48 protein-coding genes, 1 pseudogene and 1 riboswitch (1 of these 50 only partly in view) are annotated in these 57,671 nt (G+C 60.1%); of the genes and pseudogenes, 21 read left to right on the plus strand and 28 right to left on the minus strand.

The annotated features are described in order from the left end of the window. The first annotated feature begins 133 nt into the window (after positions 1-133). Positions 134-1,174, plus strand: a complete 1,041-nt coding sequence (locus ACIPL2_RS24140) for an NADP(H)-dependent aldo-keto reductase (protein ID WP_401360505.1) — start codon at positions 134-136, stop codon at positions 1,172-1,174. Positions 1,175-1,296: 122 nt separating this feature from the next. Here the strand turns inward: ACIPL2_RS24140 and ACIPL2_RS24145 are convergent, their stop codons facing one another. Beyond that, on the minus strand, positions 1,297-2,433 hold the full coding sequence (locus ACIPL2_RS24145) for an acyl-CoA dehydrogenase family protein (RefSeq protein WP_401360507.1): 1,137 nt from the start codon (positions 2,431-2,433) through the stop codon (positions 1,297-1,299). Between the two features lie 243 nt (positions 2,434-2,676). On the opposite strand from ACIPL2_RS24145, the gene ACIPL2_RS24150 reads away from it, so the two are divergent. The 4 genes from ACIPL2_RS24150 (at position 2,677) to ACIPL2_RS24165 (ending at position 8,077) form a co-directional block, all read left to right on the plus strand. Beyond that, the gene (locus ACIPL2_RS24150; RefSeq protein ID WP_177333677.1) at positions 2,677-3,573 is read left to right on the plus strand and encodes a GlxA family transcriptional regulator; all 897 of its coding nucleotides are present in this window, start codon (positions 2,677-2,679) and stop codon (positions 3,571-3,573) included. Between the two features lie 223 nt (positions 3,574-3,796). Then, entirely contained in the window at positions 3,797-5,734 is a 1,938-nt protein-coding gene (locus tag ACIPL2_RS24155; protein WP_401360509.1) for a flavin monoamine oxidase family protein, read from the plus strand. Positions 5,735-5,970: 236 nt separating this feature from the next. Further along, positions 5,971-6,858, plus strand: a complete 888-nt coding sequence (locus ACIPL2_RS24160) for a nitrilase family protein (protein WP_401360511.1) — start codon at positions 5,971-5,973, stop codon at positions 6,856-6,858. A 16-nt stretch (positions 6,859-6,874) separates the two neighbouring features. Then, positions 6,875-8,077, plus strand: coding sequence for a hypothetical protein (locus tag ACIPL2_RS24165; protein ID WP_401360513.1), 1,203 nt, complete (start codon positions 6,875-6,877; stop codon positions 8,075-8,077). Between the two features lie 234 nt (positions 8,078-8,311). Here ACIPL2_RS24165 and zapE read toward each other — a convergent pair whose 3' ends face one another. From zapE to ACIPL2_RS24180, 3 genes are all read right to left on the minus strand, one after another. Then, the gene (zapE, locus tag ACIPL2_RS24170) at positions 8,312-9,406 is read right to left on the minus strand and encodes a cell division protein ZapE (RefSeq protein ID WP_401360515.1); all 1,095 of its coding nucleotides are present in this window, start codon (positions 9,404-9,406) and stop codon (positions 8,312-8,314) included. 91 nt (positions 9,407-9,497) lie between these two features. After that, on the minus strand, positions 9,498-10,853 hold the full coding sequence (locus ACIPL2_RS24175; protein ID WP_401360517.1) for a tryptophan--tRNA ligase: 1,356 nt from the start codon (positions 10,851-10,853) through the stop codon (positions 9,498-9,500). A 24-nt stretch (positions 10,854-10,877) separates the two neighbouring features. Beyond that, positions 10,878-11,507 carry an alpha/beta hydrolase gene (locus ACIPL2_RS24180; RefSeq protein ID WP_401360519.1) on the minus strand — a complete coding sequence of 210 codons (630 nt, stop codon included), beginning with the start codon at positions 11,505-11,507 and terminating at the stop codon, positions 10,878-10,880. A gap of 144 nt (positions 11,508-11,651) precedes the next feature. Between ACIPL2_RS24180 and ACIPL2_RS24185 the strand changes: the two genes are divergently transcribed. Continuing rightward, the gene (locus ACIPL2_RS24185) at positions 11,652-12,086 is read left to right on the plus strand and encodes a YhcB family protein (protein ID WP_401360521.1); all 435 of its coding nucleotides are present in this window, start codon (positions 11,652-11,654) and stop codon (positions 12,084-12,086) included. Between the two features lie 218 nt (positions 12,087-12,304). On the opposite strand, the gene ACIPL2_RS24190 is transcribed toward ACIPL2_RS24185, so the two are convergent. Further along, a complete protein-coding gene (locus ACIPL2_RS24190) occupies positions 12,305-13,690 on the minus strand; it encodes an aspartate aminotransferase family protein (RefSeq protein ID WP_401360523.1) in 1,386 nt (461 codons plus the stop codon). Between the two features lie 11 nt (positions 13,691-13,701). Further along, the gene (locus ACIPL2_RS24195) at positions 13,702-15,174 is read right to left on the minus strand and encodes an NAD-dependent succinate-semialdehyde dehydrogenase (protein WP_401360525.1); all 1,473 of its coding nucleotides are present in this window, start codon (positions 15,172-15,174) and stop codon (positions 13,702-13,704) included. On the opposite strand from ACIPL2_RS24195, the gene ACIPL2_RS24200 reads away from it, so the two are divergent. Further along, positions 15,173-15,415, plus strand: coding sequence for a hypothetical protein (locus ACIPL2_RS24200; RefSeq protein ID WP_401360527.1), 243 nt, complete (start codon positions 15,173-15,175; stop codon positions 15,413-15,415). The two genes, ACIPL2_RS24195 and ACIPL2_RS24200, sit on opposite strands and share 2 nt — an antisense overlap. A 49-nt stretch (positions 15,416-15,464) precedes the next feature. Here ACIPL2_RS24200 and ACIPL2_RS24205 read toward each other — a convergent pair whose 3' ends face one another. The 6 genes from ACIPL2_RS24205 to ACIPL2_RS24230 all read right to left on the minus strand — a co-directional run bounded on the left by ACIPL2_RS24205 (position 15,465) and on the right by ACIPL2_RS24230 (position 21,819). Then, complete coding sequence (locus ACIPL2_RS24205; protein ID WP_401360529.1) at positions 15,465-15,944, minus strand: Lrp/AsnC family transcriptional regulator; 480 nt, start codon at positions 15,942-15,944, stop codon at positions 15,465-15,467. 132 nt (positions 15,945-16,076) lie between these two features. Further along, positions 16,077-17,078 (minus strand): N(2)-acetyl-L-2,4-diaminobutanoate deacetylase DoeB, encoded by a 1,002-nt coding sequence (gene doeB / locus ACIPL2_RS24210; protein WP_401360531.1) that lies wholly within the window; start codon positions 17,076-17,078, stop codon positions 16,077-16,079. A 3-nt stretch (positions 17,079-17,081) separates the two neighbouring features. After that, the gene (doeA, locus tag ACIPL2_RS24215; RefSeq protein WP_401360533.1) at positions 17,082-18,272 is read right to left on the minus strand and encodes an ectoine hydrolase DoeA; all 1,191 of its coding nucleotides are present in this window, start codon (positions 18,270-18,272) and stop codon (positions 17,082-17,084) included. Between the two features lie 43 nt (positions 18,273-18,315). Next, positions 18,316-19,308 carry an ectoine utilization protein EutC gene (gene eutC, locus ACIPL2_RS24220; protein ID WP_401360535.1) on the minus strand — a complete coding sequence of 331 codons (993 nt, stop codon included), beginning with the start codon at positions 19,306-19,308 and terminating at the stop codon, positions 18,316-18,318. Positions 19,309-19,345: 37 nt separating this feature from the next. Next, positions 19,346-20,317, minus strand: a complete 972-nt coding sequence (gene eutB / locus ACIPL2_RS24225) for a hydroxyectoine utilization dehydratase EutB (RefSeq protein ID WP_401360537.1) — start codon at positions 20,315-20,317, stop codon at positions 19,346-19,348. A 107-nt stretch (positions 20,318-20,424) separates the two neighbouring features. Then, on the minus strand, positions 20,425-21,819 hold the full coding sequence (locus ACIPL2_RS24230) for a PLP-dependent aminotransferase family protein (protein WP_401360667.1): 1,395 nt from the start codon (positions 21,817-21,819) through the stop codon (positions 20,425-20,427). A 281-nt stretch (positions 21,820-22,100) separates the two neighbouring features. Here ACIPL2_RS24230 and ehuB point away from each other — a divergent pair, with 281 nt between their 5' ends. The 4 genes from ehuB (at position 22,101) to ehuA (ending at position 25,213) form a co-directional block, all read left to right on the plus strand. Continuing rightward, complete coding sequence (gene ehuB, locus ACIPL2_RS24235) at positions 22,101-22,958, plus strand: ectoine/hydroxyectoine ABC transporter substrate-binding protein EhuB (protein WP_401360539.1); 858 nt, start codon at positions 22,101-22,103, stop codon at positions 22,956-22,958. A gap of 67 nt (positions 22,959-23,025) precedes the next feature. Next, positions 23,026-23,685, plus strand: a complete 660-nt coding sequence (gene ehuC, locus ACIPL2_RS24240; RefSeq protein ID WP_401360541.1) for an ectoine/hydroxyectoine ABC transporter permease subunit EhuC — start codon at positions 23,026-23,028, stop codon at positions 23,683-23,685. Further along, positions 23,682-24,338: an ectoine/hydroxyectoine ABC transporter permease subunit EhuD gene (gene ehuD / locus ACIPL2_RS24245; RefSeq protein WP_149420246.1), complete on the plus strand. Its 657-nt coding sequence runs from the start codon at positions 23,682-23,684 to the stop codon at positions 24,336-24,338. Before ehuC ends, ehuD begins: the two co-directional genes overlap by 4 nt. Positions 24,339-24,418: 80 nt before the next feature. Next, on the plus strand, positions 24,419-25,213 hold the full coding sequence (gene ehuA, locus ACIPL2_RS24250; RefSeq protein WP_401360669.1) for an ectoine/hydroxyectoine ABC transporter ATP-binding protein EhuA: 795 nt from the start codon (positions 24,419-24,421) through the stop codon (positions 25,211-25,213). 119 nt (positions 25,214-25,332) lie between these two features. Here ehuA and ACIPL2_RS24255 read toward each other — a convergent pair whose 3' ends face one another. Both ACIPL2_RS24255 and ACIPL2_RS24260 read right to left on the minus strand, forming a co-directional pair. Beyond that, a complete protein-coding gene (locus tag ACIPL2_RS24255; RefSeq protein ID WP_401360544.1) occupies positions 25,333-26,064 on the minus strand; it encodes an OmpA family protein in 732 nt (243 codons plus the stop codon). 101 nt (positions 26,065-26,165) lie between these two features. Continuing rightward, entirely contained in the window at positions 26,166-26,810 is a 645-nt protein-coding gene (locus ACIPL2_RS24260; protein WP_401360546.1) for an MBL fold metallo-hydrolase, read from the minus strand. Between the two features lie 337 nt (positions 26,811-27,147). Between ACIPL2_RS24260 and ACIPL2_RS24265 the strand changes: the two genes are divergently transcribed. After that, entirely contained in the window at positions 27,148-33,282 is a 6,135-nt protein-coding gene (locus ACIPL2_RS24265; protein ID WP_401360671.1) for a M10 family metallopeptidase C-terminal domain-containing protein, read from the plus strand. Positions 33,283-33,355: 73 nt separating this feature from the next. On the opposite strand, the gene ACIPL2_RS24270 is transcribed toward ACIPL2_RS24265, so the two are convergent. The 5 genes from ACIPL2_RS24270 to ACIPL2_RS24290 form a co-directional block, all read right to left on the minus strand. Further along, positions 33,356-36,094 carry a LuxR C-terminal-related transcriptional regulator gene (locus ACIPL2_RS24270; protein WP_401360548.1) on the minus strand — a complete coding sequence of 913 codons (2,739 nt, stop codon included), beginning with the start codon at positions 36,092-36,094 and terminating at the stop codon, positions 33,356-33,358. Between the two features lie 322 nt (positions 36,095-36,416). Then, entirely contained in the window at positions 36,417-37,781 is a 1,365-nt protein-coding gene (locus ACIPL2_RS24275; RefSeq protein WP_401360550.1) for a DUF1329 domain-containing protein, read from the minus strand. A gap of 28 nt (positions 37,782-37,809) precedes the next feature. Further along, the gene (locus ACIPL2_RS24280) at positions 37,810-39,699 is read right to left on the minus strand and encodes a DUF1302 domain-containing protein (protein ID WP_401360552.1); all 1,890 of its coding nucleotides are present in this window, start codon (positions 39,697-39,699) and stop codon (positions 37,810-37,812) included. 337 nt (positions 39,700-40,036) lie between these two features. After that, the gene (locus ACIPL2_RS24285) at positions 40,037-41,719 is read right to left on the minus strand and encodes a fatty acid--CoA ligase (RefSeq protein ID WP_401360554.1); all 1,683 of its coding nucleotides are present in this window, start codon (positions 41,717-41,719) and stop codon (positions 40,037-40,039) included. A 160-nt stretch (positions 41,720-41,879) separates the two neighbouring features. Then, the gene (locus ACIPL2_RS24290) at positions 41,880-42,509 is read right to left on the minus strand and encodes a LysE family translocator (protein WP_401360556.1); all 630 of its coding nucleotides are present in this window, start codon (positions 42,507-42,509) and stop codon (positions 41,880-41,882) included. Between the two features lie 228 nt (positions 42,510-42,737). On the opposite strand from ACIPL2_RS24290, the gene ACIPL2_RS24295 reads away from it, so the two are divergent. The 3 genes from ACIPL2_RS24295 (at position 42,738) to ACIPL2_RS24305 (ending at position 45,573) form a co-directional block, all read left to right on the plus strand. Then, positions 42,738-43,703: a 2-hydroxyacid dehydrogenase gene (locus ACIPL2_RS24295; protein ID WP_401360673.1), complete on the plus strand. Its 966-nt coding sequence runs from the start codon at positions 42,738-42,740 to the stop codon at positions 43,701-43,703. A 34-nt stretch (positions 43,704-43,737) separates the two neighbouring features. Beyond that, the gene (locus ACIPL2_RS24300) at positions 43,738-44,736 is read left to right on the plus strand and encodes a methyltransferase (RefSeq protein ID WP_401360558.1); all 999 of its coding nucleotides are present in this window, start codon (positions 43,738-43,740) and stop codon (positions 44,734-44,736) included. Between the two features lie 40 nt (positions 44,737-44,776). Further along, positions 44,777-44,899, plus strand: a riboswitch (yybP-ykoY riboswitch). A gap of 89 nt (positions 44,900-44,988) precedes the next feature. Beyond that, positions 44,989-45,573 (plus strand): TMEM165/GDT1 family protein, encoded by a 585-nt coding sequence (locus tag ACIPL2_RS24305; RefSeq protein WP_401360560.1) that lies wholly within the window; start codon positions 44,989-44,991, stop codon positions 45,571-45,573. Between the two features lie 152 nt (positions 45,574-45,725). Here ACIPL2_RS24305 and ACIPL2_RS24310 read toward each other — a convergent pair whose 3' ends face one another. Further along, the gene (locus ACIPL2_RS24310) at positions 45,726-46,544 is read right to left on the minus strand and encodes a M48 family metallopeptidase (protein WP_401360562.1); all 819 of its coding nucleotides are present in this window, start codon (positions 46,542-46,544) and stop codon (positions 45,726-45,728) included. Positions 46,545-47,906: 1,362 nt separating this feature from the next. On the opposite strand from ACIPL2_RS24310, the pseudogene ACIPL2_RS24315 reads away from it, so the two are divergent. Together ACIPL2_RS24315 and ACIPL2_RS24320 are read left to right on the plus strand one after the other, a co-directional pair. Then, a pseudogene (locus ACIPL2_RS24315) lies at positions 47,907-48,104 on the plus strand (HAMP domain-containing protein); the annotation flags it as partial. A 111-nt stretch (positions 48,105-48,215) separates the two neighbouring features. After that, positions 48,216-48,959 carry a methyl-accepting chemotaxis protein gene (locus tag ACIPL2_RS24320; RefSeq protein WP_401360675.1) on the plus strand — a complete coding sequence of 248 codons (744 nt, stop codon included), beginning with the start codon at positions 48,216-48,218 and terminating at the stop codon, positions 48,957-48,959. A gap of 114 nt (positions 48,960-49,073) precedes the next feature. On the opposite strand, the gene ACIPL2_RS24325 is transcribed toward ACIPL2_RS24320, so the two are convergent. The 3 genes from ACIPL2_RS24325 to ACIPL2_RS24335 are packed head-to-tail and all read right to left on the minus strand — an operon-like array spanning position 49,074 to position 50,188. Then, complete coding sequence (locus ACIPL2_RS24325) at positions 49,074-49,697, minus strand: SOS response-associated peptidase (RefSeq protein ID WP_401360564.1); 624 nt, start codon at positions 49,695-49,697, stop codon at positions 49,074-49,076. A 35-nt stretch (positions 49,698-49,732) separates the two neighbouring features. Then, positions 49,733-49,993, minus strand: coding sequence for a putative signal transducing protein (locus ACIPL2_RS24330; RefSeq protein ID WP_401360566.1), 261 nt, complete (start codon positions 49,991-49,993; stop codon positions 49,733-49,735). Between the two features lie 12 nt (positions 49,994-50,005). Continuing rightward, positions 50,006-50,188, minus strand: a complete 183-nt coding sequence (locus tag ACIPL2_RS24335) for a CPXCG motif-containing cysteine-rich protein (RefSeq protein WP_008153387.1) — start codon at positions 50,186-50,188, stop codon at positions 50,006-50,008. A gap of 142 nt (positions 50,189-50,330) precedes the next feature. On the opposite strand from ACIPL2_RS24335, the gene ACIPL2_RS24340 reads away from it, so the two are divergent. Next, complete coding sequence (locus ACIPL2_RS24340; RefSeq protein ID WP_401360568.1) at positions 50,331-51,494, plus strand: 1-acyl-sn-glycerol-3-phosphate acyltransferase; 1,164 nt, start codon at positions 50,331-50,333, stop codon at positions 51,492-51,494. 121 nt (positions 51,495-51,615) lie between these two features. On the opposite strand, the gene ACIPL2_RS24345 is transcribed toward ACIPL2_RS24340, so the two are convergent. Together ACIPL2_RS24345 and ACIPL2_RS24350 are read right to left on the minus strand one after the other, a co-directional pair. After that, on the minus strand, positions 51,616-51,900 hold the full coding sequence (locus tag ACIPL2_RS24345; RefSeq protein ID WP_059406174.1) for a hypothetical protein: 285 nt from the start codon (positions 51,898-51,900) through the stop codon (positions 51,616-51,618). A gap of 361 nt (positions 51,901-52,261) precedes the next feature. After that, positions 52,262-52,846: a YajG family lipoprotein gene (locus ACIPL2_RS24350; RefSeq protein WP_401360570.1), complete on the minus strand. Its 585-nt coding sequence runs from the start codon at positions 52,844-52,846 to the stop codon at positions 52,262-52,264. A gap of 197 nt (positions 52,847-53,043) precedes the next feature. Here ACIPL2_RS24350 and ACIPL2_RS24355 point away from each other — a divergent pair, with 197 nt between their 5' ends. Beyond that, positions 53,044-53,277: a hypothetical protein gene (locus ACIPL2_RS24355; protein ID WP_401360572.1), complete on the plus strand. Its 234-nt coding sequence runs from the start codon at positions 53,044-53,046 to the stop codon at positions 53,275-53,277. A 737-nt stretch (positions 53,278-54,014) separates the two neighbouring features. Next, entirely contained in the window at positions 54,015-55,523 is a 1,509-nt protein-coding gene (gene mqo, locus ACIPL2_RS24360; RefSeq protein WP_401360574.1) for a malate dehydrogenase (quinone), read from the plus strand. Between the two features lie 138 nt (positions 55,524-55,661). On the opposite strand, the gene ACIPL2_RS24365 is transcribed toward mqo, so the two are convergent. The 3 genes from ACIPL2_RS24365 to ACIPL2_RS24375 all read right to left on the minus strand — a co-directional run bounded on the left by ACIPL2_RS24365 (position 55,662) and on the right by ACIPL2_RS24375 (position 57,238). Next, a complete protein-coding gene (locus tag ACIPL2_RS24365) occupies positions 55,662-55,949 on the minus strand; it encodes a PA4642 family protein (protein ID WP_059406169.1) in 288 nt (95 codons plus the stop codon). Between the two features lie 63 nt (positions 55,950-56,012). Further along, entirely contained in the window at positions 56,013-56,498 is a 486-nt protein-coding gene (locus tag ACIPL2_RS24370; RefSeq protein ID WP_401360576.1) for a hypothetical protein, read from the minus strand. Positions 56,499-56,680: 182 nt separating this feature from the next. Continuing rightward, complete coding sequence (locus ACIPL2_RS24375) at positions 56,681-57,238, minus strand: hypoxanthine-guanine phosphoribosyltransferase (RefSeq protein ID WP_162437176.1); 558 nt, start codon at positions 57,236-57,238, stop codon at positions 56,681-56,683. Between the two features lie 163 nt (positions 57,239-57,401). On the opposite strand from ACIPL2_RS24375, the gene upp reads away from it, so the two are divergent. After that, positions 57,402-57,671 carry the beginning of a uracil phosphoribosyltransferase gene (gene upp / locus ACIPL2_RS24380; protein WP_059406165.1) on the plus strand. Its footprint extends 369 nt past the window's final position, so the window shows 270 of its 639 coding nt (coding positions 1-270); the start codon lies at positions 57,402-57,404; its stop codon lies beyond the right edge, outside the window.

Here is a 57,671-nt window from a genome sequence, read left to right on the forward strand (position 1 = left end):
GGCGCGTCCGTTCAACGGCAAGTTTCTTCGGCGGCGGCGCATCACTTCCACTGCAGAAAGAGGTGCGCAATTATGCAGATTGCGAAAAATAATTCAACCTGCTTTTATGATTGTTTTGCCAAAGGAGCACCCGATGGACTATCGCCAGCTAGGCCGAACCGATCTGAACGTGAGTGCAATCTGCCTCGGAACCATGACCTGGGGCGAGCAAAACAGCGAGGCTGAAGCCTTCGCCCAGATTGAACGGGCCAAAAGCGCCGGGATCAATTTCATCGATACCGCCGAGATGTACCCGGTGCCGCCAAAGGCCGACACCTACGCCACCACCGAACGCTACATCGGCAATTACTTCAAAAGTCGCGGCGATCGCGCCGACTGGATCCTCGCCAGCAAGATCGCCGGTCCCGGCAACACCATCGATTACATCCGCGACAAAAACCTGCGGCATAACCGCCAGCACATCACCGAAGCCGTGGATGCGAGCCTCAAGCGCCTGCAAACCGACTACATCGACCTGTACCAGTTGCACTGGCCTGAGCGCAGCACCAACTTTTTTGGTCAGCTGGGCTACAAGCACAAGACCGAAGCCAACCTGACCCCGCTGGAGGACACCCTCGAAGCCTTGGACGAACAGGTCAAGGCCGGCAAGATCCGCCACATCGGCCTGTCCAACGAAACGCCGTGGGGCACCATGCGCTTCCTGGCGCTGGCCGAAGCCCGTGGCTGGCCGCGCGCAGTGTCGATCCAGAACCCTTACAACCTGCTCAATCGCAGTTTCGAAGTCGGCCTGGCGGAAATCGCCATTCGCGAACAGTGCGGCCTGCTCGCCTATTCGCCGCTGGCGTTCGGTTTCCTGTCGGGCAAGTACGAAGGTGGCGCGCGCCCGCCCAAAGGTCGCCTGAGCCTCTACAGCCGCTTCAGTCGCTATTTCAACCCGCAGTCGGAAGCCGCGTGCAGCCGTTATGTGGCATTGGCTCGTGAGCACGGCCTGGATCCGGCGCAAATGGCATTGGCTTTCGTCACACAGCAGCCGTTCGTGACCAGCAACATCATCGGCGCGACCACCCTGGAACAACTGGAGAGCAACATTGCCAGCTTCGACCTGAAGCTGTCGGATGAAGTGCTGGAAGGGATTGAGGCGATCCACAAGGATCATCCGAATCCTGCACCTTGATCGCCAGCTAGAAAGCCTTCGCGAGCAAGCCCGCTCCCACATTTAACCGAGTTTTCCTGAAGGAATGCGGTCGAATGTGGGAGCGGGCTTGCTCGCGAAGGCGGCCTGACAGTCACCGCAAATTACAATGACCGCGCAATAATCTCCTTCATGATCTCATTGGTCCCGGCATAGATCCGCTGCACTCGCGCATCCGCCCACGCCCGGGCCACCGGGTATTCCCACATGAACCCGTAGCCGCCATGCAACTGCACGCATTCGTCGAGCACCTTGCATTGCAGGTCCGTGCCCCAGTACTTGGCCATCGCCGCCGTCGGCACGTCGAGCTTGCCTTCCAGGTGCAGCTCCAGGCACCGATCGACGAAGACCCGGCCAATCTGGATCTCGGTCGCCATCTCTGCCAGTTTGAAGCGAGTGTTCTGGAAGTCCGCGATGGCCTGGCCGAATGCCTTGCGCTCACGGGTGTATTCCAGTGTCCATTGCAGCGCCGCCTCAGCCGACGCCAGCCCACCGATGGCCACGGTGAGGCGCTCTTGCGGCAGTTCCTGCATCAGGTAAGCAAAGCCCATCCCGGCCTGGCCCAGCAGGTTTTCCTTGGGCACCCGCACGTCCTGAAAGAACAGCTCCGACGTGTCCTGGGCTTTCATGCCGACTTTTTCCAGACGCTTGCCCTTGGCGAAGCCTGGGGTGTCGGCCTCCACCAGAAACAGGCTGGTGCCCTTCGCGCCCGCCTTCGGGTCGGTCTTGGCCACGACGATAACCAAGTCAGCCAGAAAGCCGTTGGTGATGAAGGTCTTCGAACCATTGATCACATATTCGTCGCCATCCAGCACCGCGGTGGTTTTCACCCCTTGCAGGTCGGAGCCGGCGCCCGGCTCGGTCATGGCAATCGCGGTGACCATTTCGCCGGAGACCAGTTTTGGCAGGTATTTGTGTTTCAGCGCTTCACTGCCGTAATGCAGGATGTAAGGCGCAACAATGTCCGAATGCAGGGAAAAACCGATACCGGTCAGGCCAAGACGACCGACCTCTTCGATCACCACGGCACTGTAAAGAAAGTCCGCCCCGAGCCCGCCGTACGCTTCCGGCAGGTGCGAACACAACATCCCCGCCTCCCCTGCCTTGTTCCAGAGTTTTCGGTCGATGTAGCCCTGTTTTTCCCATTGCCCATGAAACGGCACCGCCTCTTTTTCGAGGAACGTTCGCACGCTGTCGCGAAAAAGTTCGTGCTCGGAACTGAACAAGGTTCTGGGGATCATGCGGCACCTGTCGTTATTGTTAGAAGGATTGACCTTCAGAGACTAAGCCCCGCATTCGATACAGGACACTGGACACATCAGACAAAAAATAAGACGATCCAGCCGTCTGGTGACCACTATCCCTTATAAAAATAAAGTTGAATTATGTCTAAGCAAGTCTCCACGCCCCTGCGGCGCGTCAGCATCCTGGCTATCGACCGGGTTTTCGCTTCCACCCTCATGCAAGCCAAGGATTTTTTCCATCTGGCCAGCCTGCGTTACGGCAAACAACTGGGCCACGGCCTGACTCCGGCGTTCGAAACCCGGCTGGTCAGCCCCGACGGCAAACCGGTGAACAGCTTCAGCGATGTGATCATGCCGGTGGACGGCGGCCTGGAAAACGCCGACATCATCATCCTCCCGGCCTTCTGGGACGATTTCGAAACCCTGTGCCAACGTTATCCACAAGTCCTGCCGTGGTTGCGTCAGCAACATGCGCGCGGCGCGGTGCTCTGCGGCGAGGCCACGGGGGTGTTCTGGCTCGCCGAGGCAGGCTTGCTCGATGGCAAGGAAGCGACCACTTACTGGCGTTTCTTCAATGCGTTTGCCGAGCGCTTCCCGAAGGTTCAGCTCAATCAGGACAAGCACCTGACCGACGCTGACAACCTGTATTGCGCGGGCGGCACCACGTCGGCCTGCGACCTGTATATCTACCTGATCGAACGCTTCTGTGGCGCCAACGTGTCCCAGGCCGTGGCCCGCGACATTCTGTATGAAGTGCAGCGCAGCTATTCGCCGGGCCGAATCGGTTTCGGCGGGCAGAAACTGCACCAAGACGTGATCATCCTGCAGATCCAGCACTGGCTCGAAGAACACTTCGCCGACAAATTCCGCTTCGAAGACGTGGCTCGCGAACACGGCATGAGCATCCGCAACTTCATGCGCCGCTTCCAGACCGCCACGGGCGACAAGCCGCTGCATTACCTGCAACGACTGCGCATCGAGACCGCCAAGGGTTTGCTGTCCGGCAGCCGCAAGAGCATCAAGACCATCAGCTATGAAGTCGGTTACGACGATGCGAGTTTCTTTGCGCGCTTGTTCCGCCAGCACACCGAGCTCTCGCCGAACCAGTATCGGCAGCAGTTTCAACAAGCGGCATAACGGTTGATATAGGCGCCGCCCGACAATGGTCAGGCGGCGCCTGTTTCAGAGTTAAACTGCACAGACCAATAATGTTTAAAGTTAACGACAAAGTGATTATTTCCCTTACATGAAAAACGGAACACAGAGCACCCAATAAGTCCTTTGGACGATTGTGAGCCGCTGACTGAAAAGCCCACTCTATTCTTCCCGCCAGCTGGCTGCACTTCAGGGAAGATCAACAATGACAACAGAAACCAATTCTCCGTCTCTCTCATGTAACGATAAAATTGAAAGTCCCCAGACCAAAAATAAATGGGCAGGCCGATTCCCCAATCCGCCGGACTTATGCTTTGACTACCGGGCATTGATTGAGCAAGAACACGGTATAGCAAAGGCAACTGATCCAACGCATAAGATATGCATCATTGGCGCAGGCGTTACCGGACTCACTGCAGCCCGAGAACTGTATCGCTGCGGCTTTACCGACGTGACACTGATCGAACAATCGACCCGTATCGGCGGCAGACACCTGACCGTCCATGGCCGCCATCCCATTAAAGAAAGTCATACGCCTTTCGAGATGGGCGCCATGCGCCTGCCCTTCTTCAACAGGGAAAACGAGCCACCCAAAGAGGGTCGATCGCTGATGGCTTACTACGCCAAGGCATTTGACCTGACACTATCGGACTTCCCCAATCCGGGAAGCCGGTGGGTGAGTTCGACAGGGATTTATCTTCAGGAAGGCAGCCTGGGTGATCGTGCGGATCCGCACATGTTGATCTGGACGAACGAAGACGGCTTGACGCCTCCACCCGACGAGACCCTGCAAACGGTTTACGCCAAGTGGAAAGCCTTTGCCGCCAGGATGACTCGCCAGGTTGCGCCGATATACGCCACGCCGGAATGGGAAGCTGTCTGGGTGGCCATTGTCGAACGGTACGAGCGCGTTTCGTTTCGCGACCTGGTCTGCATGCCGGTATTGCAAACCTGGGACAAAGATACACCTGGGGATTTCGGTGGAGTGGGCATGACCTCGCACGAATCAACCCTGTTCTATTCGATAGGCATCGGCGACGGTAGCTGGGGCGCTTTTTATGACGTGTGTGCGCTCTACCCGCTGCGCACCGCCATTTTCGGGTTCAGCAGCCGCCTGCAACTGGTTCACGGTCGGGTCGATGCGTGCGGCGAACCGCTTCCCGCGCCCTTCTTGCACAGCAACACTGTTCTCGACGCGAAGGGCCTGCCTTTCGACAGCCCGCGCTACATCGGCCTCGCGGCGCTGAACGAATGCCTGCTGTTCATGAACACCGACAGCACCCACACATCGTTCTACGAACATTGTCTTGAAAGAGGCGATGGTTTTTACACCGACTCATCCGTCAGCAAACTAACGAAGCTGGACGATCAAAAAATACGCGTCCACTACACGTGGAAATTCAGCCAGCCCTGTCAATCGCAGGAACTGTTCGACGACTTTGACGCGGTCATCATGACCCTGCCTTCATGGCTGATCGAAACAGGTATCCGGCTCGAAAACTTCAATCAACAGATGCTGCCGTTCGCAATCATCAGTGCGTACAAAACAGCGCATTGGGAAACCAGTTGCAAAGTCTACGCACCCTTAAATAAATCCTTCCTTTCAAGTCACACCCGAATCCCGCAAGCCATTGTCACCGACAGTTTCATTCACGACGTCTACAGCTATCGCTACAACGATAGTTACCCCTACGACTGCATCTTGTTAAGTTACACCTGGGAGGATGACGCCACCAAACTGGCGCTGTTCAACGACCAGGAACTGGTGGCGAAGTGCATAGAGGAACTCGACCGGATACTGATGAACTCCGCCAATATCCAGGAGAGAATTTCTCCCTACATTCAAACCGAACAGGCCCTGGTCCAACGCTGGATGACGGACAGAAACGCCTTGGGCTGCGCAAAGCTGTACAGACCCGGCACTTACTACGACGCAGTGAGCCTGATGAAGTACAACCGGGATTTCTCCCACGTGTCCGGCCTGTATTTTTCCGGCGAATCGTTTTCAGTCGATGCCGGCTGGACAGAGCCCTGCTTTCGTGGCGCCGTGGATGCGGTGATTCATATCTGCAGTAAAACCGCAGCGGTGTTCAACGGTGGATTCTGCATGAGCGACTACCCGCACTACCGCCTCCGCACCTGACGCCCTGCTCCATCGCCAGAACCAATGCGCTCTGCGCGTTGGTTCTATCTCTGCGCAACCGCTCTATTACGCCACCTGGCGCCCCGACAGCGAAAGTCGGCCGCTCTGCCCTGCGCGATCTTCGGACATGGACTACAGCTCACACGGAAGCCGCTGACTTACGTAAAAACGCCATTTCACCTCTTATAAACACGCAACTAAACAGCGTGAATAACAATAAAAAGAGGTCATCGAGAATGAGTGAGCCAACAAGTCCTGTGCGTGTAGCCGTCGTGCAATTCGACCCACAAGTCGGCAAAGAGAAACGTGCCGGTAATCTGCGTCATGGTCTGGAGTTGGCCTTGGAGGCGGTCAATGGCGGTGCCAATCTCATCGTGCTGCCCGAGCTTTGCAGCACAGGTTATTTCTTCAGCAATCGGCAAGATGCGTTTGACCATTCGGAGGTGATTCCCGACGGGCCGAGTGTGCAAATCTGGGTGGACTTTGCCCGCAAGCACAAGGTTTACCTGGTGGCCGGCTTGACTGAGCGCGACGGCATGCGGCTGTTCAACACCGGCGTTCTGGTCGGGCCTGACGGCTTTATCGGCAAGTATCGCAAAGCCCATTTGTGGAACCTGGAGAAGCTGTGGTTCACGCCGGGCGATCTGGGCTTCCCGGTGTTCGATACGCCGATTGGCCGTATCGGGTTGTTGATCTGCTGGGATATCTGGTTCCCGGAAGTGCCGCGCATCCTCAGCCAGCAAGGCGCGGACATCATTTGCTCCCTGAACAATTGGGTGTGGACGCCCCCACCGCTGTTCGATGACGCCGGCAAGTGCATGGCGTCGTACCTGACCATGACAGCTGCGCACGTTAACAACGTGTTTATTGCCGCCGCCAGCCGCATCGGCGAAGAGCGAGGGGCGCGTTACCTGGGTTGTTCATTGATTGCCGGCACCCATGGCTGGCCGATTGGCGCAGTGGCGTCAGCGGACAAGGAAGAAATCCTGTTTGCCGATATCGACCTGACCAGCTCCCGCAGCGCGCCGATCTGGAACAACTTGAACGATCTGCATCGCGATCGTCGCACCGATCTCTTCGATCAAATGCTCGGTTACACCCAGCACCCTTGTCTGCCGCGCTGATTAGGGGGCATGACTGATGGAAACCCTAACCGAAAGAAACCGGCTGGCCGGCAGGTCGCCGATGGATCGTGTGATCATCCTGCTAATGCTCGTCACGACACTGCTGATTGTCTGGCTTTCATTCACCTACCGTTCCGCCTGGGAAGCGCATTGGCCAAGCTACAGTGACATGGTCTCGAGCCTTCCCGACCCGAATGCCTGGTTGCGCTGGGTACTGGGCGACATCAGCGAGGTGGCGTTCTACAAACACGAGTTCGCTTCAATAGGGTTGTTGGCCGGCGCTTATCTGGCTTATTGGGCGAATCGAACGGGCAAGATCTGGCAAGGTTTTGCCATTTCCTATGGGACGGGATTATGGCCGTGGCTGGTGACCAGTTCGTTGCTTGGGCTGTTGCTGAGTAACCTGCTGTGGGGCTGGACGGTCACGGCCACCAGTTGGCAACCGACGTTTGCGGCGTTTGTGTCGCTGCCGGCGGCGATGGTGCTGATGTTCGGCAAAGGCTGGAAGGTCACGATCAACGGCGCAATCCTGGGCGCCGTGGTGGTCACGCCGACGTGCCTGCTGTTCGTCAACTACCTGTGCAATCCACTGGGTTTACCCGTGGTGATCGGCAATGTCTCGGGCATGGCGGTCGCCAGCGTCTTCGCCTTCGTACTTTGCCGTTACCTGCCGAGCCTGGTGAAGTCCGAGTCCTGCGAAAAGCCCTCCGAAGCGCCGCCCGCCGCCGTCATCACCCAGACACCCGACTATGGCGTCGTCTGGAGCTTGCGCCGGGTGCTGGCCGACTTTTCCGAAGCGCCGTTCTTCGGCAATGAGCTGGCCAGCCTCGGCCTGATACTCGGTGCGTTGCTGGCCTACACCTGGAACCCTATGAGCCCCGCTTACGGCTCGGGCCTGTTGCCCCAGCTGATCGGCGCCCAGGCGTTGACCTCAGCGCTGGGGGTGGTGATCTGGCGTCGGCAATGGATGTTGCGTGGCTGGTATCCCACCTACGTGCCCTTGGTGTCCGTGGTGCCGGCGGCCGTTCTGACGTATGGCGGCAGTTGGCAGGTGATCACCGCGAGTGCACTGCTGGGCGCACTGATTGCGCCACCCCTGGCCTGCGCCATTGCCCAGCGGGTGCCGGCCTACATGCATGCCTACATCGGTAATGTCCTGTCCATGGCCATCAGCACCTTGCTGATCATTTCGGTGATCGGACTCTTGATCGCCAACTGACGCACGCTGCCATCCGGCTGTATCTCGGGCTAAAAATGCATAACCCTGTGGGAGCGGGCTTGCTCGCGAAAGCGGTGTGTCAGTCGACATCAACATTGAATGTCAGTCCGCTTCGCGAGCAAGCCCGCTCCCACAGGAGTTGTGGTGGGCCAGATATCTGCGACCAGGCACACAGGATTTCTTCAGCGCACAAAAAAGGCCTGCTAATGCAGGCCTTTTTCATTTTCCGAACCCCTACGGCTTATGCGCCCGAGACAGGAATTCGTGGGACTGCATTTCCAGCAAGCGGCTAAGGGTGCGCTGGAATTCGAAGTTCAAGCGACCGCCGGTGTAGAGGTCTTTGAGCTCGACTTCGGCAGAAATGATCAGCTTCACGTTACGGTCGTAGAACTCGTCGACCATGTTGATAAAGCGTCGGGCGATGTCGTCGGTGGTGACGCTCATCTGCTCGACACCGCTGAGCAACACGGCGTGGAAGATCTTGCCCAGCTCGATGTAATCGTTCTGGCTGCGCGGGCCGTCGCAGAGTTCGCGGAAGTCGAACCAGGCCACGTCATCGCAGGTGCGCAAGGCACGGATTTCGCGGTTCTCGATCATCAACACATCGTTTTCGATGGCTGCCGTGCATTCCGGGGTCAGGGCACGGAAGCTCTTGCGCAGGCTTTCGTGGGACGCCTCGTCGAGCGGGAAGTGGAACAACTCCGCTTGTTCAAGATGACGCAGACGATAATCGACGCCGCTGTCGACGTTGACGATCTCGGTGTTCTGCTTGATCAGCGCAATGGCCGGCAAGAAGCGCGCACGTTGCAGGCCGTCCTTGTACAGACCGTCCGGCACGATGTTCGAGGTCGCGACCAGGGTCACGCCGTTCTTGAACAGTTCTTCCATCAGCGTGCCGAGGATCATCGCGTCGGTGATGTCGGACACGAAGAATTCATCGAAACAGATCACCCGGGCTTCGTCAGAGAAGCGCTTGGCAATGATGGTCAGCGGGTTTTTCTCGCCGCCGAGGGTTTTCATCTCTTCGTGCACGCGCTTCATGAAGCGGTGGAAGTGCGTCCGGACCTTTTCCTTGAACGGCAGCGCTTCGAAGAAGGTGTCGACCAGGTAGGTTTTGCCACGGCCGACGCCGCCCCAGAAGTACAGGCCCTTGACCGGTGCCGCGTCTTTCTTGCCAAACAGTTTGCCGAACAGGCCCGGCTTGCTTTGCGAGGCCGCGACCAGATCGTCGTACAGGCGCTGCAAATGGCGCACCGCAGTTTCCTGCGCGGCGTCATGGAAGAACTCCGGGCGTTTCAGATCAGCTTGATATCGTTCTAGGGGCGTCATAATTCGTTAGCAAGGCAACAAAAACGGGCCGTCACTGTAGCGACGGCCCGTGGGAATGGCAATCAGCCCTTGGTCGGACTGAGCCGTTGATTTATTCCTGGACGGGAGTCAGGGCGATCCGCAGGGCATCGATGGCGCCGTCGCGAGCCGCGCTGTCCGCGAAGGCCGGGCTGTCGGCGACACACTCGCCTTCCAGCCAGACGCTGAAGCTCAGGTCTTCGCTGCGCACGTCCAATGGCTGGCCTGCTTGCAGCTGCTTGGTCACCTGACCGGCGGTTTTGCCGTCGGCGAAGTGGCGCGACAGCAGCAATTGCTCGCCATCGGCGGCCAGCAGGCGGAAGCGGAAACTGCCGTCGTCTTCACGGAAGCTGACGAAACGCGCGGCTTTCGCGGCTTTCTTCTTGGTCGCTGTAGCGACTTGCGCCTGGGCGACGAAAGAACGCAGGCCGACCGCTTCACGCAGTTCGTGGAGGAACGGCGTGGCCACCGAGCGGGCTTTTTTGGCGCCGGTCTGCAGGATGTCTTCCAGATCTGCCGGGCGTTCGATCAACTGGTGATAACGCTCGCGGGACTCGCCCAGCTCGCTGTCGAGCAATTGGAACAGGCGATTTTTCGCCTCGCCCCAACCCAGGCCCTGCAACAGTTCGCTGCGGAACTCGTCGGACTGCGCCGGGGTGGCGAAGGCCTGGAACAGGGTGAACAGGTGCGAGTTGTCTGGATCTTTGGCTTCGCCCGGCGCGCGAGAGTCGGTGACGATCCGCGAAATCGCGTCCTTCATCTCTTTGGCGCTGCTGAACAACGGAATGGTGTTGTCGTAGCTCTTCGACATCTTGCGGCCGTCGAGGCCTGGCAGCGTGGCGACGCTTTCTTCGATCAGCGCCTCGGGCATGGTGAAGAATTCTTTGCCCTGGCCGAACAGGTGGTTGAACCGCTGGCCGATGTCGCGGGCCATTTCCACGTGCTGGATCTGGTCACGCCCGACCGGCACCTTGTGCGCGTTGAACATCAGGATGTCCGCGGCCATCAGCACCGGGTAGCTGTACAAGCCCATGGTGATGCCGGCATCCGGGTCTTCGCCGGTCTCGACGTTCTTGTCCACCGAGGCCTTGTAGGCGTGGGCGCGGTTGAGCAGGCCCTTGGCGGCGACGCAGGTCAGCAGCCAGGTCAGCTCGGGGATTTCCGGGATGTCGGACTGACGGTAGAAGGTCACGCGGTCCACGTCGAGGCCACCGGCCAGCCAGGTCGCGGCGATTTCCAGACGCGAGCGCTGGATGCGCAGCGGGTCATCGCATTTGATCAGGGCGTGGTAGTCGGCCAGGAAGTAGAACGAATCGGCATTGCTGTCACGGCTGGCCAGGATCGCCGGACGGATGGCGCCGGCGTAGTTGCCCAGGTGCGGCGTGCCGGTGGTGGTGATGCCGGTGAGGATACGGGTACGAGTCGTCATGGGTAATCGCTTGTCAGACTGCAATCAATTCGAAAGACGCGGCAGGATAAGATCTTTGAGATCGGTCAGCTTGCCATGAAAAAAGTGTCCGCATTCTGCCACTTTCAGCAGCTCATGGGGGTGATCGAGTTGCTCGGACCAGTCGTAGACCGCTTGCGGTTCGATGACTTCGTCGGTTTCCGGCTGGATCAGGGTCAACTCGCCGTGTTGCGGCAGTTGATCCTGATCGCCCAACCGCATGACCGCAGGCGCGACCATAAACAAATGTTTCAGTTGTTCGCCCTTGGCTTCCAGGCGCCCGCCGAGACTGGCGGCCACAAAGCCGCCGAAGGAGAAACCGAACAGGGTCAGCGGCAAGTCCGGGTGTTTGGCCCGCAGCCATTCGGCGGCGGCCTGGGCATCATCGACTTCGCCAGTGCCCATGTCGTGCGAGCCTTCGCTGGCGCCGACGCCACGGTAATTGAAACGCAACGTAATCAAACCGGCGTCGCGCGCGGTGCGCTGCAGGGTCGAGACCACTTTGTTGAGCATGGTGCCGCCCTGCACCGGGTTCGGATGGCAGATCAGCGCAATACCGCGCGGCTGCTCATTATCCAGGTAGAGGGCTTCCAGTTGGCCGACCGGGCCATCAATCACTACAGGGGTTTCGCGCATAAGCAAGGAAGGAACTCCGTGACCCCGAATCGGGTCGACTCGTCTAGCAAATTGTCTGTGCCAATCTATTGCGAGTGAATCGCGGTATACAGCGCAGGTTCGAGCCGTTAACGTAAAGCAAAGCCGTTTATAGAGGAAGGACTCGTGGAACACTCGCTCTTAGTTTGGTTGTTGCCGACTCTTGCCCTGGTTGTGGGTGTCGCCATTGGTTTCCTGATCGCTCGCCTGGTGCCGAACGCTGCGCCGAGCAGCACGCAACGTCAGCTGGATGACATTCAGGAACGTTTTGACAGTTATCAGAACGAGGTGGTCACCCACTTCAACAGCACTGCAAACCTGGTCAAGAAACTGACTCAGAGCTATCAGGAAGTGCAGGATCATCTCGCCGAGGGTGCCAACCGCCTGGCCCTGGACGAGCAGACCCGTCAACGCTTGCTGGCTTCCCTGCACGCCGATGCGGCGCAGGCCCCACGGGAACGTCTGACGCCACCGCGCAATCAGGAGCCGCCTCGCGACTACGCCCCAAAAGCCCCGAACGCGCCGGGCATGCTTGATGAGCATTACGGCCTGAAGAAGTAATCAGGTTTCGCGCGACACAAAAAGCCCCCGGATGATCACTCGTCCGGGGGCTTTTTCATTCTGATCCGATTTCTCTGGTGCCTGTCAGGGCCTCTTCGCGAGCAAGCCCGCTCCCACGTTTGGTCGCATTCTCCTTGGGAGAACCCAGTTAAATGTGGGAGCGGGCTTGCTCGCGAAGGGGCCCGATCAGGCAATACAAAGCTCAGGCCAGTAAAGGCTTAACCAAGCACCTCGCTAGCCACCTGATCAACCGCGCTCTTGGTGATGTCGACGATCAAGTCGGCTTCTTCCTCGGTCAGGATCAACGGCGGTGCAAAACCAAGAATGTCGCCATGCGGCATCGCCCGGGCGATCATGCCGCGCTCCAGGCAGGCTGCCGAGACTTTCGGGCCGACCTTCAGGGCCGCATCGAACGGCGTGCGCTGCTCACGGTCCGCCATGAATTCGACGGCGGCCAACATGCCATCGCCACGCACTTCACCCACCAGCGGGTGACCTTCCAGGGTTTCGCGCAACCGACGGTTGAGGTAGCTGCCGACCTTCTCGGCGTTGGCCGTCAGGTTTTCCCGTTCAAGGATATCGAGGTTGGCCAACGCCGCCGCCGCACAGATCGGATGCCCGGAGTACGTCCAGCCATGGCCCATCGCGCCCTGGGATTCGGAGGCCTTTTCGATCACGTCCCAGACCTTTTCGCCGACGATCACCGCCGACAACGGCGCGTAAGCACTGGTCAGGCCTTTGGCCGTGGTGATCAGGTCCGGGCGCATGCCGTACCGCTGGCTGCCCATCTTCGAACCCAAGCGACCAAAGGCGCAGACCACTTCGTCGGCGATCAGCAACACGTCGTATTTATTCAGTACCGCTTGAATCGCCGTCCAGTAACCGGCCGGCGGCACGATGATGCCGCCGGTGCCCATCAACGGCTCACCGATGAATGCGGCCACGGTGTCCGGGCCTTCGGCCAGGATCATTTTTTCCAGTTCGTCGGCGCAATAGCGCACGAACGCCGCTTCATCCATGCCGGCCGGCGCCTTGCGGTACCAGTGGGGGCACACGGTGTGCTTGACGCCTTCGGACGGCAGGTCGAAATGCTGATGGAACGTTGGCAGGCCGGTCAGGCTGCCGGTCATGATCCCCGAGCCGTGATATCCGCGGTCGCGGGAGATGATTTTCTTCTTCTGCGGACGGCCCAGCACGTTGTTGTAGTAACGCACCAGTTTGATCTGGGTTTCGTTGGCGTCGGAACCGGACAGGCCGTAATAGACCTTTTTCATGCCCTCGGGCGCCCAGTCCATGATGCGGCTGGACAGCTCGATGATCGCTTCGGTCGAGTGGCCCATGTAGGTGTGGTAATAGGCCAGTTCCTTGGCCTGCTTGTAGATCGCGTCGGCGACTTCAGTACGGCCGTAGCCGATGTTCACGCAGTACAGCCCGGCAAACGCATCGATGAAATCGCGGCCCTCGTGGTCGCGAATACGGATGCCCGACGCGCTCTTGATGATGCGCCCCTTGAGCGCCCCGCTGGCGTGGTCATGGGCGTGGGTCGAGGGGTGCATGAAGTGCGCACGGTCTTGTTCGAACAGCGTATCGAGTTCTTGGTTCATGGCATGTCTCCTTAGAACTGGCCTTGATGGTGCAGGCAAAAGTATTTGGTTTCGACAAAGGCTTCGAAGCCCTCGGTGCCGCCTTCGCGGCCCAGCCCCGAGGCTTTCATGCCACCGAACGGGATCGGGTGGCCGGTGAACTTGACGCCGTTGACCGCAACCATCGCGTGGTCGAGGCGGCGAATCAGAGGGTAAATCAGGTCCAGACGGTTGGAACAAATGTAGGCGGCCAAACCGTATTCGGTGTCGTTGGCCATTTCGATCGCCTGCTCAATCGTGTCGAACGGCATGACCCCGGCGATCGGTGCGAAATTCTCTTCGCGGTAGATGCGCATCTGCGGGGTGACATCGGCCAGCACCGTCGGCTGGTAGAACAAGCCGCCGAGCGCATGGGCCTCGCCGCCGACCAGGCGTTGCGCACCGAGCGCAATGGCATCGGCAACCCGCTCGGCCGTGACGTCGAATGCGGCCTGATGCATCAACGGCCCGATGTCGACGTGTTGCTCCTGACCGCCCACCAGCGCCGGGCCGACCCGCAGTTCGCGCACTGCCGCAGCAAACTGCTGGAGAAATGCCGGGTAGATCGAACGCTCGACCATGATCCGATTGGCCGCGCAGCAATCCTGGCCGGAGGTCTGGAACTTGGCTTGCACTGCGACTTTCACCGCCAGCTGCAGATCGGCGTCGGCGCAGACAATGAACGGCGCATTGCCGCCCAGTTCCAGCGCGACCTTCTTCACATCCTGAGCCGCCGCTTGCAGCACCAACTTACCGACGCGGGTCGAGCCGGTGAAACTGACCGAACGCACGCGGCTGTCCTGCACCAGGGATTGCATGGCCATTTGCGGCTCGCCGAGCACCACGTTGAACACGCCGGCCGGGAAACCCGCCTCCTCCGCCAGTTGCGCCAGGGCCAATGCCGAAAACGGTGTTTCATGGGCCGGCTTGATCACCACGGTGCAACCGGCGGCCAGTGCTGCGGCGGCTTTGCGGGTGATCATGGCCGACGGGAAATTCCACGGCGTCAGCAGCGCACAGACACCGACCGGTTCCTTGAGGGTGCCCAGTTGTGCGCCGGGAATGTGGCTGGGGATGTTCTGGCCATACAGACGTCGTGCTTCTTCGGCGAACCACGGAATGAAGCTCGCGGCGTAGGCGATTTCGCCACGGGACTCGGCCAGTGGCTTGCCTTGTTCCTGGCTGAGAATTCGGGCGAGGTCTTCCTGATGCTCAAGGATCAGCGCCGCCCAACGCCGCAGAATCGCCCCGCGTGCCTCGAGGCTTTGCTTGCGCCAACCGGTAAAGGCTCGGTGCGCGGCGTCGACGGCGGCGACGATTTGCGGCTGATCGAGCATCGGCACATGGCCGATCAACGTCTGGTCCGCCGGGTTGTGCACGGCGATGCTGTGGCCGCTGTCGCTGTGGACCCAATGGCCATCGACGTAGCAGAGTGCTTTGAACAGCAGTGGATGTTTGTAGGTCATGGCGTTCACTCCAATCCGTGTGCGTGAAGCCATGTTAGGGCGACGTGGGATGGGAGAATTGGCGTTTGGCGGGGTTTGGCAGGCGGTTTTTTCTGATTCGACGTCGGCAAACAGTAGGATTTTGCGGTGGGGCTTTGCTGCATTACCGCTGTGGAATATCGATCTCAATCCAACGAAATTCAAATGTGGGAGCGGGCTTGCTCGCGAAGGCGGTGTATCAGGCAACACAAATGTCGACTGACACACCGCCTTCGCGAGCAAGCCCGCTCCCACATTGGATTTGCGCTGGTTTAGGGTTCTTGGGGGAGTCCGCTCGGCAGTGCGCCGGCGGTCTTGATGGTTTTGGTGACGATATAGGTGAAGTAGCGCTCGATGCCCAAGTCGTCGAGCAACAACTGGTCGATAAACCGCTGGTAATGGTCGATGTCCGGGGCCTGGATCATGGCCATGTAATCGACACCGCCACCGGTGGCGTAACAGAACGCCACTTCGGTGGCCTCGTTCATCCGTTGCTCGAAACGCCGCATGTCCTGAGCGGTGTGCCGGGCCAGGGTGATTTCCACCAGCACTTGCTGACTTTTGAACACCGCGTTCCAGTCGATCTGCGCCCGGTAACCCTTGATCAGGCCCAGGGCTTCGAGTTTGCGCACGCGCTCCCACGCCGGCGTCACCGACAGGTTGATCGCCTCGGCCAGGCTCGACTTGGTGATACGCCCGTCGTCGGCGAGGATCCGCAGGATTTTCAGGTCGTAGCGATCGAGTTTGTGCATGGGCCGACGATCTCCAGTGCGATGAGGAACCTGTGGGAGCGGGCTTGCTCGCGAATGCTGAGTGACATTCAACATTTAAGTCGACTGACACACCGCATTCGCGAGCAAGCCCGCTCCCACAGGGGATGTGTGTTAGGTCAGGACATCGGCGATGACGGCGACGGTATCGCCGCAGCGCACTAGCCCCGGAAAGTGCCGCGCTGCCAACAAGCCACTGCGAGCGGCGCGGTATTCCACCGGTGCCACACCCGTGCGGGAGGCGTCGTAAACCCGGGCAATCACTTCGCCTTGGCTCACGTTGTCACCCAAATCCCGGCACATTTCCAGCAAGCCGTCGTGCTCGCTGGCAATGAAGCAATCGCCATCAGGCATGTCGAGCATGATCGACGGCCCCGTCTGCACTTCGCCTTCAACAATCCCCGCATGCACCAGCAAATTGCGCACCCCGCGCTCGGCAATCGCCACACTGCGTGCGCTGGACGAGCCACCGCCACCCAACTCGGTGGTCACGAAGACTTTGCCCTGGCGTTCAGCGGCGGTGTCGTACATCGCCCCGGCGTCCAGCTCCAGCATGCGCATGCTGTACGGCGCATTGAACGCGCGCATGCCGGCCTCGCATTGCGCCTGCTGCTGTTTATCCGGCAGCACATGGCACGCGGCGAACGGCAGGAAATCCAGGGTGCGGCCACCGGAGTGGATGTCCAGCACGATATCCGCCAGCGGCAACAAGGTGCGGGTGAAGTAATCGGCGATTTTCTCGGTCACCGTGCCGTCCGGTTTACCGGGGAAACTGCGATTCAGATTGCCCTTGTCGATCGGCGACGTACGCCGACCGGCATGAAACGCCGGGGTGTTCATGAACGGCACGATAATCACCCGCCCCGTGACTTCGGCGGCCGTCAGGCCCTGCGCCAGTTTGCTCAGCGCTACCGGACCTTCGTATTCGTCACCGTGATTACCGCCGGTGAGCAGCGCGGTCGGACCCTGACCGCGCGCAATCACCGTGACTGGAATCATCACCGCGCCCCAGGCTGAATCGTCCCGGGAGTACGGCAGTTTGAGGAAGCCGTGCTGCACGCCTTCACGGGCGAAATCCACCGTGGCGCTGATCGGGTTATCAGGCAATTCGCTCATGGCTCAATCCTTCACGAACAGTTGGCGTGGCACATTGCACAGCGTCTCGACACCGGTGTCGGTGATCAAAATGCTTTCGGTGATTTCCAGCCCCCAATCGTCCATCCACAGGCCCGGCATGAAGTGGAAAGTCATGCCCGGTTGCAACACGCTGGTGTCGCCGGGACGCAGGCTCATGGTGCGCTCGCCCCAGTCTGGCGGATAACTGATCCCGATCGGGTAACCGCAACGGCTGTCCTTGTGGATGCCGAATTTCTCCAGCACCTTGAAAAACGCCACGGCGATGTCACCGGTGGTGTTACCTGGTTTGGCCGCGTCGAGCCCGGCGGCGATGCCTTCGACCACGGCTTTTTCGCCGTCGAGAAAGTGCTGCGGCGGTTTGCCCAGGTAGATCGTGCGCGACAGCGGGCAGTGATAGCGTTTGTAGCAACCGGCAATCTCGAAGAACGTGCCCGCGCCCTTTTCGAACGGCGTGTCGTCCCAGGTCAGGTGCGGCGCGCTGGCGTCGGCACCGGTGGGCAACAGCGGCACGATGGCCGGGTAATCGCCGCCATGGCCGTCGGCACCGAGGATGCCGCTGCTGTAGATGTCGGCGACCAGTTCGTTTTTGCGCATGCCCGGCTCGATCCGCTCAAGGATTCGCCCGTGCATGTTTTCGACGATGCGCGCGGCGATGCGCATGTAGGCGATTTCCTGCGGTGACTTGATCGCCCGTTGCCAGTTCACCAGCCCGACCGCATCGATCAGATTGGCCTTCGGCAGGTGTTTCTTCAGCGACAGGTAAGCGGCGGCGCTGAAGTAATAATTATCCATTTCCACGCCGATGGTCAGCGCGTCCCAGCCGCGAGCACTGATGACTTCCCGCGACAGGTAATCCATCGGATGCCGCTCGCGGGACTGCACGTAGATGTCCGGATAACCGACGATGTTCTCGTGCTGCATGAACACCGTGCGCTTGGCGCCGTTGGCGTCTTGCCCGCGACCGAACCACACCGGTTCGCCGTCGAGCGCCAGCAGCACGCATTGGTGAACGTAGAACGACCAACCGTCGTAGCCGGTCAGCCAGGCCATGTTCGACGGATCGGTGACCAGCAACAGCTCGATGCCCTGCGCCTGCATGGCCGCTCGAACCTTGGCCAGACGCTGGGCGTACTCTTCCCGTTGGAACGGGAGATTGACGACTATCTGAGACATGCACAGGCCCTCTGATAAATGACGCACGGATGAAAAAAACCGATTAGCTGCCGAACTGAAAACCCTTGCCGGCCGAGCGCGCGCGCTCGAACGCCAGGTTGGCCATGGCCGTGTCCTGCGCGCCGGTGCCAGTGAGGTCGCACAAGGTGATTTGTGTTTCGCTGGTGCGGCCGGGGCGTTGGCCCGCCAGCACCTGGCCCAGTTCCGCCAGGTTCGATTCGTCGCTGATGACGCCGGCCGTCAGGGCGTGATGCAACTCGCCGAGGAGCCGGGTCTGGCTCAAGCGATCCGCCACGTAGCGGTCGACCCTGGCCAGGGCCTGGGGAGAAATTTCGTTTTTGTGTTCGGCGTCCGAGCCCATGGCGGTGATATGCAGGCCGGGGTGCAAGTGGCGCACATCGATCAGCGGTTCGCGGCTCGGGGTGCAGGTGATTGCGATGTCGACGTCGGCCATCGCTTCATCGACCGTCGCGCACGGCTGGATCGCCAGACCGGTATTGCGCGCCAGCTCAGCGCAGAAGTCTTTGGCCTTGACGCTGTCACGTGCCCAGACCCGAACGCTTTCAATCGGCCGCACCAGGCGCAATGCCTGAAGCTGCAACGCCGCCTGCTCACCGGCACCGATCAGCCCCACGCTACGGCTGTCGGCCCGTGAAAGCGCCCGCGCCGCCACCGCGCCGGCCGCCGCTGTGCGCACAGCGGTCAGGTAACCGTTATCCAGCAACAAGGCGTCGAGCAAACCGGTGCGCGCCGAGAGCAACATCATCATGCCGTTGAGGCTTGGCAGGCCAAGTTTCGGGTTGTCGAAAAAGCCCGGACTGACCTTGATCGCAAAGCGCTCCAGACCTGGCAGGTACGCGGTCTTCACGTCCACTTCGCCGTTGTGCTCCGGAATGTCCAGACGCAGGATCGGCGGCATCGCCACAGCAGCAGTAGCCAGCAAAACAAAGGCCTGTTCGATGGCTTCGATGCTCGGCAGATCCAGCGCCACGCAGCCGCGCAGGTCCGCTTCGCTCAATAAGGTGATTGCACTCATCTACGTTGCGCTCCAGTCAGTCGATTGTTGTTCGGGTTCAGGCATCCGCGCCGGCGAGGACGCGCAGATGCTGGTCGATGTCGACGTTGCGTCCGCTCACCACCACGACCATCGGCCCACGCGGCGCAATCAATCCATCGAGCAACGCGGCAATCCCCACCGCTGCCGCGCCTTCCAGCACCAGTCGCTCTTCGCGGTAGGCATGGCGGAGGGCATTGGCGATGGAGGTTTCGCTGAGCAGGTGCAGGTGATCGCAGAGGTCGCGGGTCATGCTGAAGGTGTAACGGTTATCCAGGCCGATGCCGCCACCGAGCGAGTCGGCGAGGGTCGGCAGCTCTTCGACTTCGACCGGATGCCCGGCCGCTAGGCTGGCGTGCATGGCCGCGCCGCGCTGCATGCTGATGCCGTGGGTGATGATGTTCGGGTTGGCGCTTTTGATTGCCAGCGCCACGCCGGCAAACAGTCCGCCACCGGATAACGGCACAAGAATCTGCGCCACGTCCGGCTGCTGTTCGAGGATTTCCAGCCCCAGCGTGCCCTGCCCGGCAATGATTGCCGGATGATCGAAGGGCGGCAGCAATGTCGCGCCGTGCTCGCTGGCCATTCGTTCGGCCTCGCGCTGGGCATCGTCCTGGGACTGGCCGACGATGCACACCTCGGCGCCCAGATCACGAATCGCCTGGACCTTATTCGCCGGCACTAGATGCGACAGGCAAATCGTCGCCTTCACCCCTTGCCGGGACGCGGCATACGCCAGTGCACGACCGTGATTGCCGGTCGACGCCGCCACCACGCCGCGAGCCTTTTGCTCGACGCTGAGCTGCGCCACGGCATTGCTCGCGCCGCGCAATTTGAAACTGCCGGTGATTTGTTGGGATTCGAGTTTGAGGTAGACCGCTACGCCCAAGCGCTGCGAGAGGCTTGGCGAAAATTCCATGGGGGTGCGCCGGACCAGCGATTCGATTCGTTGGCGAGCGAGGTAAATATCGTTTAGCTGCAGCGCTGACATGACCGCTTCCCACGTGGGTGTTGGGCGCAGTCTAAGAGGGCTCGATTGTCGCGATGAATGTACTAGGGCAATTTAGCCGATAAACTTTTTCGGGGATTTCTCCCCGATCAAAAGTCGTGGATTTGCGGGTACTGACCGAAGATCTCGCGCATGCCGATCAGCGCATCACGCATTTCTTCATCACTGCATTCAGCACCGACACACACTCGCACCGCCCGTGGCCGAGGCGTGCCGCGCACGGTGAACGGGTCGGGCGAAGTCACCGCAATATGCTTGTGGCGCAACGCTCGCACCAGGCTGTCGAGCTCCCAATGCGACGGAATACCGATCCAGGCATTCAAGGCATGGGGATGCTGGGCGAGCAGGTATTCATCAAGGTATTCAGTGACCATCGCCTGACGTCCGCTCAACAGCTTGCGCTGGATGCCCACCAGCGTGTCGGCGCGACCGTCACGAATCCAGCGGGCCGCGATCTCGGACACCATCGGCGTGGCCATCCAGCTGTTGACCCGCAAGATGCTCTCGGTGCGCAGCGCCAGGCGCTTGGGCACCACCAGATAACCGATGCGTAAACCGGTCAGCACCGACTTGGTCATGCTGGTGCAATAGAACGACAGTTCCGGCAGGTAATGGCTGATCGGCGGCGCGCGACGCTCGTCCAGCAACGGGCCGTACACATCGTCTTCGATGATGTGCACGCCGAAACGCCGGGCGATGTCGGCGATCTCACGCCGGCGGCTGTCGGGCATCAGGCTGGTGGTCGGATTGTTCAGGTTCGGTGTGCAGACCAGCGCGGTGATCCGCTCATTGCTGCACATGTCTTCGAAGTGTTCCGGGTCGATGCCATAGCGGTCCATCTCCAGGCCTTTGAGGGTAAACCCCAGCACCTGGGAATTGCCGATCACGCCGTGGTCGGTGACGCCTTCACAGAGCACCACATCATCCGGGCCGGCCAGCGACGCCAGCGCCAGGAAGATCCCGTGGGCCGCGCCGTTGGTGATCAGGATGTCATCGCGCTCGACCCGCAGGCCCTGGCGTGCAATCCAGTGCATGGCCGCTTCGCGGTGCGATTCGAAACCGGCGATGGGACGAAACGCATGAATCCACGGCTGGTCTTCTTCAGTGCTGAGCTCGCGACAGGTCTCACGCCAGAACTGGTCATGCTCGCGGGTGTGCATGATTCGGGTGATGGAGAAATCCACCAGCGCCCGCTCCGGGCTGTCGAGAATGTAGGTGGCCACCCGATCGCTCATGCGCCGCGAGACAAAGCTGCCGCGCCCGACTTCGCAGCGCACCAGGCCCTGACGCTCCAGTTCCTTATAGGCATTGGTGACCGTCTGCACGCTGATGCCCATGGCATCGGCCACGTGCCGCTGGGGTGGCAGGCGCTGATCGTTGGCCAACACACCTTGCTCGATGTCATCGGCGATCGCCTGCACCAGGATCTTGTATTTCGACTCGCCGCTGCGGGCCATTTCCAATGCTGCTTTCCACTTGTCCATCAGCGCTAAAACCCGCGTCAGTGCTCGTCGGGACAGCATCCCGCGAGAATCCATGCAAAGCAATTGTCCTAGTGCAATGCAATCATGCACAGGGCTTTTGTATGCTCGGTCCAGGGTCGATGCCCAGGCTGTCATTCAAGCCCCACAACAAAACCAATCGACCTGTATCGGAACTGTGTCCCGATCAATGGGATCAGTCCTTATACGCTTTGCTCTTGTCACACTGCCTCCTACCACAGAGCCGTCAACGACGGGTCCACAAGAAACAGGAGATTTTATCGATGAGCAATTCCCCTTCCCGCAGCACCCATGTTTTGCGTCGCCTGTTCGTGGCGTGTGCGATGTTCGGCCTGGCCGCCAGCGCCCACGCCGCCAGCACGCTGGAAACCGTCAAGCAGAACAGCAGCATCCGCATCGGTTACGCCAACGAAACCCCGTTCGCCTTTACCGAAACTGACGGCAGGGTCACCGGTGAATCACCGGAAATCGCCAAGGCCATCTTCGAAAAAATGGGCATCAAGAAAGTCGACGGTGTGCTGACCGAGTGGGGTTCTTTGATCCCCGGTCTGCGCGCCGGGCGCTTCGACGTGATTGCCGCCGGCATGTACATCACCCCGGCTCGTTGCAAGCAGGTGCTGTTCACCGACCCGCAATATCAACTGCCGGACGCGCTGCTCACCGCCAAAGGCAACCCGAAGAACCTGCACAGCTATGAAGACATCGCCAAGAACCCTGAGGTGAAACTGGCGATCATGGCCGGCACGGTGAACCTGGCCTATGCGCGGGATTCCGGCGTGAAAGATGCGCAAATCCTTCAGGTGCCGGACACCACCGCCCAGTTGCAAGCCGTGCGCGCCGGTCGTGCCGATGCCGCCGTGGGCACCCAACTGACCATGAAAGGCCTGGCGGCCAAGGGTGGCGAGAAAGTCGAAGCCGTCACCGAGTTCAAGGACGACCCGTCGCACATCGGCTACGGCGCCCTCGCCTTCCGCCCGGAAGACAAGGACCTGCGTGATGCGGTCAATGCCGAACTGAAAAAGTGGCTGGGCTCCGAAGAGCACCTCAAGGCGGTCGCCCCTTTCGGCTTCGACAAATCCAACGTGACAAGCAAAACGGCTGCCGAGCTCTGCGCTCAATAGTCGAGACAGGCATGGCGCCTTGGTGCGATGCCTATTCCCTGCTTAATCCGGATGGCCAGGTTGAATCATGGGTGAATTACTTCCGCTATTGATACAAGGCGCCTGGGTAACGCTCCAGGTGACATTCTTCGGCTCGATACTGGCGATTGTCGCGGCCATTCTGGCGGCGCTCGGACGCATGTCGCCCTGGCGGCCACTGCGCTGGTTTTCCATTGCCTACATTGAAGTGTTCCGCGGCACGTCGTTGCTGGTGCAATTGTTCTGGCTGTTTTTCGTGCTGCCGCTGCCGCCGTTCAACCTTGAGCTGAGCCCTTACAGCGTAGCGATCGTCGGCCTCGGTCTGCACATCGGCGCTTACGGCGCGGAGGTGATGCGCGGTGCGATCAGCTCGGTCGCCAAGGGTCAGTACGAAGCGTCGACGGCGCTGAACTTCAGCGGTTACAAACGCTTTCGCCGGATCATTCTTCCGCAGGCGTTGCTGGCGGCCATTCCGCCGGGCACCAACCTGCTGATCGAATTGCTGAAAAACACTTCGCTGGTGTCGCTGATCACTTTGTCCGACCTGAGCTTTCGGGCGCGGCAACTGGATCAGGCGACCTTCCAGACCCTGGAAATCTTCAGCCTGGCGCTGGTGATGTACTTCGTCCTGGCGCAAGCGATCAACATCGGCATGCGCCGCATTGAACGGCATCTGGCTCGCGGGCGGATGCGTGGAGGTCTGTCATGACCCTGTTCGACTGGACCTATGCCTGGCAGATCCTGCCCGATTTGCTGCGCGCCTCGCTCAACACCGTGGGCATTACCCTGATCGGCTTCCTGATCGCCATTGTCCTGGGGCTGTTCCTGGCCATCGGCCGCCGCAGCCGCCGCGTCTGGCTGGCATGGCCGGCCACCGCAGTGATCGAGTTCATTCGCAGCACGCCGCTGCTGATCCAGGTGTATTTCCTCTACTACGTGCTGCCCAACTACGGCGTCAGCATGACCGCCATGCAAGTGGGGATTCTCGGCATCGGCCTGCATTACGCCTGCTACATCGCCGAGGTCTATCGCGGTGGTCTCGACGCCGTGCCGCGAGCGCAATGGGAGGCCGTCACGGCGTTGAACATCGCGCCGTACAGTGCTTATCGCAACATCATCCTGCCTCAGGCCTTGCGGCCGATCCTGCCGCCATTGGGCAACTACCTGGTGGCGATGCTCAAGGACACGCCGGTGCTGTCGGCGATTACCGTGGTGGAAATCATGCAGCAGGCCAAGAACATCGGCTCCGAGAACTTCCGTTATCTGGAACCGATCACCATGGTCGGTCTGTTTTTCCTCGCCCTGAGCATCGCTTTGGCTTATCTGGTACGGCGCCTTGAAGTGCGCCTGGAGCTACGCTAATGACTTCTCCACTCTCGACACCCAGCGACCTTTCCCGGCGCAGCAACCCGACCCCGCTGCATCCGCAGGAGGCCACGGCCATGCAGACACCCAACACGGCCAAACCGATTGTCAGCTTCCAGGACGTCACCAAGAGCTACGGCAACTTCACCGTGCTCGATCACTTGAACCTGGACGTCACGCCAGGCGAGAAAGTCGCGATCATCGGCCCCAGCGGTTCGGGCAAGTCCACGCTGCTGCGGGTGCTGATGACGCTCGAAGGCATCGATGACGGCGTAATCCGCATTGAGGACGACCTGCTGACCCACATGCCCAATCGCAACGGCGTGCTGGTGCCGGCCAACGATCGGCATATCCGCCGTGTGCGCGGCAAGATCGGCATGGTGTTTCAGAGTTTCAACCTGTTTCCGCACATGACGGCGCTGCAAAATGTGATCGAGGCGCCGGTGCAGGTGCTCGGCATGAAACCCGTGGAGGCGCGCGAGCGCGCGGCGGACTTGCTGGAATTGGTCGGGCTGGGCAGCAAGCTGGGGCATTACCCTTCGCAACTGTCTGGCGGGCAGCAACAGCGGGTGGCGATTGCCCGGGCGTTGGCGATGCGGCCCAAGGTCATGCTGTTCGACGAAGTGACCTCGGCGCTCGACCCGGAACTGTGTGGCGAAGTGCTCAACGTGATTCGCAAGCTGGGTGCCGAACACAACCTGACCATGTTGATGGTCACGCACCAGATGGGCTTCGCCCGGGAGTTTGCCGATCGCGTGTGCTTCTTCTACAAGGGGCAGATTCACGAACAGGGCACACCGGCGCAGATCTTCGAGCATCCACAGCAGGAGCGTACGTGTGCGTTTCTCAGTGCGGTGAAAGAAGCCAACTAGGTACGCAGATGCCAATGTGGGAGCGGGCTTGCTCGCGAAGGCGGTGTGTCAGTCGACGTTAATATCGCCTGACACACCGCCTTCGCGAGCAAGCCCGCTCCCACAATGGTTTTGCGGTGTTATGGGTATTGCTGAACAGTGCCTGGTTGCTGGGCACCACCATACTGCTGACCCGGAATCGCCTTCAGGTTGACTTCGACGCGACGGTTTTGCGCCCGGCCATTGACGTCACCGTTGCTGGCAACCGGGTTGTCCGGGCCTGCGCCACGGGCGCTCAAGTTGGTGCCGCTCACACCTTGGGACGTCAGGTAAGTCGCCACGCTCTGGGCGCGACGCTGGGACAGGTCCATGTTGTGCTGGCGGCTGCCGGTGCTGTCGGTGTAGCCGACGATTTCAATCTGGTTCTGGTTGAACTCCTTGAGCGAGCCCGCCAGGTTGTTCAGCGGCTGATAGAAGCTCGATGCGATGTTCGCCGAATCGGTGGCGAAGGTGATATTGCCTGGCATGATCAGCTTGATCTGATCGCCCTGGCGCTGCACTTCAACGCCGGTGTTGGCCATGCTGGCGCGCAGCTTCTTCTCTTGCTGGTCGGCGTAGTAACCGTAACCGGCAGCGGAAGCACCGACCACTGCGGCGCCAATCAGCGCGCCCTTGCCACGGTTATTGTGGTCGATGGCGGCACCAGCCAGTGCGCCGGCGAGAGCGCCGAGGCCACCGTACTTGGCGGTTTTGCTCATGCCCGTGGAGCCACCATCAGCCTGACCCTGGTTGTCGTAAGGGTTAGGCGAGGCGCAGCCAGACAACAAGGCCACAGCGGTAGCGACAATAATCAAACGACGCGTGGTGAACATGTAGAGCTCCTACTTTTTTGCATTCTGTGGTGCAACGGACAAGGCATCAGCCTTTGCGGGCGTTGGATCATTTCGGCAGACAAAAATTCCGTCTGTAACAATTAAGCCCGGACAAAAGGATTCTCACGCATTTCATCGCCCAGCCTCGTGTCCGGACCATGCCCGGTCACCACGGTCGCCTCTTCATCGAGGGTATACAGGCGCTGCTTGATCGAACGCACGATGGTCGCCTGATCGCCACCCCACAAATCCGTGCGCCCTACCCCGCGCCGAAACAGCGTATCGCCGGCAATCAGCAGCTTAGCTTCTGAAAACCAAAAGCTCATGGAACCGGGCGTATGACCGGGCGTGTGCAACGCAACGCCACAGCCGCAAGCCAATTCCTCATCATCGGCCAACCAGCGATCCGGCGACGGCACAGGGATGTACGGAACGCCGAACATCTGGCACTGCATCTCCAGATTGTCCCAGAGGAATTGATCTTCCTTGTGCAAATGCAGGGTCGCGCCGGTTTTCTCCTTCAACTGACCCGAAGCCAGGAAGTGGTCGAGGTGCGCGTGGGTGTGAATGATGCTGACCACCTTCAAGCCCAGCGCGTCGAGCCGCGCCAGGATCAATTCGTGATTGCCGCCCGGATCGACCACGATCGCCTTTTTGGTAATCGGATCGCCAATGATCGTGCAGTTGCACTGCAACGGGCCGACGGGGAAGGTTTCGCGGATGAGTGTGGGTTTTGCGGTATCCATAAAGAGTCCTGGGAAGGGCAAGGCAGACGTGTACACAGACAATTGAAGGCCTAAGGATTATACGGGCGCGGCCGATAGAAAAGGCCGGGGTTGCCATACGTCGGCGCTCATCAAAAAAATAGTGGCCATATGATGTCAATGGCGCTATTTCTCATGCAAAATTGCAGATTGTAGCGGCCGCATCAGGAAGGGCCGCAGCCTAACTCAGGAATTTCACCTGCCACGCCCCACTGGTTACAGCTATAGCACGACTTCTTCACTGACCGGATTTGGACCGGTCGACAGTCTTATCTCCGGTTTCCAATGGGAAAGCACGAAGTGGTACGTGCCTGGGGCGGTGACCAGCCTGACGTACAGTTTTATATCACCTGCCACCTCCAAGTTCGCCCCGACCTACAGTGCCGACAATGAGTACAAAGACATGTACGCATTGACGGCGGCGCAGCAGACAGCGGCTACCGGTGCGCTCGCCGCATGGAGTGCCGTCGCCAACATCACCTTCCAGCAAATCTCCGAAACTTCGTTCAATGTGGGCGATATACGCTTCGGTGGTTATGCGCAGCTCGATGACGACGCGGCCGCCTGGGCTTATTACCCGGCCGATACCCCTAATGGTGGCGATGTCTGGATCGGACCGAATACCAACGACCTGACGCCTGATAAAGGCAGTTATGACTTCATGACGTTCATCCATGAAATCGGTCATTCCATCGGCCTCAAGCACTCGTTCGCGCCGGGGGGGACAAACTGGACCACGATCGATCCGTCGCTGGACGACGTTGCGTTGACCGTCATGAGCTACAACAATAATTACTCTTACCTGCCTACCACCCCGATGCTGCTCGACATTCTGGCGATCCAGAGCCTCTATGGCGCCAATAATAATTGGATGACGGGCAACAACGTTTATTCCTGGGCACCGACCCAATCGGTGTTCGAAACCATCTGGGACGCCGGTGGTAACGATAGTATCGACGGCAGCAACCAGTTGGCCTCGGTGCGCATCAACCTCAATGAAGGTCAGTTCAGCCAGATCGGCAAAGCATTCACCGACCAGAACGGCGATGCTTTCAATGAAGGGCTGGCGATTGCCTTTGGCGCCAAGATCGAAAACGCTTATGGCTCGGCGTTTGATGACTCGTTGATCGGCAACGCGATGAGTAACTTGCTCAATGGCATGGCGGGCGCGGATACCATGGATGGCGGCGCCGGCAATGACAGTTACATTGTCGACAACGTCGGCGATGTGGTCATTGAGCGTGGCACATCGTTGTCGGAAATCGATACGGTCTATTCCTACATCGACTACACCTTGGGCAACAACGTCGAGAACCTGATCCTGGTAGACGGAGCCAACCTCAACGGCACCGGCAACGCCCTGAACAACGTGATCACCGGTAGCGCCAACAACAACATCCTGGACGGCGGCATTGGCGCCGACTACCTGGCTGGCGGCGCGGGCAACGATACCTACATCGTCGACAACATCGGCGACGTAATCGTTGAAACCAACACGTTGGGCAGTGGGACCGACACCGTGTTCTCCTCGGTGAGCTACACCCTGAGTGCCAACGTGGAAAACCTGACGCTGACTGGCACGGCCAACATCTACGGCGTCGGCAACGCCTCAAACAACATAATCACCGGCAATGATGGCAACAACCAGCTCAACGGTGGTGCCGGCCTGGACACCCTGATCGGCGGCAAGGGCAACGACGACTACGGTCTCGATCAGGCCGGAGAACTCGCCCTGGTCCAGGAAAATGCCAACGAAGGCATCGATACCCTTTACGTCACCTACAACGCCACGGCACAAACCAACACCGTCGACCTTAATTTGAGCAATCTGCAGAACGTCGAGAACGTGCTGTTGCTTGGCAGCGGGGACTTTACGGTGTTGGGCAACAACCTGAACAACACCTTGACCGGCAACACGGCAGGTAACCTTCTCAATGGCGGCCTCGGTGCGGATGTCATGATCGGTGGCGCCGGTAATGACGCCTACATCGTCGACAACATCGGCGATGCGGTCATTGAGACCAGTACCTTGGCCAACGAATTCGACACGGTCTACTCCTACATCGATTACACCCTGGGTGCCAACGTCGAAAGCCTGACACTGGTGGGCGGCGCCAACCTCAACGGCACCGGCAACACCCTGAACAACTTCATCACCGGCAACGCCGGCGACAACCTCCTGGACGGCGGCCTCGGTGCGGACGTCATGAGCGGCGGCGATGGCAACGACACCTACCTCGTCGACAACATCGGCGATGTGATCAGCGAGACCAGTACCGGTGGGATCGACACCGTGCGTACTTCGATGAGCTACACCCTGAGCGCCAACGTGGAAAACCTCATGCTGACCGGCGTGGCCAACATCAATGGCATCGGCAACGCCCTGGACAACGTGATCACCGGTAACGATGGCAACAACCAGCTTAACGGCGGTGCCGGTCTGGATACCCTGATCGGCGGCAAGGGCAACGACGACTACGGCCTGGATCAGGCCGGCGAACTGGCCCTGGTCCAGGAAAATGCCAGCGAAGGCACTGACACCCTGTTCATCACCTACGCCGCTACGGCTCAGACCGATGTCGTCGACCTCAATCTGAGCAACCTGCAGAACGTCGAAAACGTGCTGTTGCTCGGCACCGGCGCCTTCACCGCGCTGGGCAACAACCTGAACAACAGCCTGACCGGCAACAGTGCCAACAACGTTCTGGACGGCGGCCTCGGTGCGGACGTCATGAGTGGCGGCGATGGCAACGACACTTATATCGTCGACAACATCGGTGATGTGATCAGCGAGAGCAACACCCTCGCCGGCGGAATCGACACCGTGCGCTCTTCGGTGAGTTACACCCTGAGCGCCAACCTGGAGAACCTCACGCTGACCGGCACCGCCGACCTCAATGGCATCGGCAACGCCCAGGGCAACGTGATCACCGGTAACGATGGCAACAACCAGCTCAATGGCGGCGCGGGCCTGGACACCCTGATCGGCGGCAAGGGCAACGACGACTACGGCCTTGATCAGGCCGGCGAGCTGGCTCTGGTCCAGGAAAATGCCAGCGAAGGCACCGACACCCTGTTCATTACCTACGCAGCGACGGCCCAGAGCAACACCGTCGACCTGAACCTGAGCAACCTGCAGAACGTCGAGAACGTGCTGTTGCTCGGCACCGGCGCCTTTACCGCGCTGGGCAACGACTTGAACAACACCCTCACGGGCAACGCTGCCGACAACCTCCTCAACGGCGGCCTCGGTGCGGACGTCATGATCGGTGGCGCCGGAAATGACAGTTACGTCGTTGACAACATCGGCGATGCGGTCATTGAGACCAGTACCTTGGCCAACGAGTTTGACACGGTCTACTCCTACATCGATTACACCCTGGGCACGAACCTTGACAACCTGACACTCGCAGGCGGCGCCAACCTCAACGGCACCGGCAACGCCCTGAACAACATGATCACCGGCAACGCTGGCAGTAACATTCTGAACGGCGGCCTGGGGACTGATTATCTGGTGGGCGGCGCAGGCAACGACACCTACATCGTCGACAACATTGGCGATGTGATCAGTGAAACCAGCACGTTGGTCAGCGAAATCGACACCGTGTTCTCTTCAGTGAGCTACACCCTGAGCGCCAACCTGGAAAACCTCACGCTGACCGGCGTAGCCAACATCAATGGCATCGGTAACGCCCTGGACAACGTGATCACCGGTAACGATGGCAACAACCAGCTCAACGGTGGTGCCGGCCTGGACACCCTGATCGGCGGCAAGGGCAACGACGACTATGGCCTGGATCAGGCCGGCGAACTGGCCCTGGTCCAGGAAAATGCCAGCGAAGGCACCGACACGCTGTTCATTACCTACGCAGCGACGGCCCAGAGCAATACCGTCGACCTGAGCCTGAGCAACCTGCAGAACGTCGAAAACGTGCTGTTGCTCGGCACCGGTGCTTTTATTGCGTTGGGTAACGACCTGAACAACACCCTCACGGGCAACACTGCCGACAACCTCCTCAACGGCGGCCTCGGTGCGGACGTCATGATCGGTGGCGCCGGAAATGACAGTTACGTCGTTGACAACATCGGCGATGCGGTCATTGAGACCAGTACCTTGGCCAACGAGTTTGACACGGTCTACTCCTACATCGATTACACCTTGGGTGCCAACGTCGAGAGCCTGACACTGGTGGGCGGCGCCAACCTCAACGGCACCGGCAACACTCTGAACAACTTCATCACCGGCAACGCCGGCGACAACCTCCTGGACGGCGGCCTCGGTGCCGACGTCATGAGCGGCGGCGATGGCAACGACACCTACCTCGTCGACAACATCGGCGACGTGATCAGCGAGACCAGTACCGGTGGGATCGACACCGTGCGTACTTCGATGAGCTACACCCTGAGCGCCAACGTGGAAAACCTCATGCTGACCGGCGTGGCCAACATCAATGGCATCGGCAACGCCCTGGACAACGTGATCACCGGTAACGATGGCAACAACCAGCTTAACGGCGGTGCCGGTCTGGATACCCTGATCGGCGGCAAGGGCAACGACGACTACGGCCTGGATCAGGCCGGCGAACTGGCCCTGGTCCAGGAAAATGCCAGCGAAGGCACTGACACCCTGTTCATCACCTACGCCGCTACGGCTCAGACCGATATCGTCGACCTCAATCTGAGCAACCTGCAGAACGTCGAAAACGTGCTGTTGCTCGGCACCGGCGCCTTCACCGCGCTGGGCAACAACCTGAACAACACCCTCACCGGCAACACGGCCGACAACCTCCTCGATGGCGGCTCCGGCGCGGACGTCATGATCGGCGGCACCGGCAACGACACTTATATCGTCGACAACATCGGTGATGTGATCAGCGAGACCAACACCCTCGCGGGCGGAATCGACACCGTGCGCTCTTCGGTGAGTTACACCCTGAGCGCCAACGTGGAGAACCTCACGCTGACCGGCACCGCCGACCTCAATGGCATCGGCAACGCCCAGGGCAACGTGATCATCGGCAACGATGGCAACAACCAGCTCAATGGCGGCGGAGGTGTGGACACCCTGATCGGCGGCAAGGGCAACGACGACTACGGTCTCGATCAAGCCGAAGAGTTATACATGGTTCAGGAAAACGCCAATGAAGGCACCGACACCCTGTACATCACCTACAACTCCGTGACCCAGCCTACGGGCTCGCCGAGCATGGTCAACCTGTACCAGAGCAACCTGCTGAATATCGAAAACGTGCTGTTGCTCGGGGCTGGTGCCTTTAACTTGACGGGCAACGACCTGAACAACATCCTGACCGGCAACAGTGCTGACAACGTCCTCGTCGGCGGCGGCGGTGCGGACACCCTGATCGGCGGTGCCGGCAATGACAGCTACGACGTCGACAACGTCGGCGATGTGGTCATCGAAACCAGTACCTTGGCCAGCGAAATCGACACCATTTATTCCACCGTCGATTACACCTTGGGCGCTAACCTCGAAAACCTGATGCTGGTGGGCAGTGGCAACCTCCACGGCACCGGTAACGCCCTGAATAACGTGATCAACGGCTACATCGGCGACAACGTCCTGGACGGTGGCCTCGGTGCGGACATCATGAGCGGCGGCGATGGCAACGACACTTACATCGTCGACAACTTTGGTGACGTGGTCGTCGAGACCAGTGCCCCGGCCGGTGGGATCGACACCGTGCGCTCTTCGGTGAGCTACGTCCTGGGCGCCAATCTGGAGAACCTCACGCTGACCGGTACAGCCGACCTCGAGGGCTTTGGCAACGCCTCGAACAACGTGATCACCGGCAACGACGGCGACAACCGGCTCAATGGCGACGCCGGTGTGGACACCCTGATCGGTGGCAAGGGCAACGACAATTATTACCTTGATCAGGCTGGCGAACTGGCTCTGGTCCAGGAAAACGTCAATGAAGGCACCGACACCCTGAACGTCGTCTTCAACGCTTGGGCACAGACCACCGTCGACCTCAATCTGAGTAATCTGCACAACATCGAAAACGTGATGTTGCTCGGCAACGGGGCTTTCACAGCCCTGGGCAATAGCCTGAACAACACCCTGACCGGCAACTTCAACTCCGACACCCTGGACGGTGGCGCAGGCGCCGACATCCTCACCGGCGGTGCAGGTGCCGATAAGTTCGTTTTCAGTGCTGTGAGCGAGATGGGCACGGGCGTCAATCGCGATGTCATCACCGACTTCAGCAGTCTGCAGGGCGATAAGATCGATCTGACGAAGTTCGACGCCAACTTGCTGAGCGGTGGTTTCAATGGCTTCAGCTTCATTGGCGCCGGTGACTTTACCGGTGCAGGCCAACTGCGTTTCGTCGACCATGTGCTCTACGGCAACGTCAATGGCGACCTGGGCGCGGACTTCGAAATCCAGTTGGTAGGCGTCAACACCTTCAGTGCAAGCGATTTGACCGCATAACACCGGCAACACCCTGAAAAACGCCCCGACTGGTTCGGGGCGTTTTACTTTGGTGAGTGCGTCAGGATTTCATCTAGCCCAACACTCCTAACTCCTTGGCTCGCGCCACTGCCTGCGTACGCCGTTCAACCCCCAGCTTGCTGTTGATATGGCTGGCATGGGTTTTAACCGTGTGCAGGGAGATAAACAGCTGATCGCTGATCTCCTGGTTCGAGCAGCCTTGGGCGATCAATCTCAGGACCGCCATTTCCCGTGTGCTGAGTTGTTCCGCTGCCGGGCTCGAGTCCAGCGCGGGACGAGCAACCAATGCCGGAAGCTTTTCTGCCAGGCTTTGGGAAACGGGCGTCGGCGTACCGAATTGAAGTTGCCCACGCAGCCAGTCCGGATGCTCGGTCACCAAACCGTCAAACGGCTGCAGCGCGCCCCCGGCCGCCGCTTCCAGTGCCTGGCCCAGCGCCTTGCGTGCCTCGGGTTCGCGTCCACTCATCAGCAACAACGTCACTTTCTGTGTCAGCGCCATCAAGCTGAGCAGCTGCCTGCCGGTTTGTTGGCCGTTCTCCAGCAACGCGTTCAGTCGTCCTTCGGCCAGCATCGGTTGCCCCTGGATGACTTCCAGCAAGGCTTGTTGCAGTTCGATATGCAGCGGCAGTTGCGGATGAAACTCCGGAGGTGCTGCCGCGTGTTCACCGTTGTAGGTCTGGCCCAGACGAGCCAGCCAGGCTTCGGCCAGATCGGTGCGGCCCTGGGTCAGCCAGAGTTCGCATTTGACCAGGGTGATCATCGCCAGGTAGTAGATGGGCGGTACGTCCCAGATGTGCATCAGCCGTTCGGCTTCGGCGAGTTCGGCAAAGGCTTTGGCAAACTCGCCGCTGCTGCCTTCAAGCCGGGCGATCACGCAGTGGCCGATCAATACGCTGATATCGCGACAGGCCCGCGCCTCGCTCAAACCCGCCTGCAACCGCACCCGCGCGGCGTGTGGCTGCAACCGCAGCGCCAGCAAAAAGCCCTCGTACAAGGTCAGCCGGGCACGCACGGCGTACAACCGTTGCGGCGATAACCCTTGCAGGCGTTGAAGCCCTTGACGCACTTCATCCAGCGAACGAAGAATTTCCCCGCGCGCCTGCAACACACGAGCGCGGTCGTAATGGGCCAGCGCTTCGAACAACGGGTTGCCGACCCGTTGCGCCAACTCCAGGGATTCACGGTTCAAGCCACGTGCACGCCACAAGTCGCCGTCGGCAATGGCCAGGTTGGACAAGGTCGAGAGGCACATCAGTCGCTGGCCGTAACGTTTGCACGGAAGGCTCTCCAGCGCTTCGGCGCAATAGAGCAGCGTCAACTCCCGATTGCCGCGCCCACGGGCGATAATTCCGCTCAAGGCCAGCCATTGCGCCAGCATGGATTTCTGCGCGGTGGCCGACGGCGCCGGCAGGAAGCGGCTCAAGTGACTGGCCAGCTCTTCAGCGGCATCGAGCTGACAGGCCAGTCCCAACGCCCAGCTGTAGAGCACGATCAGCCGTGGCGTGCTGATCAGCAGACTGTCGGGCAAGTCCATTTTCCAGCGCAGCAACATGCCGACGTTTTGTTCGGCGAGTAGCTGTTCTTCAGAGAGGTTCTGCACCAGGTTCGCCGCGACATCCAGGTGCCCGGCACGCAACGCCTGCTCCACCGCCTCATCGAGCAGCCCTTGGGCATTGAACCAGCGACAGGCGCGCAAGTGCAGGCTGGCGGCCGGCACCATCGCCGGCGTGGTTGGCCGGGTGCGCAGCAGATCGGAAAACAAATGGTGATAGCGATACCAGTGACCGTTTTCGTCCAGCGGCACCAGGAACACCTGATGCGCCAGCAAAAACCGCAGGATCTCGGCACTGTCATGGGCGTCGCGGACGGCGTCGCACAGCTCGCTGCAAAAGCGTTCCTGGGGCGCCGTGTCATACAGGAATGACTGCACCTCGGCGGGCAGGCAATCAATGACTTCTTCGAGCAGGTAATCGCGGATCAGCCCTTCCCCACCGTGCAGGGATTGCGGCAGCGCGCCATCGTTGCCTGCTTCGGAAGCCGCCAGCAGCCAGAAGCGCAGGCCGGCCACCCAGCCTTCGCTGCGCTGGATCAGGTTCTCCAGCGCTTCGCCGCGCAAGGAACTGCTGTGCCGGTCGAGCAAGGTCAAGGCTTCATCGTGGGTCAGGCGCAAGTCCTGCTCATGCAACTCCAGCAGTTGCCGCGACAGGCGCAGACGCGCCAGATGCCAGTCCGGCCGCTGCCGACTGGTGACCATCACCAGCAAGCCGTCAGGCAGATGATTGAGGAAAAACTGCAGGCAGCGATCAAGCACCGGGCCCTGGGCCAGATGGTAGTCATCGAGTACCAGCAGCAAGGGCGTACTGGTCGACAGGTGCACGGCCAACTCGTCGAGCAAGCCGTCCAGCCATTCTTCAAAGGCAAACGGCTGATGGCGCTGACGCATTTTCAGCAGACCCAATGCCTGACTGCCAATCTGCGGAAAATAATCCTGAAGGCCTTCGAGCAGCCGCTCAAGAAAACGCCCCGGGTCGCTGTCTCGCGGACTCAACCCCAGCCAAAGACTTCGCCATTGCGCCGGCAGGGCCTGGCAGAACTCCACCGCCAACGAACTCTTGCCGAACCCGGCGGGAGCACTGACCAGCAACAGCCTGCCACCGAGCCCCGCACTCAGGCGCTCGCACAGACGCGGCCGCAGCACATGGCCGTCGGGCAACGGAGGCCGAAAAAAGCGCCCGTCCAGTGCGGCGACGGCAACGCTTGCAGGGCCTGGGAGTGGAGACAGATCAGTCATGGCCGGCTCTTGTTTGAAATGCTGTTGGCGGCGTTGCAGATGTCCGCAGACTAGCGGTAAACGAAGAGGGAATGAAGGTTATTGCTACAAATGGCTACAAAAAGAATACAAGCAGAAGGCGTCGGCCCGCAGATGAAGTTTTCCTGACAGACCGTGTCGTCTCCTTCGCGAGCAGGCTCGCTCCCACAGTGGACCGCGCTCCCCTTGCGGGAGCGAGCCTGCTCGCGAAGAGGCCATCGCCGACGCCGAAGATTTTCAGGCAAAAAAAAAGCCCCGAACCAGTCGGGGCGTTTTTCGAGGATGCGGCCTCTGTCAGTGCCGGTTAGCGAACACCGTCCTGACGCAACGCAGCCGGGGTGAAGTCGCTGGTGGTGGCGGTGAAGCCGAAGTCATACGCCGATTTCTCTTCGTTCTTCATACCCAGCGCCAGGTAACGACCCGATTGCAGGTCGTACAAGGTTTCCAGGGTGTACCAAGGCACTTGCACGTTGTAGTAGTTCTGGGAGTGAGCTTCCGCCACACGCCAGAGTTGGTTACGACCGTCGTAGTGATCGATCACGGCCGCTTGCCAGGTGTCCTCGTCGATGTAGAAGTCACGCTTGGCATAAATGTGACGCTGACCTTCCTTCAAGGTCGCCACCACATGCCAGACCCGACGCAGCTCGTAACGCGCCAGGTCCTGGTTGATGTGACCGGCCTTGATGATGTCGGCGTACTTCAGTTGCGGCGAGTCGAGCTTGTAGCTGTCGGAGGCGATGTACATCTCTTTCTTGCCTTCGAGCTTCCAGTCGTAACGATCCGGCGCACCGTTGTACATGTCCAGGTTGTCGGAGGTACGCAGGCCATCGGCAGCGGTACCCGGCCCGTCATAGGACACTTGTGGCGCACGACGCACACGACGCTGACCGGCGTTGTAGACCCACGCCGAACGCGGCTCTTTGACCTGGTCGAGGGTTTCGTGCACCAGCAGCACACCACCGGCCAGACGTGCCGGCGCGGTCACTTTCTGCTTGAAGTAGAACAGGATATTGCCCGGGTTCGCCGGATCGTAATCCTTCATCTTGTCGCGGAACACGAACTGATCCTGGAAGTACACCAGGCTGAACGAGCCGTTCGGCTGTGGCGTGGCCTGGGTCACCAGACGGGTGACGCTGCCACCGCGATAGCGGGTGATGTGGTTCCAGATGACTTCGACGCCAGTCTTCGGAATCGGGAACGGCACCGCGGTTTCGAAGTTTTCCAGACCGTTGCCGCCGGACACCAGATTGGTGCTGGTGGCGTTTTTCTTGATTGAAGCGAACACGTCGTCCGGCACGGTCGCGCCGCGATGCGACGGGTAGACCGGCATTTTGAAGGTTTCCGGGTAGCGCTTGAACATCGCGTACTGGCCCGGTGCAAGTTTGTCCTTGTACTGATCGACGTTCTGCGCCGTGATCGTGAACAACGGTTTTTCACTGGCGTACGGGTCGGACAGGAAGCCTTTGCTGTCGACGCTGCCGGCGTTTTTCGCCATCGGTTTCCAGGCCGGGATCGAACCGTCGGCATTGCCGGCCATTTCGGCGCCCATCGGGGTCAGGCTCTTGCCCAGTTTGTCCGCTTCAGCCGCAGGGACCGCTGCCATTACTCCGGTCGCCAGCAGCGAAAGCCCCAGAACACCAACGTGGAACAGACTCTTTGTTATTTTCATATGTGCGTTCGTCCTGAAAATACAGTGCTTAGAAGTTCACGCCGAAGCTGAGCGCAACGAAGTCGCGGTCATCCACGGTGGTGTACTTGCCGTCGAAGAAGTTGGTGTATGCCAGGCTCGCGGTGTAGGTGTTCTGGTACTCGGCGTCAACGCCCAGGCTCACCGCTTTGCGACCTTCCTCGAAGTTGCCGCCAGGGCCAGGCGAGTAACCGCTCACGTCGTGGGACCAGGCCACGTTCGGCTTGAGGTTCACGCCGGCGAATACGTCGTTGTAGTCCCAGATGGCACGACCGCGGTAGCCCCACGAAGTGGCCGTGGTGAAGCCTTCGTTGGTGCAGTTGCGGCTGAGGTTGTTGGTGGCAGCGCCAGGACCCGCACCGTTGATGGTGCTGGTGTTGAGGATCGCCGAGCAGGTGTTGGCACCGCCGGTAGGAGGCAGTTCACCTGGCCCGTAGACCGGATCGCGGCCATAACGCACGTCGGAGCTGCTTTCCAGGCCGCCGACATGGGTCACGCCCACTTCGCCCACGAGGGTCAGACGGCTCGCGCCCATGACCTGATCGAAGAAGTGCGTCAGGGTGGTCTGGAACTGGGTGACTTCCTTGCGACGATAACCGTGCAGGTCCTGACCCGGTACGCCGGTGAGCAGCGAAGCGTTGCTCAGGGCGCCGCCCAAAGGACGAACACCGGCGAACAGAATGTCGGTGGAGTTGAGCTGCACCGGTGCGTTCGGACGGTAGCTGACTTCACCGCTCCACGCCGTACCGGTAGGCAGGGTGGTGGAGAAGCTCAAGCCGTAGAGGCGGATGTCTTCCGGGTACTCGACGAAGTAGTTCGAGTTACCCGCGACCACCAGTGGCGCCAGGGGCCGAAGCGCTGCCGGCAAGGCCGCTGCACGGGCGTAGGCCGCTGCAGGAGCACCGGTGGCGCTGAAGATCGGCGCACGGCTGTGGTAGTTCATGAAGTAGGCACCGAACTCGGTGTCCAGCGGTTCGAACATGTACTTGAGGGACGCGCCCCACTGGCCGCTGTCTCGCGCATCGCGATCCGGGCCACGACGCACCAGCACACCTTCTTCGTTGACGTCGACGCCCAGGGCGGTCAACGGGCCGAGTGCTGCGGCAGGCAGGGTCGAACGCTTGTTCAGCACGCGCAGGTTGTTGTCGCAACCGTCGGCAATGATGTCTGGCTGGGAGAAGAATGTGCCGCAGTTATCGACGACGGTCTGGTCCCATTCCAGCTGGTAGAAGGCTTCGGCCGAGAGCGTATCGGTGAGGCTCTGCGAGACGTAGAACATGTTGACCGGGATCAGGCCTTCCTTGACCTCGGCACCTGGGCGACGGAATGCGGAAACGTCGATCGGGTTGATCGAGTTGATGCCGCTGCCGATGAAGGTACTTTCACCCCAGCTCACGACCTGCTTGCCCAGACGCACGGAACCCGGCTGATCGGCAATGGAGTAGTTGTGGTAGACGAAGGCATCGAGGATCTGCCCGCCAGCGGACTTGGCGCCTTCTTTGCGGTTGCTGTCGCTGATGTCCTTGAACGGACGGCTTTCGTCCTTGAGTTCGAAGTCGTACCAGTATTTGCCACGGACGAAGACGCCGGTGTCGCCGTATTTCAACTCAAGGTCATGGATGCCCTTGAAGATTTTCGAGAACGTTTCGCCGCTCTTGAAGTTCAAGTGGCCGTCATCGGAAGTCTGGGACAGGCCGTGACCACCGTTGTTGACGCCGATGAGGTTCTTGTTGGCGTTCTCGGTCGACCAACTGGCACCGATCGACAGGGATGAGTCGAATTGACCTTCGATTTCACCAACGTTGAAACTGACGCCGAATGCTGGCCCGGCGAGCGTAGAGGCAAGACTGACAGCCAGGGGCAGCTTCGCCCGGCGCCAGAACTGGTTTACTGATGTCATCGACGCTTCTCCATGTGCATTATTGTTATGGCAGTGAGCACTTCTAAAAACGCTGTGGATGACAGGGAACCAAGGTGTCCCAAAGTCATGCCAAAGTTGCATCGCCCCGTTTTGTGCGTTTGCTCCGTTCTTAAAAATCCTTGAGCGGACTATAGCCAGCAGGTAGTACTGCTTGATCCCTCTAAAGTGTGATTTGCAGCTGCCAGCCACTCTGGAACAGTCCTTTCGCCAGTCCGACACCTGTCGGCACGGCAAGGATGGCTCAATTTTCGAATTTGACAAGCCAAGCGCTTGCTTGGTGGGGCTGGCGTGCCTTTTCGGGCACGCCAGATGACGCTTAAAGCGTCGAGAGGAAGGTGCTGTTGTTGGCTTGCCATTCGGTGATGTCGACGCGAATTCGCTTCTTGTCGAGTTTGCCGACACTGGTCTTGGGAATTTCAGTAACAAGGGCGATCTGGCTCGGGATGGCCCACTTGCTCAGGTGCCCCAGCTCGACAAAGGGCTTGAGGTGCTCCTTGAGTTCCTTGGCCCCGATCACATGGCCCTCGCGGATCACCAGCAAGGCAAACGGCCGCTCGCCCCACTGTGGATCGGCAATCCCCACCACTGCTACTTCGCGTACCGCTGCATGGCGACTGATCAGGTCTTCCAGGTCCAGGGAGGAGATCCATTCGCCCCCGGTCTTGATCACGTCCTTGATCCGGTCACGGATGTCGATCACGCCCATGCTGTCCAGGGTCGCCACGTCGCCGGTGTGCAGCCAGCCCCCGGACCAGAGCTCCGCGCCCTTCTGCGGCTCATTGAAATAACCCTCGGTGAGCCACGGCGCACGCAGCACCAGTTCACCCTGGGTCTCGCCATCGGCGGGCAGGAAGTTGCCGTCGGTGTCGACGATCGCCGCCTCGACCAATGGCCCCGGCACACCGGCCTTGATCCGGTACGTGGTGCGTTCGTCTTCGGTGCCGGCCATCAATTCGTCGTTGAGGTGGGCGCACGACACCAGCGGCCCGGTTTCCGACATGCCGTAGGCGGCGGTCAGCTGAATGCCCCTGGCCTTGGCGGCTTCGTACAGCGCGCGGTTCAGTGCACTGCCACCGATCACGATTTTCCAGCCACCGAAATCCGTGCCTTGCGCAGCCTTGGCGTTGAGGACCATTTGCAGGATGGTCGGCACGCAGTGGGAAAAGGTGACCTTCTCCTTGCGCCACAACTCCACCAGGTATTCCGGGTCGTAGCGACCGGGATACACCTGCTTGAGCCCGAGCATGGTCGCCACGTACGGCAAGCCCCAGGCATGCACATGGAACATCGGCGTAATCGGCATGTACACGTCGTTGGTGCCCAACAGGCGCACGCTGTCGATGGCGCCCATGATGGTCGACACGCCCATGGTGTGCAGCACCAGCTGCCGATGGGTGAAATACACGCCTTTGGGATTACCGGTGGTGCCGGTGGTGTAGAAGGTGGTCGCGACCGAGTTTTCGTCGAAATCCTGGAAATCGTACTGCGGGCTCGCGGCCGCCAGCAACTGCTCGTACTCGCCGATGAGGTTTGGCAGGTCGGCGGTTTTTTCCGGCAAGTCGGTCAGCAGCAGGGTTTTCTCAACCGTGGTCAGGTGCCCGGCAATTGCGTTGTAAAGCCCCACGAACTCGCTGTTGACCAGCACGAAGCGGTCCTCGGCGTGGTTCATCGTGTAGAGAATCTGTTCCGGGGACAGGCGCACGTTGATGGTGTGGATCACCGCGCCGATCATCGGAATGGCAAACATGCATTCCAGGTAACGATGGCTGTCCCAGTCCATCACCGCCACGGTATCCCCGGGCTTGACCCCGGCCGCCGTCAGCACGTTGGCCAGCCGCGCGACCCGCTCGATCAGGGTCGGATAGCTGTAGCGCAACTGATCGCGGTAAACGATCTCGCGGGTTTTCTCGTAACGAGCACCGGACATCAGCAGCCGTTTGATCAACAGCGGATACTGGTAAGCGCCCTCGGCTGGGGGAATAACGCGAGTCTGCAACATAAGAGTCCCTTTTCTGACTGCACGGTCTTGGCTGAAAGTAAGCACTCTAGTGCCCTTCCATGACAACCAAATCAGCCGAAGGAATGATTTGCAGAGTCGTGCAAATGCTAGCGTTGCGCCAGCATCTGCGGGTATCTCTTGTCCCTAACACCTAGCGCGATCAATGCATCTCGGTAAACGCGAGTTTCACACCGATGGCGATCAGCACCACGCCCATGGTCCGGTCGAACCAGTGGCCCATGCGCGCGAAGCCGGCACGCACCCGCGCCTGGCTGAACAGCCTTGCCACCAGGCAGAACCACACCGCTGTCGCCGCCGCGAGGTAGAGGCCGTAGCCCGCCTGCACCGCCAGCGGCGTGTGCGGGTTGATCACCACGGTGAACAATGACAGGAAAAACAGCGTGGCTTTCGGGTTCAGACCGTTGGTCACAAACCCCGACATGAAGGCGCCGCGCGCCGTGCGTTCGCCCTCTTCCTTGTGCAGATCGTCCGTCACCGGTTTGGCCGGTTGCGCGCGCAGGGCCTTGTAGCCGATGTACAGCAGGTACGCGGCGGCGGCCCATTTCAAGGCATTGAACAGCATGATCGACTGGGACACGATCAGGCCGATGCCCAGCAGCGAATAACCGACGTGCAGGAATATCGCCGTGCCGACGCCCAGCGCGGTCCAGGTGCCTGCGCGACGACCGTGGGTCACGCTCTCCCGCACCACCACGGCAAAGTCCGGACCGGGACTGGCCACGGCTAGCAGGTGAATCAGGGCAACGGTCAAAAATTCTGTCCAGTACATGGAGCGTCCTTTTGTGGCAGATCGGTCGATATGAAACGTCGTCCCTGTGGGAGCGGGCTTGCTCGCGAATGCGGTGAGTCAGGCAACATCTATGTCAACTGACACGCCCTCTTCGCGAGCAAGCCCGCTCCCACAGGATTCAGCGTTCGGCCTAGTGCGTAACGATTTGTTTCATCTGGTAGGCTCGGCAGATTACGCCTTCAGTTCATTGCACAAAAGGTACAGTTGATCACGAACACTCGCCGCGCCGTTTTCCTCGACCACCCATCCCTGGACCTGGGCGACCTTGACCTCAGCCCGTTGCGTGCTTGCTTCGACGATTTGCAGCTGTTCGCGCAGACGACGCCGGATCAGGTAATCGAACGCCTCAAGGGCGCCACCGTTGCCATCAGCAATAAAATCCTGATCGACGCCGCCGCCATCGCCGCCAGCCCCGAGCTCAAGCTGATTCTGATCACCGCCACCGGCACCAACAATGTCGACCTCGCCGCCGCCCGCGCCCACGGAATTACCGTGTGCAATTGCCAGGGCTACGGCACGCCATCGGTGGCGCAGCACACGATCATGCTGCTGCTGAATCTGGCGACGCGCCTGGCCGACTATCAGAAAGCCGTCGGTGAAGGCCGCTGGCAGCAGGCCAAACAGTTCTGTCTGCTGGATTACCCGATCGTCGAACTGGAAGGCAAAACCCTCGGCCTGCTCGGTCACGGCGAACTGGGCGGTGCGGTTGCACGACTGGCCGAAGCCTTCGGCATGCGCGTGCTGCTCGGGCAGATTCCCGGACGCCCTGCCCGCCCGGATCGTTTGCCGCTGGCTGAACTGCTGCCGCAAATCGACGCGTTAACCCTGCACTGCCCGCTCAACGAACATACCCGCCACTTCATCGGTGCCCGCGAACTGGCGTCGATGAAGCCCGGTGCATTCGTGGTCAACACCGCGCGCGGCGGCTTGATCGACGAACAGGCCCTGGCCGATGCCTTGCGCAACGGTCACCTCGGCGGCGCGGCCACCGACGTGCTGAGTGTCGAGCCACCGACCGCCGGCAATCCGCTGCTGGCCGCCGACATTCCACGGTTGATCGTCACCCCGCACAACGCCTGGGGCAGCCGCGAAGCACGGCAGCGCATCGTCGGTCAGTTGACGGAAAACGCGCAGGGATACTTCAGCGGTAAAGCGCTGCGGGTCGTCAGTTGATAGACTGCGGCACTTTTTTTCACAGGAGCAGAGTATGGATCCGCGCAGTGAAGTACTGCTTCGTCAGGCCGAGTTATTCCAGGGTTCGGTGTTGCTGGCCGGTTTGCCCGCCGATGATCTGCTGGGGCGCCTGCCCGACGCCCACGGCTGGTGCTGGCATGCCGGTGATCAGGCCGCGCTGGACGCGCGTTTCGAAGCCCGCAGCCATTTCGGCGTGAACCTACCGGAGCGCGAGTTCGACACGGCCGTGGTGTTTCTGCCCAAGTCCAAGGACCTGACTGACTACATCCTCAACGCCCTTGCCTCGAAACTGGCAGGAAAAGAGTTGTACCTGGTGGGCGAAAAACGCAGCGGCATCGAAGGCGCGTCCAAGCAACTGAACCCGCTCGGCAAACCGCGCAAGCTCGACAGCGCGCGGCATTGCCAGCTGTGGCAGGTCACCGTGGCCAATGCACCAGAAGCCAAATCCCTGGAAAGCCTGGCCCAGACCTATGAGCTTCCCTTGGCCGAAGGGCCATTGAAAGTCATCAGCCTGCCAGGCGTGTTCAGCCATGGCCGCCTGGATCGTGGCAGCGCACTGCTGCTGGAGCATCTGGACAAACTGCCGAGCGGTCACTTGCTGGATTTTGGTTGTGGCGCCGGTGTGTTGGGCGCGGCGGTCAAGCGTCGCTATCCGCACAACCAGGTCACTTTGCTTGATGTCGATGCGTTTGCCGCTGCCAGCAGTCGCCTGACATTGGCCGCCAACGGTCTGGAAGCCGAGGTGATTACCGGCGACGGTATCGACGCGGCGCCCATGGGTTTGAGTGCAATTCTGAGCAATCCACCGTTCCATGTCGGCGTGCACACCGACTATTTCGCCACCGAGAACTTGCTGCGAAAAGCGGCCAAACATCTGAAAAATGGCGGCGAACTGCGCTTGGTCGCAAACAGCTTCCTGAAGTATCAACCGTTGATCGAAGAGCACCTCGGGGTGTGCGCGATCAAGGCTGAAGGACAGGGTTTCAGGATTTACCGGGCCAAACGCGGCTAGAAATTTGTACTTGCTCAATCGGATTTGCCTAGGCAGAATCCGCTCCGTCCTAGGGGAGTAGTCTCCCACGAGCGCCATGCTCGTCCGGCATACGTCAACATACTTGGTCAACAGACCATGGCGTATGCGACCCAAGCGTCCGCATCAGACGGATCGCAGGGTTTGACAAGACCTATGACACGAACACCTTACCCGGGGCGGGGAGGCTGTACGTGTCATAGCCGTGTCGACCCGCCCCTTAGGAAAACCCTGATGCTGGATTCATTACTCGTTCCCACCGCAATCGTTGCCTTGGCCGAAATCGGCGACAAGACGCAACTGCTCGCGCTCATTCTCGCCGCTCGCTTTCGCAAACCCTGGCCGATCATCGCCGGTATCGTCGCCGCGACCCTGGCCAACCACGCGGCAGCCGGTGCGGTAGGCGCCTGGGTTGGCAGTTTCTTCTCGGATGCGATGCTGCACTGGATCCTCGCCGCGAGCTTCACCGCAACCGCGTTGTGGACGCTGGTGCCGGACAAGATGGATGACGACGAAGCCAGCACCGCCCGCAAGTTCGGGCCGTTCCTGACCACGCTGATTGCCTTCTTCCTCGCGGAAATCGGCGACAAGACGCAGATCGCGACCGTGATGCTCGCGGCGCAATACCCGGAGTTGTGGCTGGTGATTATCGGCACCACCCTGGGCATGTTGATTGCCAACGTGCCGGTGGTACTGGCGGGTAATTTTGCGGCGGATAAATTGCCGTTGACGCTGATCCGTCGCCTGGCGGCGTCGGCGTTCTTCATCCTGGCGGTGGTGGCGGTGTACAAGGCGATGCAGAGCAGCGGCTGGGTTTGATGCGGTAGGTCAGCAACACCGCGTCATCGTTCTTCGCGAGCAAGCCCGCTCCCACATTTGATCTCCAGTGAACACAAAATTTGTGAACAATGGAGATCCAGTGTGGGAGCGGGCTTGCTCGCGAAGGCGTCAGCGGCAACACCGCAGGACTATCAGGACTTCTTGGCTTTCTCGTACAGCGGCATGACTTTCGGAATCGCCGCCTGCAACGAAGCAATCCGACTGGACGACGCCGGGTGAGTGCTCATGAACTCCGGTGGCGAACCTTCCGAGGCCTTGCTCATCTTGTTCCACAGCGTAATAGCGGCATTCGGGTTGTAACCGGCGCGAGCGGCCAGTTCCAGGCCAATCAGGTCCGCTTCGTTTTCGTTGGAGCGGCTGTTCGGCAAGGTCATGCCGTAGTTGGCCACGGTGTCCGCCAGCGCCAGGCTGTCCTGACCCAGACCGAACAACGCACCCGCACCTTGCTTGGCCATTTCGATCCCGTAAGCCTTGGACATCGCTTCACGGCCATGCTCGCGCAGGGCGTGGGCGATTTCATGGCCCATGATCGCGGCGATTTCATCGTCGGTCAGCTTCATACTGTCGATCAAACCGGTGTAGAAAATGATCTTGCCGCCAGGCCCGCAGTTGGCGTTGAGCTCGTCACTCTTGATCAGGTTGACTTCCCACTTCCATTGGGCCGAATCCGGACGAAACACCGGTGCCTGGGCAATTAGCCGGTCGGCAATCGCCTGCACGCGCCTGGCATCGTTACTGGTCTTGTCCAGCACGCCTTTGGTGGTCGCCTCGCCAACGGTCTTTTGATAAGACTGGGCGTACATCTGGTTGACCTCATCGGTCGACAGCATGCTAAACATGTACTGCTTGCGCTCAACGCCGACCGCGCCACCGCTGGTGGTGTTGACCGACTGGCAACCGGCGAGCAGCAAACCGGCGCTTAGAGCACACAAAACCAATGTCTTGTTCATCAAAAAACTCCCTGAAAACATGCCGCGTATCCTAGGCGTGGAATTGTATCGACGCCAGATACAACAGAGGAGTAGACGCACATTTCAGACAAAGCTCTCATGGCCGCAGGAAAAAATTCACAAAACAGCCCCCGCCACGGCCGATAACGGCCCGCAATGATTCAATTGCGACATCAAGCACTCCAAAACAGCCAATTCGCCCTGCCCCGCTCATGGCCACCGAACCTGCGGCCGATACACCTCCGCAGACGTCCTCTTGCGTGCGGAGCACCCATGAAATTCAAGTCGATCCAGTTTTCCGTGGCGGCCCTTGCCGGCGCCATCATTCTCAGTGTCGTGGCAGCGCTGGTGCTGTACGCGCTGTTTTCCGGTGCACGGACCCAAGACATGGTCCAGGAAAGGACCCAGGCGCAATTCGAGCAAGTCATCGAACAGCGCCTGACCTCCTTGGCGCAAACCCAGGTCAGCCAGATCCAGCGCGAACTCGAAGCGCCGTTGCTGATTGCCGGCGGGCTGGTGCGGGTAAACGCATTGATCGGCACACCGGGCGCCGACGGCCAGCCGCAGCTGAGCCTCAGCCGTGAGCAGTTGATCAGCCTGATCAAGGAAAACGTCGCCAAGAACCCGAAAATCCTCGGCACCTACATCGGCTGGGAGAAAGACGCCCTTGACCATAACGATGCCGCCTACGTCGACACTAAAGTCGTGGGCATCGACGCCAGCAACGGGCGCTTCCTGCCGTGGTGGTTCCGCAATGAGGACGGCACGCTTGGCCTGGACAAACTGGTGGACGTCGACGACCAGAAAACCCTGTCCACCGGCGTGCGCGCCAGCGAGTACTACCTGTGCTCGAAAGAGACCAAAAAATCCTGCGTGATCGATCCGGCGCCCTACAAGGTCGGCGACAAAATCGTCATGCTCGCCTCGTTTATTGAACCGATCATGCTCAACGGCGCGTTCCAGGGCATCGTCGGCGCCGACTTGTCGGTGAACTTCATCCAGGAAATGCTCCTCGGCGCCAACCAGAAACTCTACAGCGGCGCCGGTGAAATGGCCCTGATTGGCGGTAACGGCCGGATCGTCGCCTACACCAAGGACCCGAGCAAATTCGGCGAGAAGGTCAGCGACATTCTCGGCAGCCAGCAGATCGCCAACATGGCCAATCTCAAGCGCGGCGAAGTCACCTACACCGTCGACAAGACCGAGGGCCGGATCGAGTTGTACCTGCCGTTCGGCATCGGCCAGACCGACGCTCGCTGGACCCTGATGCTGCAACTGCCGTTGAACGCCGTAATGGCCGACCTGCAAAAACTCCAGGGCGACCTGGACACCCAGCGCAAATCCGACACCTTCGGCATGGCCATGGTCGGCCTGTTGATTGCCGGTATCGGTTTGCTGGTGATCTGGCTGGTGGGCCACGGTATCGCCCGTCCGCTCAAGCAAATGGTGGCCATGCTCGACGACATCGCTCAGGGCGAAGGCGACTTGACCCGGCGTCTGACCAGCGACCGCGCCGACGAACTGGGCTCGATCGCCAAAGGCTTCAACACGTTCCTGGCCAAGTTGCAGGCGATGATCACCCAGGTCGTGACCTCGGTGCAGAGCGTCAGTGACTCGTCGGAACACACCGCCGACATCGCCATTCGCACCAACATCGGTGTGCACAAGCAAATGGCCGAGATCGATCAGGTCGCCACCGCGGTGCATGAAATGACCGCCACCGCCCAGGATGTCGCGCGCAACGCGACCCAGGCCGCGCAAGCCGCCAGCCATGCGGATCAAGCCGCGGCGCAGGGCATGCAAATCGTGCGCGAGACGTCGAATTCGATCGGTGTCCTGGCAATCGAAATCGGCAAGGCGGTCAACGTGGTGCAGACCCTGGCCAAGGACAGCGAGAACATCAACGCGATCCTCACGGCCATTCGCGGCATCGCCGAACAGACCAACCTGCTGGCCTTGAACGCGGCCATCGAAGCGGCACGGGCCGGTGAACAGGGCCGTGGTTTTGCGGTGGTGGCCGACGAAGTGCGTAACCTGGCGCAGAAAACCCAGAAGGCCACTGAAGAAATCCAGACCATGATCCAGCAACTGCAACAAGGCACCCGCGATGTGGTGCGGGTCATGGAGGACAGCCAGAACCGCACCGACGAAAGCGTGCAGCATGCGGCGAAAGCGGCCGAGGCGCTGGAGACCATCACGCAGGCGGTGTCGGTGATCAACGACATGAACACCCAGATCGCCAGCGCGGCCGAGGAACAGAGTGCGGTGGCGGACGACATCAACCGTAACGTGATCAACATCGGGCAAGTGGCCAATGAAGTGGCCGGCGGTGCGGATGAATCGAGTGCGGCCAGTGCGGACCTGACCAAATTGGCGGAACAGCAGCGGCGGTTGATCAATCAGTTCAAGGTTTGATCCAAGGGCCCCTTCGCGAGCAAGCCCGCTCCCACATTTGACCGAGTTGCCTGAACGGGCGCGATCTAATGTGGGAGCGGGCTTGCTCGCGAAAGGGCCAGCACAGGCGCCCATTTAACCCGGGGTCAAACACTCCGGCCCATTGAGCTTCGGATCATTGACCATGTTCGCCAATACCCGCTCGCGCAACGCCGCGGGTTCACTGGCGAGCAATGCCTGCAAGGCGTGCAACGGCGTCTCGGGATCGAGCCACGCCTCCTGCCCCGCCGCATCGAGGATCAGCGGTCGACGCTGACTCGCCGCCGGCTGGGTAATCACCGCCGTGCTCAGCCACACCTGCTCCTGCACCGGATACGCCTCCCAGATCGCCGCAAAAAACAGCGCCGAGCCCTCCCCCGGCGTCAGCCAATACGGACGTTTGCGCGTGGTGCCGCGCCATTCGTAGAAGCCATTGGCCGGCAACAGGCAGCGGCGCTCGCGCAGGGCCTGGCGGAACATCGGTTGTTCAGCCACGGTTTCGGCGCGGGCATGCGCCGGGGTGCGGGACAGGTCGGTCAGCCACGGCGGCGTCAGCCCCCAACGCGCCCGGGCCAACTCACGCTGACCGTCCGCACCGGCACGCAGCATCAACACCGAATCATTGGGGGAAATATTCCACTGGGCCTGCTGATCGGCAGGGAAGCCAGGCAGGGCCGCGAAGGCGGGGTTCCAGCGAAACAGGGCATAACGTCCACACATGGGGCAACACGGCTCTTGATAAAACGAACGCCAGCCTAACAGACCAGCGTGCCGGGAAAACTGTCCGGCTCATCGCCGGGCATCGGCAGCGCGGCATTGTACGCGGTGATCAACTCCCGGGCGTATTGCGCCTGGTCGTTATCCACCGATAACCCCAGCAGGCCGAAGATCGGCAATTCGCCAGTGCCCCCCACCAAATCCCGGCCCACCAGGTGCGCCTCGATGCCTTCGCTGGCCAACATGCTTTGCAGCAACTCGCCTTCCATGAGGTTTTCCGGCTCGTAGATTCGCTGCATGGGGTGCCCCTTTCATTCGTTTTCGCTATGAACTTCGAGCAACCATTCCTGACCGTCAGTCTGCAGGACGAACGTGATCGGTCGACAACACACCGGACAATCCTCGATATAGGTCTGATCGCCTCCGGATAAATCCAGCACGGCCTCAGCCTCTTCACCACAATACGGACATTCGTAGCGCTCTGTTTCCAGCATCGCGGTCTCCCAGGTGACTTGTGCGTATAATCGCCGGTCTATTTGCAGGGCTATTTTTGTCTGGCTACCTTTTCAGACCGTGCCCCGTTGGTTTTCGATCAAAACCTTTACTTACCCTAGCCGTTTCTAACAAGAGAGCATGATGGGCGAATTCGATGCCATCCGACCTTACGACGACAGCGAAGTCCCAGCGGTGCTGGACCGACTGCTAGGCGACAAGGCGTTTCTAGATATTCTCATCCATTTCCGCTTCCCGCGTTTTGCCGGTGCTTTCGGCTGGATGCTCAAACCCCTTATAGCTCATCGGCTGCGCCGTGAGTTCGCCGGCGTCACCTCGGTGGCGACGCTGCAGGACAAAGTCGAGATGTACGTCGACCACACCATCGAGCGCGCCACGGACGGGGTGACGTACACCGGTGTCGAGCAGTTCAAGTCCGGCAGCGCCTACCTGTTCATCGCCAACCACCGCGACATCGTGATGGACCCGGCCTTCGTCAACTACGCCGTGTACCACGCCGGCCTGCCGACACCGCGCATCGCGATCGGCGACAACCTGCTGCAAAAGCCCTTCGTCAGCGATCTGATGCGCCTGAACAAGAGCTTTATCGTGCACCGCTCCATCACCGGTCGCCGCGAGAAGATGGCGGCGTACCAACTGCTGTCGGCCTACATCAACCACTCGATCCGCAACGATTGCGCCTCGATCTGGATCGCCCAGGCCGAAGGCCGGGCCAAGGATGGCGACGACCGTACCGAATCGGCGATCCTCAAGATGTTCCACATGAGCCGCAAGGACGAGCCGTTCGGCGAAGTGATCCGTTCGCTGAACCTGACGCCGGTCTCGATCAGTTATGAATATGATCCGTGTGACCAGGCCAAGGCCCGCGAGTTGTTCATCCGCGCCACCACCGGCAGCTACACCAAAGTGCCGGGCGAGGACGATGTGAGCATCGCCAAAGGCATTACCGGCTACAAGGGTCGCGTTCACGTGAACTTTGCCGCGCCCATCACCGAGCTGTTCGACGACACCAAGCAATTGGCGATCGAGATGGACCGACAGATCCTCGGCGGCTATCGCCTGTTCCCGGTGCATTACCTGGCGTATGCGCAGTGGAAAGAGGCCGACCCGCAATTGCAGGTGCCGAACGCTGCCGAGGTGTTTGGCGCGGACGAATTGGCCAAGGCCCAGGAGCAATGGCAGCAACGCCTGGACGCTTGCCCTGAAGAGCATCGCCCGTTCCTGGTGCTGCAATATGCGACGCCGGTGCGCAATCAGTACCGTGTGAAAGCGGGATTGCCGCTGTAGGGTTTTAACAAACTCAAAAGATCGCAGCCTCGTTTCACTCGACAGCTCCTACAGGGTAAACACCATTTTCTGTAGGAGCTGTCGAGTGAAACGAGGCTGCGATCTTTTGCCGTTTAGCGATTCAGACCCGCGTGCTGATCCACGACACCAGCAGCGCCAACCCCAGGCACGCGAAGCCGAACCGATAGAAAAACCGGTTCATGCGCAGGGTCGCACCATCCAGCATCAGCGTCGGCTCATCGATGCGCCGGCTCTGGCTTTGCGCTTCCAGGCTGGCCAACGCGCGCTGCTCACGACGACGCGTAGCGTGCAGCAGCCACCCGCCCGGGAAGGCAAACAGCAACGCCAGCAAATTGATCAGTTTGGCGGGATGGGTGGTAAACAGCGTCATCAAATGCAACGACATCTCGGACCTCAAGCAAAAACAGCGGTAGCAGACGCCGGACCGACGACCGCGCCGCGGATTCTACCGAAAGCCTCCCCGCCTGCCCGCAGATTTACGACAAATAACAAACCATTTGGCAGATTCCTGTCCTGGGCCACGCTTCGTAAGCGGCCTGGCCCGAATCTGCGCCACACGACTGAATCAATGTGGGAGCGGGCTTGCTCGCGAAGGCGTCGTGTCAGTGAACATTAATGCGGCTGACACACCGCTTTCGCGAGCAAGCCCGCTCCCACATTTGATCGGGGTGAACCTGTAAGAATCGGCAGGCATTAAAAAGCCCGGGGCCATTGCTGGCACCGGGCTTTTTAGCTTCAGCGAACGCTTATTCGCTGAGAATCTGACCAATCGTCGGATCCTTGAACAGACGCGTCAACGCATCGCTCAACACGTCGCTGACCAGCTTGGTGTTAGTTTCCTGATTTGGCGCCATACCAAAACGCTGGTCCAGGGACGCACCATAACGACCGCTGTAACGACGGTTGGCATTCTGCACATCGGAGCGGAACGTCGCGCCAATGGTCGCCTCCGTCACATACATGCCTTCTTTGGGCGACTGATACTTCAGCTCGGCCAGGGTCACGGTCAGTTGCGGAGCGTTCAGCGCATTGGTCGTCGGGGTGAAACCCAACAGCCGCACGGCGGCTTCGGCCTGCGCCTGCAACTTCGGCAGAATCTGCGCACCCTGCACGGTGATCGCGCTGGTTTCCGGGTACAGACCACCCCGGGTGCCCAGGGTTGGCGACGGACGACCGTCCACCACGCGCACCACCACTGGCTGGCCGCGGCCGACCGGGGCCAGCTGCGTCGTCAGCTTCGGTTCCGGGTTGAGTTGTTGCGGGCTGTGGGCGCAGCCGACCAGGGTCAAACTGGTCACAGTGATCAAACCGAACAACAGGCGTTGCAACATGCGCTTCTCTCCAGAATCAGGCACTAAGGCCCGCAGTATAGCGGGGCGCCACGGCGGCGAACCAGCGCCACAATTACGGAAAAGTCCGACAAGCCTTTCAGACCGCGTTCCTGTCACAGAGATGTCACCGCCCATACACTTTGATGTCATGGCTCGCTGGCAATCTTCACAGCAGTCACCTCACACGGTACTTCGCCATGCGCTATCTGATCTCGCTGTTCGCGCCACGCCCACTGCATCGCTGCTTTGCCCTGCTCGACAGCAATGGCCACTGCCAGGCCTTCAAGCAGTGCAGCCTCCAGCCAATGGGCGACGGTTGGGTCGAAATCGAAGAAATCCGCCTCAACTGGTTGCACCATCCACTGCCCGCCAATGCCCGCGTCACCCAGCGCCAGCCACGCGCGCGCGCTCAGCAACTGTTGACCAGCTGACCAAACACCTAATAAAAGTCATTAAACACGACCATTTCCCTGCGTTTCTTCGCTACAATCTCCCCCCGATTATAAGGACGTCTCCTGATCGGGCCTCGCAGCATCGTCAATACCTCGGTATTGACACCCCGCACCGCCCACAGAGAGCCGCCCACACAGATCGAGTGAAGCTGGCGCGCTTGCTGTTCCTCAAGTAAAACCGCCACTTTTCGCGAATCTGCAGAGCTGTCATTACGCTCGGTCACTGAGCTGTTTGCCCGTTTTGCCTGTCATGTACCCCATGACGGCAATCCATCCGGGCACGGTGCCAGGCAGGGGCAGCCCTTTTTTGAGGTTCACGTCTTCAAAAGAGCGTGAAAAAAACGGGTATTCACAACTTCACAAGAGTGTGGCGAGCAAATGAATAGTTTTGCGTCTGAATATGCACCATTAGCGTCTGAAACAGCCCAACGACACAGGACCGAGTACGCCTCGAACACCGGAGCCTGACGCCTGTCCACTACGGATTTGGTTGCACAAACGGATGTATCGACCATAAGTCGAATTGCCAGTCGTGTGCTGAAATGAGTTCATATCACTCATAGGCCCGGCCGGTAGCGTCCGTCGAAGTTGCAAAAAATTGCGAAGATTCGGACATGGCGATCCTGCCATGGGTACCAGGGGCATCACTGACACGCCCCGGAACGCCTGGCAGCCATGCCGACAATTTGGTGCTGCAGATTTTGGAGACGCGTTAAATGGCGCATAACGAAGCAGTCGACGTAGTACTGGTTGGGGCCGGCATCATGAGTGCCACCCTTGCCGTACTGCTCAAAGAGCTCGACCCCGCGATCAAGCTGGAAGTCGTCGAGCTGATGGATTCCGGTGCTGCGGAGAGTTCGAACCCGTGGAACAACGCCGGTACCGGTCACGCCGGGCTGTGTGAGCTCAATTACACGCCGCAGGCCGCCGACGGCACCGTCGACATCAAGAAGGCCGTGCACATCAACACCCAGTTCGAGGTGTCGAAGCAGTTCTGGTCGTACCTGACCAAGAAAGGCACCTTCGGCTCGTGCAAGACGTTCATCAGCCCGGTGCCGCACCTGAGCTTCGTGCAGGGCGACAGCGGCGTTTCCTTCCTCAAGGAACGCTTCAAGGTATTGAGCAAGCACCACGCCTTCTCGGACATGGAATACACCGAAGACAAGGCCACCATGGCCGAGTGGATGCCGCTGATGATGCCGGGCCGTCCGGCCGACGAAGTCGTCGCCGCCACCCGTGTGATGAACGGTACCGACGTCAACTTCGGCGCCCTGACCAATCAACTGCTGTCGCACCTGACCAGCGCACCCGATGCCCAGGTCAAGTACTGCAAGCGCGTCACCGGCCTGAAACGCAACGGCGGCGGCTGGACCGTCAGCATCAAGGACGTCAACAGCGGCAACACCCGTGAAGTCGACGCCAAGTTCGTCTTCCTCGGCGCTGGCGGCGCGGCATTGCCGCTGTTGCAGGCCTCGGGCATCGAGGAAAGCAAAGGCTTCGGCGGTTTCCCGATCAGTGGCCAATGGTTGCGTTGCGACAACCCGGAAGTGGTCAAGCACCACCAGGCCAAGGTCTACAGCCAGGCCGCCGTGGGTTCGCCACCGATGTCCGTGCCGCACCTGGACACCCGCGTGGTGGATGGCAAGAAGTCGCTGCTGTTCGGACCTTACGCCGGTTTCACCACCAAGTTCCTCAAGCACGGTTCCTTCATGGACCTGCCGATGTCGGTTCGTGCCGGCAACATCGGCCCGATGCTGGCCGTGGCGAAAAACAACATGGACCTGACCAAATACCTGGTCAGCGAAGTGATGCAGTCGATGGAGCAGCGCCTGGATTCCCTGCGCCGTTTCTACCCTGAGGCGAAAGCCGAAGACTGGCGCCTGGAAGTCGCCGGCCAGCGGGTGCAGATCATCAAGAAAGACCCGAAAAAGGGCGGCGTCCTGCAGTTCGGCACCGAACTGGTCGCGGCCAAGGACGGCACCCTTGCCGCCCTGCTCGGTGCTTCGCCAGGCGCGTCGGTGACCGTTTCGATCATGCTGGAACTGATCGAAAAATGCTTCCCGAACAAAGCCAAAGGCGAATGGGCCGCCAAGTTGGCGGAAATTTTCCCGGCTCGGGAAAAAGTCCTGGAAACCGACGCTGCGCTGTATCGCAAGATCAACGCGCACAACAACGTCGCGCTGGAACTGGTTGCCGCCAGCAATGAGACCGAAAGCTACGCTTGATTCGGCCGCATAAAAAACGCCCCGTTCTCATTGAGAGCGGGGCGTTTTTTTTGTGCCTTCTGTAGGAGCCAGGCTTGCCGGCGAAAGCGATCTCACGGACGCCTTCGCCGGCAAGCCTGGCTCCTACAGAGGCAAGGATTAGCCGCGCGCCTTGGCGATCAGCTCGATGTATTCAGCCGCGTTGCGCTGATCCTTGATCAGGGCGACGAAGTCATTGCCGTGCTCATCCTTGCCATCCAGATCAAGACCGGCTTCGACGAAGAACGTCAGGAAACGCTCGAAGTCGTCGATACGCAGGCCGCGGTAGGCCTTGATCAATTTGTGCAGCGACGGCGAAGTGGCGTCGACCGGCTCGAAATCGAGGAACAGTTTGATCTGCGCATCGCCGATCTCGTCACCAATCACTTGCTTCTTATCTTTACGCATTGCCGACTCCAGCTCGCAGACATTTCACGGGGCGGGCAGTTTACCCCTCACTGGGCGCCGGGCTCAACGCGGACGAGCGGCGCCGGTGTGCAAATCGGCCCAGACATGGCCATTGGCGTAGCTGAGGAACTGGCAATACACCGTGTCATTGCGCAGCAAGTCGATCACCACCCGGTACTGCGCCATCGGGTAAAACAGCGTCAGGGTCTTGGTCTTTTCGTCGTAGATCGGCTTTTTCAGGCTTTTGCTTTCGCCATCGAAGTTGACCAGCACTTGCGTGATGGTCGCGCCCTTGTTCAAGGATTTGCCCTTGAGGCGGATCAGCAACGGTGAGGTGACCGGAATCGGCTGTTGATTGGACTGACGCTGGCTACCGACCACCACCGAATACTCGGTGACCTGCAACAGCTGTTGCTGCTCGGGTTCGGCGTCACGCAGGGTCAGGTCATCCGGCGGCAGGAACTGCGCATGCATCGGCGCCGGGGCGGCCATCAGGGGCAGGCTGAAGGTCAGCAACAGGGCGGCGCAGCTGCGGATCAAAAAGCGCATGACAGGCTCCGGAGGGCAGGGCCGAACACTGTAGCATGGGGTCTACGAAAGTGAATCTGTGAACACAGAACCCATGTGGGAGCGGGCTTGCTCGCGAAAGCGGTGTGTCAGCTGTATCAATGTTGACTGACACGACGCCTTCGCGAGCAAGCCCGCTCCCACAGGGGATAGGTGGCTTACCGTTACATGCCTTTAACGGCAAAAATCCCGTTGGCGTTGCGCCAGTAGCCTTTGTAGTCCATGCCGTAACCGAAGATGTAACGGTCGATGCACGGCAGGCCGACGAAATCGGCTTTCAGGTCCGGGCGAGCCTTGCGGTCGTGGTCCTTGTCGATCAGCACGGCGGTGTGCACTTTGCGCGCGCCGGCGTGTTTGCAGAAGTCGATGATCGCGCCCAGGGTGTGACCTTCGTCGAGGATGTCGTCGATGATCAGCACGTCACGGTCGATGAACGACACTTCCGGCTTGGCTTTCCAGAACAGGTCGCCACCGCTGGTTTCATTGCGATAACGGGTGGCGTGCAAGTAGGACGCTTCCAGCGGGAATTGCAGATGCGTGAGCAGCTTGCCGGCGAAAATCAGCCCGCCGTTCATCACACAAAACACCACCGGATTACTGTCAGCCAGCTGTTCGTTGATGTGTGCACCGACGCGGGCGATGGCCGCCTCGACTTCAGCTTCGGTGTACAGGCAGTCAGCCTCTCGCATGATTTGACGGATATGCTCGAGATCAGCGGACATGGCGCTCTCCAGGGGGTGGCGGGTTCGGAAAAGCCGGCAAAGGTACGCATCAAGCGAGGCCAGATCAAGCGTTTGTGGACTAACGTACTCTATGTCTATAGGACAACACCCTCGGATAGATTAATCTAGGCCGGTTTTTTTGCCCGCCGCCGGAGCCTTCCCCATGCCCATCCTCGAGATCCGCCATCCGCTGATCCGTCATAAACTTGGCCTAATGCGCCGTGCAGACATCAGCACCAAGAACTTCCGTGAGCTCGCTCAGGAAGTCGGTGCCCTGCTGACTTATGAAGCCACCAAAGACCTGCCGCTTGAAACCTACGATATCCAGGGTTGGGCCGGCACCGTGTCGGTCGAAAAAATCGCCGGCAAGAAAATCACCGTGGTGCCGATCCTGCGCGCCGGCATCGGCATGCTCGAAGGCGTGCTGAGCCTG

Origin of the sequence: Pseudomonas sp. NPDC086251 (genome assembly GCF_044746405.1) — a bacterium.
Taxonomy (GTDB): Bacteria; Pseudomonadota; Gammaproteobacteria; order Pseudomonadales; family Pseudomonadaceae; genus Aquipseudomonas.

What these genes read in the sequence shown, in the direction of transcription:
- ACIPL2_RS24275 (WP_401360550.1), bottom strand. Translation starts at nt 37,781, where the DNA reads ATGAAAATAACAAAGAGTCTGTTCCACGTTGGTGTTCTGGGGCTTTCG.
- ACIPL2_RS24140 (WP_401360505.1), top strand. Translation starts at nt 134, where the DNA reads ATGGACTATCGCCAGCTAGGCCGAACCGATCTGAACGTGAGTGCAATC.
- doeA (WP_401360533.1), bottom strand. Translation starts at nt 18,272, where the DNA reads ATGTCTCAGATAGTCGTCAATCTCCCGTTCCAACGGGAAGAGTACGCC.
- ehuD (WP_149420246.1), top strand. Translation starts at nt 23,682, where the DNA reads ATGACCCTGTTCGACTGGACCTATGCCTGGCAGATCCTGCCCGATTTG.
- ACIPL2_RS24310 (WP_401360562.1), bottom strand. Translation starts at nt 46,544, where the DNA reads ATGAACAAGACATTGGTTTTGTGTGCTCTAAGCGCCGGTTTGCTGCTC.
- ehuB (WP_401360539.1), top strand. Translation starts at nt 22,101, where the DNA reads ATGAGCAATTCCCCTTCCCGCAGCACCCATGTTTTGCGTCGCCTGTTC.
- ACIPL2_RS24270 (WP_401360548.1), bottom strand. Translation starts at nt 36,094, where the DNA reads ATGACTGATCTGTCTCCACTCCCAGGCCCTGCAAGCGTTGCCGTCGCC.
- ACIPL2_RS24355 (WP_401360572.1), top strand. Translation starts at nt 53,044, where the DNA reads ATGCGCTATCTGATCTCGCTGTTCGCGCCACGCCCACTGCATCGCTGC.
- ACIPL2_RS24370 (WP_401360576.1), bottom strand. Translation starts at nt 56,498, where the DNA reads ATGCGCTTTTTGATCCGCAGCTGCGCCGCCCTGTTGCTGACCTTCAGC.
- ACIPL2_RS24205 (WP_401360529.1), bottom strand. Translation starts at nt 15,944, where the DNA reads ATGCACAAACTCGATCGCTACGACCTGAAAATCCTGCGGATCCTCGCC.
- ACIPL2_RS24145 (WP_401360507.1), bottom strand. Translation starts at nt 2,433, where the DNA reads ATGATCCCCAGAACCTTGTTCAGTTCCGAGCACGAACTTTTTCGCGAC.
- ACIPL2_RS24175 (WP_401360517.1), bottom strand. Translation starts at nt 10,853, where the DNA reads ATGACGACTCGTACCCGTATCCTCACCGGCATCACCACCACCGGCACG.
- ACIPL2_RS24200 (WP_401360527.1), top strand. Translation starts at nt 15,173, where the DNA reads ATGGCGTTCACTCCAATCCGTGTGCGTGAAGCCATGTTAGGGCGACGT.
- eutB (WP_401360537.1), bottom strand. Translation starts at nt 20,317, where the DNA reads ATGTCAGCGCTGCAGCTAAACGATATTTACCTCGCTCGCCAACGAATC.
- ACIPL2_RS24165 (WP_401360513.1), top strand. Translation starts at nt 6,875, where the DNA reads ATGGAAACCCTAACCGAAAGAAACCGGCTGGCCGGCAGGTCGCCGATG.
- ACIPL2_RS24255 (WP_401360544.1), bottom strand. Translation starts at nt 26,064, where the DNA reads ATGTTCACCACGCGTCGTTTGATTATTGTCGCTACCGCTGTGGCCTTG.
- ACIPL2_RS24285 (WP_401360554.1), bottom strand. Translation starts at nt 41,719, where the DNA reads ATGTTGCAGACTCGCGTTATTCCCCCAGCCGAGGGCGCTTACCAGTAT.
- ACIPL2_RS24330 (WP_401360566.1), bottom strand. Translation starts at nt 49,993, where the DNA reads ATGCAGCGAATCTACGAGCCGGAAAACCTCATGGAAGGCGAGTTGCTG.
- ACIPL2_RS24260 (WP_401360546.1), bottom strand. Translation starts at nt 26,810, where the DNA reads ATGGATACCGCAAAACCCACACTCATCCGCGAAACCTTCCCCGTCGGC.
- ACIPL2_RS24300 (WP_401360558.1), top strand. Translation starts at nt 43,738, where the DNA reads ATGGATCCGCGCAGTGAAGTACTGCTTCGTCAGGCCGAGTTATTCCAG.
- eutC (WP_401360535.1), bottom strand. Translation starts at nt 19,308, where the DNA reads ATGAGTGCAATCACCTTATTGAGCGAAGCGGACCTGCGCGGCTGCGTG.
- ACIPL2_RS24195 (WP_401360525.1), bottom strand. Translation starts at nt 15,174, where the DNA reads ATGACCTACAAACATCCACTGCTGTTCAAAGCACTCTGCTACGTCGAT.
- ehuC (WP_401360541.1), top strand. Translation starts at nt 23,026, where the DNA reads ATGGGTGAATTACTTCCGCTATTGATACAAGGCGCCTGGGTAACGCTC.
- ACIPL2_RS24350 (WP_401360570.1), bottom strand. Translation starts at nt 52,846, where the DNA reads ATGTTGCAACGCCTGTTGTTCGGTTTGATCACTGTGACCAGTTTGACC.
- zapE (WP_401360515.1), bottom strand. Translation starts at nt 9,406, where the DNA reads ATGACGCCCCTAGAACGATATCAAGCTGATCTGAAACGCCCGGAGTTC.
- ACIPL2_RS24320 (WP_401360675.1), top strand. Translation starts at nt 48,216, where the DNA reads ATGGCCGAGATCGATCAGGTCGCCACCGCGGTGCATGAAATGACCGCC.
- ACIPL2_RS24290 (WP_401360556.1), bottom strand. Translation starts at nt 42,509, where the DNA reads ATGTACTGGACAGAATTTTTGACCGTTGCCCTGATTCACCTGCTAGCC.
- ACIPL2_RS24180 (WP_401360519.1), bottom strand. Translation starts at nt 11,507, where the DNA reads ATGCGCGAAACCCCTGTAGTGATTGATGGCCCGGTCGGCCAACTGGAA.
- ACIPL2_RS24305 (WP_401360560.1), top strand. Translation starts at nt 44,989, where the DNA reads ATGCTGGATTCATTACTCGTTCCCACCGCAATCGTTGCCTTGGCCGAA.
- ACIPL2_RS24340 (WP_401360568.1), top strand. Translation starts at nt 50,331, where the DNA reads ATGGGCGAATTCGATGCCATCCGACCTTACGACGACAGCGAAGTCCCA.
- mqo (WP_401360574.1), top strand. Translation starts at nt 54,015, where the DNA reads ATGGCGCATAACGAAGCAGTCGACGTAGTACTGGTTGGGGCCGGCATC.
- ACIPL2_RS24325 (WP_401360564.1), bottom strand. Translation starts at nt 49,697, where the DNA reads ATGTGTGGACGTTATGCCCTGTTTCGCTGGAACCCCGCCTTCGCGGCC.
- ACIPL2_RS24155 (WP_401360509.1), top strand. Translation starts at nt 3,797, where the DNA reads ATGACAACAGAAACCAATTCTCCGTCTCTCTCATGTAACGATAAAATT.
- ACIPL2_RS24365 (WP_059406169.1), bottom strand. Translation starts at nt 55,949, where the DNA reads ATGCGTAAAGATAAGAAGCAAGTGATTGGTGACGAGATCGGCGATGCG.
- ACIPL2_RS24160 (WP_401360511.1), top strand. Translation starts at nt 5,971, where the DNA reads ATGAGTGAGCCAACAAGTCCTGTGCGTGTAGCCGTCGTGCAATTCGAC.
- ACIPL2_RS24375 (WP_162437176.1), bottom strand. Translation starts at nt 57,238, where the DNA reads ATGTCCGCTGATCTCGAGCATATCCGTCAAATCATGCGAGAGGCTGAC.
- doeB (WP_401360531.1), bottom strand. Translation starts at nt 17,078, where the DNA reads ATGAGCGAATTGCCTGATAACCCGATCAGCGCCACGGTGGATTTCGCC.
- ACIPL2_RS24345 (WP_059406174.1), bottom strand. Translation starts at nt 51,900, where the DNA reads ATGTCGTTGCATTTGATGACGCTGTTTACCACCCATCCCGCCAAACTG.
- ACIPL2_RS24280 (WP_401360552.1), bottom strand. Translation starts at nt 39,699, where the DNA reads ATGACATCAGTAAACCAGTTCTGGCGCCGGGCGAAGCTGCCCCTGGCT.
- ACIPL2_RS24190 (WP_401360523.1), bottom strand. Translation starts at nt 13,690, where the DNA reads ATGAACCAAGAACTCGATACGCTGTTCGAACAAGACCGTGCGCACTTC.
- ACIPL2_RS24335 (WP_008153387.1), bottom strand. Translation starts at nt 50,188, where the DNA reads ATGCTGGAAACAGAGCGCTACGAATGTCCGTATTGTGGTGAAGAGGCT.
- ehuA (WP_401360669.1), top strand. Translation starts at nt 24,419, where the DNA reads ATGCAGACACCCAACACGGCCAAACCGATTGTCAGCTTCCAGGACGTC.
- ACIPL2_RS24230 (WP_401360667.1), bottom strand. Translation starts at nt 21,819, where the DNA reads ATGGACAAGTGGAAAGCAGCATTGGAAATGGCCCGCAGCGGCGAGTCG.